Below are 57,671 nucleotides of genomic sequence, written 5' to 3'. Positions count from 1 at the left end.
CCCGGATGATGCCTGTCAGAACCGCAACCACGGCAATGATGAGAACCAGAGCGCCGCCCACATGCAGTAACTCATCCAGGGCGACCGCCCAGCTATTCTTGTCCATAACCTTTCCTTTAATGACGTAAATGCTCAACAAACGCATATATGCACATTCATGCGTTTGTGCACATTAAACGATCGGGCAAGGCCTGACAAGAAAAAATCACACTTGGCTCAATACACGCTAACAAGCTTCCAAAGGCGCATACGCAAGAACAAGCCATTTGGCCCCTTCAGCGAAGTTCACCTGAATCCGGGTATGGTGCCCGGTTCCTTCGGAATTCATCACAATACCTTCACCAAACTTGGGGTGTCGCACACGCTGACCAAGACTGAAACCAGCCTGTTTGGCTGAATCCTGTGCAAACAAGCTCTCGTTGGGCCGCCCCACCATAGCTGGCCGGGTCACCGTATTACGCAGCCGCACTTCCTGGAGACATTCCGCGGGAATCTCTCGAACGAACCGCGACAACGCATTGAATTTTTCCTGGCCATATAAGCGGCGGGATTCAGCGTAAGTGAGCACCAGCTTTTTCATCGCCCGGGTAATACCCACATAGGCCAGCCGCCGCTCTTCCTCCATGCGCCCCGGCTCTTCCAGAGACATGCTATGGGGAAACAACCCCTCCTCAACACCGGCCAGGAACACCAGCGGAAATTCCAAACCCTTAGCCGAATGCAGCGTCATCAACTGCACACTGTCTTCATGGTCTTCAGCCTGGGCTTCTCCAGCATCCAGCGCTGCCTGAGCGATAAATTCAGAGAGTGGGTCTACACCCTCCTCCACCTCAAAGTCAGACAATGCGTTTACCAGCTCTTCCAGGTTTTCTACCCGGGCCTGACCCTTCTCGCCTTTCTCACTGGCGTGGTAATCCTTCAAACCACTGGCTTCAATCGCCTGCTTCATAAGCCCCTGCAGCGAGGCTTCTCCGGCCATTTCCGCTAATTCATGAATGATACCCATAAACGACTGCAATCCGGTTTTGGCTCGACCTTTTACCTGACCCGCCGCCAGCAAACGCTCAGACGCTTCCCATAATGAAATACCCTGCTCCGTAGCGTATTCCCGGATATCTGCAAGACTCTTCGCACCGATTCCCCGAGTCGGGATATTGACCACCCGCTCAAATGCAGCATCGTCACTCTGATACTGAACCAGACGAAGGTAAGCCAGCGCGTTGCGGATTTCCTGTCGGTCGTAGAAGCGCAAACCACCATAAACACGGTACGGAATCCCTTGCCGCATCAACGATTCTTCCAACACACGGGACTGAGCGTTGGAACGATACAGAATCGCGGACTCGCTACGCAGGTTACCCTGGTTCACCCAATCGGTAATGGAGTCGGCAATGTAGTTAGCTTCATCCTGTTCATTAAACGCAGCGTACAGACTGATGGGCTCGCCATCGGGGCCATCGGTCCAGAGTTCTTTGCCCAAGCGGCCTTGATTATTGGCAATCACCGCATTGGCGGCCTTCAGAATCATCTGGGTAGAGCGGTAGTTCTGCTCCAGACGAACCATGCGGGCATTGGGGAAATCGCGCTGGTATTGCTGGATATTCTCGATCCTGGCACCCCGCCAGCCATAGATAGACTGATCGTCATCTCCCACAACCGTCAGGGGGACACGATTACCCGCCAGCACTTGCAGCCAGGCGTACTGGATTGTGTTGGTATCCTGAAACTCGTCCACCAATATGTGCCGAAACCGTTCCTGGTAATGAGCCAGCAACTCAGGCCGGTGCAACCAGAGCTCGTGGGAGCGCAGCAATAGTTCGCCAAAATCAACCAAACCGCCTTGTTGGCACAGTTTTTCGTACTGGCGGTAAATCTTCAGCATGGTGCTGGTGTAGTGGTCACCAGGGTTTTCCTGAATGTGATCGGCCCTCAGACCCTCATCTTTCTGACTGTTGATAAACCACTGGGCCTGTTTGGGTGGCCACTGGCTTTCATCGACCCGGAACTCCCGCATGACGCGCTTGACCATACGTAGCTGGTCGTCGCTGTCCAATACCTGAAAGTTCTCCGGCAGGCCCGCGTCTTTCCAGTGAGAGCGCAACAAGCGGTGAGCTATGCCGTGAAAGGTGCCGAACCACAGCCCCCTAGACGGGATATTCATCATCTCTTCGATACGATGCCGCATTTCCTTGGCAGCTTTATTTGTAAAAGTTACCGCCAGAATACCGGTAGGTGGCACCCGGTCCACGGTCATCAGCCAGGCAATCCGGTGTACCAGCACCCGGGTTTTGCCGCTGCCCGCACCAGCCAGTACCAGCAGGTGATCATTCTGTGCGGTAACAGCCTCACGTTGGGCGTCATTGAGAGGGTCAATTATGTGGGAGACATCCATGGAGATCAGCTTCATCACTGGTTAAATTTACAGGCATTGTAACAGGCCTGATCATATCCGTCCCTGTTCCAGCAGCCTACCCCCATTCGGGTATAGCGACTGAAAAATCAAACGCTATCTTTAAAGAAAAGAAGGCATTCCGCCGATACGCGAGGTAACACACTGACACATTAATTCTGTGTCAGATGTCAAATAAACAACCTAGAATGCCGCCAGACTAAAGTCGTAGGTTAAGTGAACAGGGACTGAAAACATGCTTTCATCACTGAAAATATCTCACAAGCTGGCAATGCTTGTAATTGTCGCTATTGTCGCTTTTGTGATCAGTCAGGCCTTCGCTATCATTACTGAGCGTAATAACTCTGACCGCCTTAATGAAGTCCGGAATCAGCTGTACCCTTCCCTGGAGCTCTCAACCATCAATCAGGGTTTACTTCAGTTAATCGAAAATCAGATCAGCGCCGCAGTAACAACTGGCGACGACCAACAATTAAAGGCCACCCGCCCACAACGTGATGAAATCACGAAAAATCTCGGGAAAATTGCAGAGCTCAACCCCACACTGAAAACTCGCGTGGAAACACTCCGTACCGATCTGGAAACTTACTATAACAACGCCACTAAACTCGCCACCTCTATCATTGAAGGCACGGCAGACTTCAGCCGAATCGGTGACGATGCCTCAGCGAACGCCCGGCGTCTGGAGACGCTGCACGCAGATCTCGACCAGATGCGTAACACCATGGAGTCTCAACTGACCGGCGCCATCGATGACACCATTTCAGCTTCCAGCGAAGCTGGCGTACTTTCCCTGATTATATTGGTTGTCACCCTCATTGTTCTGGTCGCGTTAAGCCTTGTTATCGGGAAATCCATTTCCCGCAGCCTGAAACAAATTATTAGCTCCCTGAGAAACATGGCCTCCGGCGAAGGCGACCTAACCTCTCGTATTGCCTACGATGGCAAAGATGAGCTACAGGAGCTGGTTACCCAGTTCAATCTTTTCATTGAAAAACTGCACAACTCTTTTGCCACCATTCAGCAGGACATCGGTGAGCTTAATGGTGTGGCGTCGCATCTTGCGGGCACGAGCCAAACCAACCTTCAACGAATCAGCCAGCAGGCACAAGCTATATCCTCTACCCGGAATTCCGTCGAAGAATTGGTCAAGAGTGTTGAAGAAGTCGCCGGGTTTGCCTCATCTGCCTCGGATCAGACTCAGGATGCGGCGAAATTTGCGACCTCAGGGCAAGAAACCGTTATTGGCAACATCCAAACCATCCAGAAATTGATGGCTGAAATTGAAAAAACTGCGGGCCTGGTCAATCAATTTGATGAGTTCTCTGTAAAAGTCGGCAGCCTTCTCGAAACCATACAGGTGGTCGCAGAACAGACGAACCTTCTGGCCCTGAACGCCGCCATTGAGGCCGCTCGGGCCGGAGAGCACGGAAGAGGCTTTGCCGTGGTGGCGGATGAAGTTCGCGGTTTGGCTGTGCGCACCCACAAAGCTACCGAAGAAATCCAGTACGTTATATCCGAGCTTTCTACGCTCTCCGGTAATGCAGTTTCCTCCATGCAGGGCAGTGTTGAAATGGCGCGCCAGGGTGTTGACGCCACCACTGAATCCGGTGAAGTACTGAGCAAAATTCTGGAGAACGTGCAGCAAATCAGTGAGCTAAACGAGCAAATTGCTGCTGCTACCTACGAACAGAGCACCACATTCGGAGAAGTCACAGAGCACATGGGCGATATGCACCGCAACGCCGAGGCTGTGATGGAAAGTACCGATGAACTGGACAACGTAAGCCGCAAAATCCAGGACGTAAGTAATGGGTTGCAGAGTGTAGCTGGCCAGTTCCGAGTTTAATGTACAACCAAAGATCAAGGACATTCCCGATGAAAAGATTTGTCTCAGTCGCGCCTTTAGTGCTGGCCATTGCGGCTGCACCGGCTATGGCTCAGCAGAGCACCGAAGACACGCTGGCACGCATGCAGCAACAGCTGAATTCCATGCAGCAGCAGCTCAACTCAGCGAAAGACACAGGCGTGCGCTTTAACGGCTTTTTCAGCACGGGGTACGCTCGTGCCAGCAATGATGCTGGCTATGCCGGTTTTATCGATGAATCCGAAGTGAACGACCTAAGCCTGTTTGCACTGCAGGGCACCTTTGATGTGACCCAAAAAAGCCAGATTGTGATGCAACTGGTTGGCCGCGGCTCTGATGACTGGGAGCCCGAGGTTGAGTGGGCTTACCTGAGCCACCGCCCGACCAACAACCTGCAGCTTCGTGCCGGTAAAATGCGCCTGCCGATGTTCATGTATTCGGATTCCCTGGAAGTCGGTTATGCACAACCCTGGGCTCGCCCTCCCCAAAGCGTATACGGCCCAATTGCCGTCACCAGTTATGTTGGTGCCGATGCCAGCTATAACTGGAACTTCAATAACTCATCACTGAATGCGAACTTCTTTACTGGGTTTACCGAAGAAGATGGCAACTCCGGTGACGTACAGTTGCGAAACATTGCGGGGCTGAACCTGACCTGGACAGACTATGTCTGGACATTCCGAGGTATTGCAGCGACGGCGGAAGTAGATATTGATGCCACACGGCTGGCAGCTCAGGCACCCGCAGGCGCTGACGTTAACACCATACTTGCCGACGGCGAACGGGGTAATTTCTTCGGCCTTGGCGCAAGCTATGACGACGGCAGTTGGCAGATCATTGGTGAAGTCACTCGCGTAGAAGTTGATGGTAAGTTCTCTGATACAGATTCGGCTTACCTGTCTGTAGGCCACCGGTTTGGCAGCTGGACACCTTACGTCGCGTTAGGCTGGCTGGAAAGCAAAGATGATGAAGAGCGCCTGGGCTTCGTTACCACAGGCGGTGGAATCCCACTGGCGCCGGAATCTATCCTGAACTATCAGCGTGAAGATTACAGCGTTGGTACGCGCTGGGATATCACCCCAGGCGTCGCCATTAAAATTGACGCCACCCACTCACGAGGTTTTGACAAAGGCACAGGTAATCTGAATCCGGCTTATATTCTGGCCACAGGTACCAACAGCACCAACGTATACACCATCAAAATCGACTCGGCATTCTAAGGAGGCCCCATGAAAAAGCTAAGCCTGATTTTTGCGGCCAGCTTGCTGGCTAGCCCCCTGGCCTTGGCCGAAGTGGTGGTGATCGGTCACCCCGCTGGCCCAGACAGCATCAGCGTAAACCAGGTTCGTGACCTCTACCTGAACCGCAGCAAAGCGCTGCCCGACGGCCAAAGTGCCAAGCCCTTTGAGCTGCCCGAAGGCAATGCCGCCCGCGCCGAGTTCCACAGCAAAGTCACGGGCCGAAACGATGCCCAGCTAAAGGCCTTCTGGTCTCAGCAGGTGTTTACCGGTCGAGGCCAACCGCCTGAAGAGGCCAGTAATGCCGCTGCAATGAAAGCGCAAGTATCGTCTATGCCCGGCAGCATTGGTTATATTGATTCCTCCGACGTAGACAGCAGCATCAAGGTCATTCTTACACCTTGATCATCCACTCGGCAATGAAAAAAGGCGAGCTGATCCTCGCCTTTTTTCATATGCATCCTAAACTCAAAAACCCCGGGGTACCGTTTGCGCCTCAACAAATTCAAACAAACCTTCCAGCCCCCCTTCGCGGCCAATACCTGAAGCTTTCATACCACCAAAGGGCGCTTCCGGTGTCGGGCCCGTTCCGGTATTCCAACCCACGTGACCAAACCGCAAGCCAGCAGCAACCCGGCGGGCACGTTCAGCATCAGCCGTGAATACATAAGACGCCAAACCAAATTCAGTGTCATTTCCCGCCGCAACCACTTCTTCTTCCGTGCGAAACAGCGCCACTGGAACCAGCGGACCGAAAGTCTCTTCCCGATAACAGCACATTTCGGGAGTAACCCCCATCACGACCGTTGGTGGAAAAAACAGCCCGTCACCCAATTCTGACGGATGCGTGCCAGCCACCAGAACAGCGCCATTACTGAGAGCGTCTTCCAGGTGACGTTTTACTTTGTCGAAGCCAGCCTGGTTCACCAACGGGCCAATATCCACATCGCCTGTCATACCATTACCCACGGTCATGCGCCCAACACGCTCGGCGATCTTCTGACTGAAATCTTCCGCCACATCTTCGTGAACGAACACCCGATTGGCGCACACGCAGGTCTGGCCACCGCCTCGGAATTTATTCGCCATCAGGTTATCTGCGGCCGCATCCAGATCTGCATCATCAAATACGATAAATGGTGCATTACCGCCCAGTTCCAGCGCCAACTTTTTAACCTGACCGGCGGTATCCAGAATCAGTTTTCGACCAACTTCGGTGGAGCCAGTGAAGCTGATCATGGGAACGTCTTTGTGCTCACACAACACCTTACCGATCACGCTGGCCTTCCCCATCACCAGGTTAACCATACCCTCAGGCAGATCCAGCTTATCCATCAACGCAAACAAAGCCACCATAGTTAACGGAGTTTCGCTAGCGGGCTTGATCACTGAAGGACAGCCCGCAGCCAGCGCAGCGGACAGTTTTTTAGCAATCATGCCAATCGGGAAGTTCCAGGGCACAATCAGCCCGACCACACCCACCGGGCGGTAGTGAACCGTCCAGGTACAATCTTTCGGTCGCTCAGGAATGGTGTGCGCATTCAGTGCCTCGATGTGCTGGGCGCAATAATCGAAGAAACCAGCCGCGTATTCTACTTCACCCTGCGCTTCGGCCAGCGGCTTACCGTGCTCCATGCACAAAATCCGACCAATCTCCTCTTTGTTTGCGTTCAGCGCATCACGTATACCTGTCAGCCATTTACGACGGGTTTCAATCGGCCAGGGACTGGCCAGCCGAAGCGCCGATTTCCCTGCATCGACTGCCGCATGAATATCACTTTCCGGCATAGATGGCACTGTCGCAATCAACTCCCGGGTGGCCGGGTTAAACACTTCAAAAGTATTGCCTCCGGAACTATCCGTCCAACGCCCGCCAATATAACCCGTAACGTTCTGCAGCAATGGTGACTCGATCATCTCGGCTCCTCTTGGATAACGGGTGCCACTCCAGCATGGAGTAACCCGACTTATACTCTCACGCCTTTCATAGTGGTAGCTGACTGGCAACCTGTAAAGTCTCCGTCAGTTTTTGACGCACCGGAGTCTCTGCCTATACTCGAAGGAGTCAACCAAGGAGGCCGGTTATGAAAGCATTTTTTCATCCCTCACAGGACCTACACATCCCGAAAACATATTTCACTCGGGGTCAGATGCGTCAGCCACAGGAGGTACCGGATAGAACGGAGCAAATGCTGGAGGGTCTCAAAGCGTTGGGCATTCCCGTGCTGCAACCAATGGATCAGGGCGCAGCACCAATTTCAAAGGTGCATGATCTGGGCTACCTTCGGTTTCTGGAATCCGCCCACCGTCGCTGGCAGGAAATGGATGACTGGGGCGATGAGGTTATGTCCAACATCTTCGTTCGCTCCCCTAATGCCATGCGAGGTGTCCTGGCAGAGGCTGCTCGCTATCTGGCGGATGGCAGCTGCCCCATTGGCAGGAATACATGGGAAGCGGCCTACTGGTCCGCTCAAACCGCCTTAGGCGCGGCCGATGCATTGTTGGCGGGCGACCACACCGCTTACGCTGTATGCAGGCCTCCAGGCCACCACGCCCGCAAAGATGCAGCCGGTGGATTCTGTTATCTGAATAATGCAGCCATTGCCGCAGAGCACCTGAAACGCAAATTCCCCCGAACCGTGATTCTGGATACCGACATGCATCACGGTCAGGGCATTCAGGAGATTTTCTACGCCCGCAGTGATGTGCTTTATATCTCTGTTCACGGCGACCCAACCAATTTTTATCCGGTGGTCACCGGATTCGAGGATGAACGTGGTGAAGGTGAGGGGTATGGCTACAACATCAACTTGCCCATGCCTCATGGTTCCAGCGAAGAAGACTTCTTTGCCAAAGTGGAAGAAGCACTAGCAGCTATCCGCCTTTACCAGCCAGACGTGCTAATTCTGACCTTGGGCTTCGATATTTATAAAGACGACCCACAAGCCAAAGTGTCGGTTACATCAGAAGGCTTCTGCAGACTCAGTACTCACGTTCGCCAACTGGGATTACCAACACTGGTAATACAGGAGGGGGGATATGATCTGGACACCCTAAGCGAGAATGTCCAGCAATTCGTTCATGGCCTGAAGGGCTAACGTACTGGCGCGTACACCTTCACATTCGCATGCCCGTCGGCTTTCAAATGGCCGGCGTGCATGCGGCTCATTGTGCCACGGTCACAGTACAGCAGGTACTGACGGTCGGAAGGCAGCTCCGCAATTTTCTGGTTAACCTCGTAAAACGGAATCTTCAGTACTTCGTTGTTGGTCAGGGCTAATGGCGACCGCTCTTCCTCAGAAGGATGACGCACATCCACAATCACATCGCCAACAGCCGGCGTTTCCACCAGCTCGACGTCTTCCGGTGTGACCACGCTATCCAGCAACTGGCTGACCATCACATCCGTACGATCCTCGATAGCCTGAGCCAGAACCTCCGGGTTCATTTTCTCTTCTTCTTCCTCAACCCGGTGCAGTTTTGCCCGAGTCACCGGCTTGCTTGAGATAACACCGCAATATTCCGGCATAACACGGGCAAATGGTTCAGTCCCGATGTCTTTGGCAATACGAATAATGTCTTGCTTGTCCATCGCAATCAGCGGCCGCAAAACCACTTCATCACTTGCCCGGTCCACCACGTTCAGATTGGTTAAGGTCTGGCTGGAAACCTGAGCAACTGCATCTCCCATCACCAGGCCACCAACGTTGTAATACTGACCAATCTCAGCAGCAGCTTTCAGCATCATACGCTTGAGCACCACACCCCAATGACGATGATTCACCGATCGCATAATTTCTGCGACCACGCCTTCAAACGGGACAGAAATGAACTTCACGTTGTGGGAGGAACCGTATCGATCCCATAGATAATGAACCACCTGACGAACACCCACCTCATGAGCTGTGCCACCCAGATTGAAAAACAGGAAGTGGCTGCGCATTCCCCGACGCATCATCAGATAGGCTGCGACGGAAGAATCGTAGCCACCGGAAATCAGCGTCATTACAGTTTCAACAGTGCCAATGGGATATCCCCCAGCACCTTCATGCCGACGGTGAGCGATGTGGAACTGGTCGTCTTTGACTTCAATACGAACTTCCACCTCAGGATTTCTCAGGTCAACACCGCGAGCCTCCGAGGCCTGCAACAGCATACCGCCTACTTTCCGCTCCAGATCAATAGAACGGAAATCGTGGTTGCCAAGACGACGAGCCCTGACCACAAACGTTTTACCCTCAAGGCGCTCAGCAAAGGCTGCAATGGCTTTAGCGCCAACATCCTCGATATCAACAAACGGAAAAACACCAATTTCCTGAATGGTGGAAATCCCGGGAATCCGAGTTAACTCATCAATCACGGGGCCCTCCAGAGCACGCTCATCGGGCACATCAACATCAACCCGGTCCCAGCTACCACCTACCCGGATGTCAGGATCCAGACGGACCAGAATTTTCCGGATATTCTGCCGCAAATGGCGCATTTGCTGCTGGCGAACGGGTTTACTCTTGATAGCCACTTCAGCGGCGGGGCGAATCAACACTTTCATAAAATAGGGACTTTAGTAGGAAGAACGTCAGGTAACATATGAGGCGGAAAGGGCTTAGTGTACCCTTTAGACCGATACGAATAAAATCAGTCATTGCCGAAACGTTCAGGAGCTCCGCAACCGATGGCCGAATCCACCATGAATGCCCTGGTTTCTCCAGAAGGCAGCCTCGAAATTCTATCCAACTACGAGGTCAACCGTCTCAAAGACAAGAGTGAAGGTGGTCTGTACCGTTTGTTCCGCCAATGCGCTCTGGCGGTGCTCAACACTGGCATAGAAACTGATGACTGCAAAGAATTGATGGAGGCTCACTCCGATTTCGATGTACACCTCGTGCCTCAACCCAGAGGGTTAAAGCTAGAACTACTCAATGCCCCGGCACACGCCTTTGTCGACGGCGACATGCTGCGGGCTATCCGGGAACATCTGTTCTCGGTTTTGCGGGACATCGTATACAGCCACTCACTTCCCAACTACGGCATAGGCTTCCGTAAAGACAACCCGGACGACCTGACCAATCTTGTATTTCACATCCTCAGAAATGCCCGGGTACTTGAGCCTGGGCGGCAGCCGGATCTTGTTGTGTGTTGGGGTGGCCACTCAATCAGCCACAACGAATACCAGTACAGCAAAGAAGTAGGCCACCAGTTAGGCTTACGAGGGCTCAGTATCTGCACGGGCTGCGGCCCTGGTGCAATGAAAGGACCGATGAAAGGCGCCACCATTGCCCATGCCAAGCAAAGAATCAAGAACGGTCGCTACATCGGCATTACCGAGCCTGGGATCATTGGTGCTGAAGCCCCCAATCCCATTGTTAATGAGCTGGTGATCATGCCAGACATCGAAAAGCGCCTGGAAGCTTTTGTGCGCTGTGGTCACGGGGTCGTTGTTTTTCCCGGCGGCGTGGGCACTGCCGAAGAAATCCTTTACCTGCTGGGCATACTGCTGCATCCGGACAACACCGACCTGCCCTTCCCCGTTGTGTTCTCTGGCCGCAAGGAAAATGCAGACTACTTCGAGATGATCGACAGATTCATCCGCGGCGCCCTGGGCGATGAAGCTGCCAGGAAATACGAGATCATTATTGATGACCCGGTGCGCGTGGCGCAGACCATGAAGCAGGGCATGAAAGACGTAGAAACCTTCCGGCGCGCAATGCAGGATGCCTATTACTTCAACTGGATGTTGAAAATAGATCCGGTCTTCCAGCTACCGTTCGAGCCAGATCACGACAACATGCGGGCACTGGAGATTCACCGGGACCAGCCTCCTCACCTGATTGCAGCCAACCTTCGCAAAGCATTCAGCGGTATCGTTGCCGGTAACGTAAAGGAAAGCGGAATTCGACAGATTCAGGAGAAAGGGCCGTTCGAGATTTCCGGGGACCCGACACTGATAGCCCCTCTGGAAGAGATGCTGGAGCAATTCATAAAACAAAACCGAATGAAACTACCCGGCAGCTCGGTCTATCGACCCTGTTACCGGATTGTCAGTGGTGCAGCCTGAGCTGCACCACTGCATCACCTTAGCCAGTTAACCAGCTTAATCAGCGATGACTTAACCTCCAGCCGGGAGACTAGAGAAGTAGGCCGCCAGGTTGGCAATATCATCATCGCTCAGAGCCATAGCCTGACCTTGCATAACCGGAGCTTGCCCACCTTGACGCTGACCAGCCTTGTAAGCCTTTATAGAAGCGGCCAGGTACTGTTCTTTCTGGCCAGCCAGGTTCGGGTAAATCGGCACCTGAGAGATACCGTTCTGACCATGGCAAGCAGCACACACGGCAGCTTTGGCCTTGCCAGCTTCGGCGTCTGCAGCCATAGCAGTAGCAGAAGCCATAGCACCAAAAGCGAACAAACCAGCAACTGCGAAGTGTTTCAGACTCATAGAGTTAACCCTCTCATCATTTAACGTTTTATAGTCGGTCTAAACCAAATCTCAAATTAACTTATAACACAGCACCCTATGTTCACAAATGTGATAGATCAAGGACATTCATGCGACCATAGTGCTGTTTTACTTATGAACAGACTAGACGAAAGTACAAATTAACCACAAAAATTTACCAAATAATAGAATCACCCGATCATCGGAGACGTCGTCCATGCCAGTAGAGGTTCAGGAACTTGCCTGTCGGGAAGGCCGTATTGGCTTGCTGACACTGAATTCGCCAAAAACACTTAATGCCCTGACTGCAGACATGGTGGACCAGGCGCAAAGTGCACTCGATCAATGGGCTGATGACAGCCGTATCTGCCTGGTGCTATTGCGTGGCAATGGTGACCGGGCATTTTGTGCCGGCGGGAACATCCGGGCTCTTTACGATGACATGACTTCCGATAGCAATAGCGACTCCGCACGACAGTTCTTTACCCGGGAATACCGGCTGAACTACAGCCTTCACCGTTTCCCCAAACCGGTCATTAACGTCGCCCAAGGCATCATCATGGGCGGTGGAATGGGGCTCATGTCCGGTTGTCGCTACCGGTTGGTGACACCAGATGTCACGCTGGCCATGCCTGAAATCAGCATTGGTCTGTTTCCGGATGTTGGCGCCAGCTGGTTTTTAAACCGACTGCCTGGCCGGCTAGGCTTGTTTATGGGACTAACAGGCGCCCGACTGAACGTAACCGATACGTTACGGGTAGGTCTTGCCGACATGATCATCGAGCCTGGCCAGACCGATACTCTTCTGGCAAAGCTTCAAGACGAACGCTGGCGAGGCGAGCCAGCCGCCGACGACAACCGCTTGTTCCGCCTGCTCAACCAAATAGAAGCACTGGATTATCGAGCACTGCCGTCAGGCCACCTGGAACAGCATGAGCAAAGAATCGCCAAACTAACGGCAGGTACCGAGCTTCCAGCCGTGGTCGAGCAGTTATTAACGTCTGAAAGTGATGACCCTTGGTGGCAGAACTGTATCCAGACCTTACGGAATGGCTGCCCGGTTACGGCCTGGCTGGTCTGGCATCAGCTAAGAAAAGGGCAGCAAATGTCATTGAAAGACATTTTCAGGATGGAACTGGCAATGGCGATGGAGTGTATCCGTCAGCCAGACCTGAGCGAAGGCATTCGGGCACGGATGGTCGATAAAGATCAGTCTCCGAAGTGGGCTTACTCCACCGTGGCCGACGTACCAAATGAGGTTATAGAACGGTTTTTCCAGCCCGAGTGGGATGACCAAACGGACCCCATGGGGCTGGAATAATGTGCTGAACCTGACCTTACCGGGCAGCCCCCGCATTAACCAGAAGCATTTCAAGATCCTGATTATTACTGGCTCTGGCAAGGTCCAGAGCCGTGCGGCCATCTTCACTTCTGTAATGCACATCTGCACCAGCTGCCAGCAACATCTCCGCGGTAAGGAGATCTCCCGTACCCACCACTTTCATCAGCAATGACTCACCGCCCTGACTCACGTTGACGTTAGCGCCCGCCGCCAGCAGGGCACGAACCACCGACAGGTGGCCGCTCTGGGAAGCATGGATAACAGGAGTGTATCCGGCGGAATCCTGCCCATTCACATCGGCCCCCGCCGCCAACAACAACCGGACAATACGCCGATTACCGTTTGCTGCCGCCACCATCAACGCAGTCTGGCCAGAAGCTCTCTGCGGGTCAGGATCCACGCCCTGCGTAAGCAAGTCGAGGACTGCCCGGTCCTCGTTGGCCTCAACCGCGGTCATCAGCGCTGATGCCTCCTGGCTGTCGGTCTGCCCTGGCGTACTGACGGTTGAACTGCAACCGGCCAGCAAGATCGCCATAAAAACCGCGAGATATATACACTTGCTCACATCCTTGACCATAGTCCTGAGTCTCTTTTGAACTTTCGGTTATTCTGGCAGCAAACGACTGCATTTAAATCGAGCAGATCACAACTCCGGCCCGTTTTGCAGAAGTTGACGCACTAACATACGAAGCTGCGTTTCACCGTCCTTCTGCCCAGAACACAAACCATCTCGCTGTATGGCCTGCCAGGACCACCCCTGACTGACTGCCCGGCACCACACTGAGAAGTGCTCCTGGCGGGCCAGCCACGCCACCACACCGGGACACCGTTCCAGATGCCGCAACACCGGTAGAGTTAACTCAAACCCGCGGAACCCTTCAGAAAAACTCACCAGATCACGCAGATCATCAGCATCCGGGAGCTCCTGAGCCGGCAGGTCAGCACTCACTGCCCCCAATAATCTGGGCGGCAAATCGTGCCAGTGCAACGGCACCAACACCGGCCAATGCCTGGCAAACCGACGGCGAAGCCCCTGCCCCAGACTCACCCCCCGCTCGGACACGCCTCGCAGCATCTGCACCGGAAACTCGCCGGTACTCGGTTCCTGGCGCAATCCCATCCGCACGACTTGCAAACCACTGGCCTGCCAAAAAGTCAGCAACCCGGATTCACCGCCAAAACTGGTCCCCAAACCGTCCAGGCCTTGCTCATTACAAGCAGCCAGCGCCGAAGCCACCAAACGCTGGCCAATCCCAAGATTTCGGGCCTGTTCCGATACGGCCACCCGGACCACTCGCATAACCCTATGGACAGCAGCCTCCGGAAACCCTCCATGGGTAGCCAAAGATTGTGCCAACATATGTCCACGAAGCCTGCGCCGCCCCTGAACCACCTGTTCCGCTAACTCCGGGGCAAGGCCACCTTCTACTGCAGCCCAAAGCACGCCCACCGTCACTCCGTCACACACGGCCCGCCAGCTTTGCACCACCGGATCATCCAGCCACTGACGCAGATCCGCTGGAGTCGTCCGGTAATGAGCGTCCACCAGCAAACCAAACGCCTCAGAAAGCTCCATTTCACTCGCCTTCTCAGGATGCCAGCGTTCAACCTCCACATCTTCGGCCAAAGGCCTCAGCCCTACCGGACTCTCCGCGGACAACAAAAACAGTTCAGACACCAAACGCTCTAGCGGATCACCCTCAGCCCAACGAACCGGACGCTGCAAAGTGATGGCCTGCCAATGAGGCGTCTCCCGGTCCAGAACCTGCCGAAACCGGATAGAAAACCCGCGGCCGGTACCCTCATAACCATGAACGGTGCTGGCAAAAGCCACCCTTGGCCAACTCAGCAAAATACTCCGCAACAAATGGGCAGGAATACTGGCGGCTTCATCCACCATCACGACCTCAGCATCAGGTTTGCCCGCCAACAAATCCTGAACCGGTATAAACCGAACAGATTGCCCACCCATAGTGACCAACTCATGGCCAGAGCGGCTTGCCAACTGGCCCTCAAGCCTCGCCTCTGCATGTCGGAAAAAACTCGTCAAACTATCGACTGAAGGCGACGTCACCAGAACCGACTGACGCCCTCCAAGCAACAGCTCTGCCGCAGCCATACCCAATGCCGCCGACTTCCCCCGCCCCCGATCCGCCGTCACGACCAACGGCCGCCGACGCCGCCCCAAACCGAAACGCACCAACTGCGACACCAACCTGGACTGTTCAGGCGTCGTCGTGGGCTCAAAAAACGGCAAGGCTGAATCCAGCTCAGGCAAAACCCGGGGTCCATCACCAGGCCGAATCCGTATCACATCCGGATCACCCGCCAGAACACGCGCCATCCGTGCAGCAAACGGGTGCCTTTCAACTTGGTCAAGCCCCGTTCGTAAGTAATCCAGATCGCTGAACGTGGACCAACTCTCCAATGGCGGCATCAACCAAAACAACAAACCACCTGCCTTCAACGTCCCCGCCAGTGCCGCCAACCCATCCGGCGGATTCCCCTGCCAGCCATCCCAGACCAGCACCCCGGTTTCACGGCCCAGCCATCGCTTGAATTGCTTCGACGTAATACCGGTCACACCGGCCAACTCCGCGTCCTCCGCACGCCCCACCCAAAGCGCCTGAGAAGTATCCAGCATTTCTAGACAACCAGACACCCATGAGCGACACCACTCCGGTTCACCTTCCACCAGCACCAGACGGCGCTCACCGGCAGCCCGCAAGCTGTCGGCAAGCGCTTGCCAGTTCCTTTTAGAAACAGATGTCATCGTCAAAAACAGACTCCAAGAGAATACGAGGCTCAAGGCCGGTCCGAAGTAGTAGCTTGTCGGGGAACGCCTTCCAAAACTGTGCGCAGCCATGGATGGCGGAGCCCAAGCGTCACAAGGACGTGCCGAAGGAGCGTGTTTTGGAAGGCGTTCCCCGACAAGGTACGGCCCCATAGCACGAGAAACAAACGCGAAGGCTACCATTATGGAGCCCAACTACCCCCACCGCCAGTTGCCAAGTACAATACTCACCATGCCAACCAATCCTCAGCCCCCCGACACCAGCTTCCTCCCGGATTACCTCACTGACGAACAGCGGAACATCGTCACCGCCGGGTACGAACATTCAGTGATCACCGCTGTTGCTGGCAGCGGAAAAACCTCCACCCTGGCCTGGCGCATCCGCTACCTGCTGGAACAGGGCCACGACCCTGGCCGCATGTTGGTGCTGATGTTCAACCGCAGTGCCCGGGTTGATTTCGAACGTAAACTCCAGCAGGTCTGCGACCACTCGGGATTAGCCTTACCCGAAATTCGCACCTACCACGCCATGGGATATCGACTTTACAAACGCTTCGTGCGTGACGGTTACCTACCCGGATTTTCAGACAAAATCCTCACCGAACAAGAAATCGGCTACCAGGCCTGGATTCTCACCCGAAGACTGGCCCCCGAAGATCTGGCCGATGAAATACGACGCAATAAAAAGGACTACGTTGAGACCGCCACCGGCTTCATCGACCTTGTAAAAACCAGCCTCTCACCAGCTGAAATCGTATTCGAAGAACTGGGCTATTCCGACAAACACAAATACCTGATAGACCTTTTTCACAGCTTCGAACAATGGCGCAAAAGCCAAAGCCGGATCAGCTATGCCGATATGATTTACGAGCCAGTCATGGCCATCCACCAGAACCCGCCGCTGCAGCGACTGGTGGGCAATAAGATGGATCTGATTCTGGTGGACGAATACCAAGATACCAACGAAATACAACACCTTCTATTGCGCTATGTAGCAGGAGACCGTGCTCGTGTTACCGTCGTGGGAGACCCGGATCAAACCATCTACGAATTCCGTGGAGCCAAGCCAGAATTCATCTTGCGCCGGTTCAGCGACGAATTCGAGAGTCCGCTCGAACAAACCCTGAGCTTTACCTTTCGTTATGGCCATCAGGTCGCCTTGCTCGCCAACCATCTGATCTGCCACAACACTGGTCGCAAGGATGTCTTGTGTCACTCTCACCCATCCACGCCGACCACTCAGGCAGTATTGCATCGAGCTGAACACGATGATGATCAGGTCCTGAAAATTCTGCACCTGCAGAGCCCGGAGCTAAACAACCAGACAGCCGTACTGTTCCGCGTTTGGAGCCAAAGCGTTCCTATCGAGTTAAAACTGCTGGCACGACAGATTCCCTACCGAATAGACGCCGGCAAAGGCGCTCTGTTCAGCCGGGAAGTTCAGGCAATAACGTCATTATTAATGGTGGTCAGCGGCCGAATAAAACAGCTTCCGAATTCAGACCGACTGGACGTAGCACGGCAGCTACTTCGCTTCCCTCACGCTGGTCTGAAAGAACCGGAGCTGGAGAACCTGGCACAGTTCCTGGCCGGTTTTCCTGAAAGCTGGCACGAGCGCCTGCTGGCTATGGATTTTTCGGCCCTTCAGCCCATGCCGGCCCGCAAACTGCGCAAACTCGGTGAAGTCCTGGCCCAACTTAAAAACTACAAGGGGCCAGTGGCTGGCCTGATACGCATATACGCTGAACACACCGATCTTTACGACGGTATTCGGAGCCTCGCACTGACCCACGACAGCGCTGAGGAACGGATAGATACCATTCAAGGCTTCCGGGATTACCTGAAAGGTCTGAATACCGATGCAGACGGTGCCCTGGATCACCTGAAGACACTCAAACAACAAGCCGGATCTGAAACAGACAGTGGCGTGTTGCTATCCACCATACATCGCACCAAAGGACTTGAATGGCCGGTAGTGATCATTCCCGGCCTGCAGGAGAAATACCTGCCTTACAGCCCCCGCCCTCAAGATGACGCCCGGGCTCTGCTGGAAAGCGAGCGCAGACTTCTTTACGTTGGCATGACCCGAGCACGGCATGCCCTGCATCTGATTACCCGGCCTGCCAGCCAACAACCTCACCTGGAGGGTGATCAGGGGCCGAGTCGCTTTGTCTCCGAACTCTGCTTCCCTTTATCCCACGAATTGGGAACCCGGCTTGATGAAAACACCCCCGCTACAGACAAGCCCTGGACTATGCACCAACCCATTACCGCCGTCAGTCTCCGTTATGCCGGTCGTGCTGGCATCGTTCTCGAAGGCAGCAGCGTCAATACAGATTCCAGCTCGCTGGAACCTGTCTGGTACAATCAACGGGTGTCACATACCGTGTTTGGAGCTGGTGAAGTCATCGGCGAAGACGAAAGCTCATTTGAAGTGCGCTTTGATAATGCCGACACGTTAAATTTCAGCAAAAAAAGTGCTCACTTATACTTCACGACAACCAAATGACGGATTGTGTCCGTATAAATCCGGAGAAGGTAACTCTGTCAATTTTCCGTTTTTTTTGGCCTAATATCCTAAATTTCGAGCACTAAGACGGCTTTCGGAATTTATCCGTAGATCCTGAGAGCGTTCCAGGAAATAAAAACCAAACAGGAGCTTTAGCATGAAAATCATGCGTCCGGTGGCCCTAGCCGCCCTTGCTACAACCTTTACAATCCCTGCTCTGGCCGACGACCAGCAGTCTATTTACCTGAACCCATTCGCTGGCTACCAGTATTTTGGTGATAAGCGCGACCTGAGTGAAACCGACACTTACGGTGTTGGCATCGAATACCGCTTCCGCCCGAACTGGGCCGTTGAAGCTGTTTACTCCCGTGCGGATGCTGACCGTAAATACGTCGCCGGTGATTCCGAGTTTGAAGAGCTCCGCCTGGACGGCACATACTATTTTGCAGGCCAGGAAAAAACCTGGAACCCATATGTTTCTATGGGTGCAGGTCATGCCAAATTCGGCCTGGGTGACACTATTTCATACACTACAGCTGGTACAGATCACGAAGAAACCCGCGTCAACGTAGGCGCTGGTTTCCGCTACAATATCAGCGACATGATCTCCCTGCGTGCCGATCTGCGCGAGTTCCATGGTATTGACGAAAGCACATTCGACACCATGGCTTCTCTGGGCTTGAGCTGGGCGTTCCACCGCACGACAGCAGCACCAGCACCAGCAGATGCCGATAATGATGGCGTGCCTGATACCCGTGACCAGTGTTCCAACACACCGGCTGGCGCACAGGTAGACAGCCACGGCTGTGAGCTGGATGCAGACAATGACGGCGTAGCCGACAGCAAAGATCAATGCCCCAATACCCCGGCGGGTGCTGCCGTGAACAGCCGTGGCTGTGAACTGGATAGCGACAACGACGGTGTAGTGGACAGCAAAGACCAGTGCCCGAACACCACTGCCGGCGCTGAAGTGGACGAAAATGGTTGTGAAGGTGTTACTGAAACCATCGAAACCATCGATCTGAGCGTCCAATTCCCGACCAACAGCTCGGTAATTGATGCAACCTACGACAATGAAATCCGCAAAGTTGCCGACTTCATGAAAGAGTATCCGGAAACGACTGTTGAGATTGCCGGTCACTCTGACAGTATTGGCAAAGCTGAATACAACCGCTTCCTGTCCCAGCGTCGTGCTGAAGCCGTGGCTAACCGCCTGACTTCCGTACTTGGGGTTAACCCGGACCGCGTAACAGCGGTTGGCTACGGTGAAGCTGAGCCGATTGCTTCCAATGACACAGCTGCAGGCCGTTCCCAGAACCGTCGTGTAGAAGCCCGCATTCAGGTGCTTCGCTAAGACAAGCTGGTTCTCAGTATTGAACAAGAAAGGCGCCTTCGGGCGCCTTTCTTGTTTCTGATGTTATAAAACCACTCGACGTTCTTTCAGCACCCCACAACCTGGTATCTCAGAGATCCCCGGAAAAGCGGCCCGGCCGAAAGGCATCCAGGACTACCGCAGGCTCTTCGCCGTCAATAACCTGAGCAATCACCGCAGCGCTGCCGGCAGCTAAGGTCCAGCCAAAAGTGCCGTGACCGGTATTAAGAAACAAATTATCACGGGGCCCCCGGCCGATAATGGCTGGGCCATCGGGTGTCATCGGACGAAACCCCGTCCAGGTTTCTGCAGCGTCCAAATCAGCGCAACCGGGATAGCGGGACCGTACAGACTTTTTGATCGTGGCGATACGCGCAGCGGGAATATCCCGATTAAAATCCGCCAACTCAACAAATCCGGTGGCCCGTAACCGGTTACCCAAACGGGTAGACACCACTTTGAAGTTGTCATCATGAATGGTACTGGCAGGCGCCTTGTCCGGATCACTCAGAGGCACCGTAATGCTATAGCCCTTGACCGGATATATTGGCAAAGTCAGACCCAGCGACTTGACCAGCTCTGGCGACCAACAACCCGCAGACACAACAAATGCATCAGCTTCCAGTATTTCAGAGTTACCGTCAGTTCGGCGGAGCTGAACGGCATTCACCCGCTGATGATCTGCCAGCAACGCCTCCGCTTCCACCTCATAGCGGAAATGCACGCCCAGATCTTCACACACCTTGCTTAACTCCCTGGAAAATAAATGGCAGTCACCGGTTCCATCCGTGTCGTAACTAAGCGCTCCGTAAAGCGGCGCACCCGCAGCCATACCGGGTTCAGCTTCCCGCACTTGTTGTGGCGAAAGCATACGCGAAGCCACCCCCATCTCGTTCAGAAGCTTATGTGTCTCCCGTAAATCATCCAGCGCCTCCGGTGTGCTGGCTAATGTCAAAAGCCCATTATGCCCGCCATCAAAAGCCAGGTTGTGCTCCTGCTCAAGTGCCAGGAACCGCTCACGACTATAGGCCCCTAAGCGCAACATGGCCCGTTTGTTAAATCCAAACAAGCCCGGCGACCAGGCATAACGCAGGGTAGCGAACATAAAGCGGATAGCCGCAACTGATGGCGGCATACGCATTTTCAGAGGTCCATCCTGCTGCAACAGCCAGGGCAGAGCTTTAAGCACCATTGAGGGATCAGCCCAGGGGTAAACCACGCCGTAAGAGCGCTGCGCAGCATTCGCTTTGCTGGTTTCATTGCCCGCCAGAGGATGCCGCTCCAAAACGGTCACCTGATGCCCCCTGCGAACCAGTTCTCTTGCCGTTGTTATGCCAACGACACCGCCGCCTACAACTACGATATGCATAGCACCTCCCCCTGATCACTGTTCCTGAGCTTACGCTTAACTCACTTCATTATCCTCAAGCTGGTAGACTGACTTATAACAAACTTCAGCATAGCAGCCACTCACTAACCGAGATGAAGCCTGGTAACCAGACATGAGCAAAAAACGCCGAGAGATTCCCGTTTTCGACCACCCTATCATCGAGACCCACTGCCACCTGGATTACCTGAAAGACCGACCATTGGAAGACACCCTTAAACAAAGTCGACAGGTGAATATCGAGAAAGTGATCACCATTGCTGTGGCTCCTGACAATCTGGCCGCCGTCAGAACGCTCACTCAGACCGAAGACTGGGTCTACGGCACCCAGGGCATTCACCCGCATGAAGCCGAGAGTTACACCGATGATGTCGACACAGAGATCCGCCAGCATGCCTCAGATGAAAAAATCGTCGCCATCGGCGAGATCGGCCTCGATTACTACTACGACAACGCGGACCGGGAAGTTCAGCGACAGGTATTTCGTCGACAGTTACAAATTGCCTGCGACCATAAGCAGCCGGTAGTGATCCACAGCCGGGATGCCGATGACGACACCATCACCATTCTTAAAGAATTCGAAAGCACGTTAACGCGCCGCGGCGTCATTCACAGCTTCACGTCTGGCCCCGGACTGGCACAATACGCCATCGATCAGGGCTGGTGCCTGGGCTTCAACGGCATCACCACGTTCAACAAAGCGGAAAATGTACGGGACATTGTACGGATGACGCCCATTGAACAGATTCTTCTGGAAACCGATGCCCCCTTCCTCACGCCTGTTCCCTACCGGGGCCGAGAGAATGCGCCGTGCTATTTGCCATTTGTCGCTGAGAAAATTGCCGAAGTAAAAGAGTTACCATTGAAACAGGTAATTCGCCAAACGTATCAGAATAGCCTCAGAACATTCTTTCCAGAACGGGGATAAGCCCCCAGCCATGCACGAAGGGAACCGCTTAGCCCAGAGACAGAAATATGCCCATAAGCACCGGGGAAAGGAATGACAACAAGAAACCCGACGCAATCGCTACCGGCACACAGGCAAGGCCACCACTGCTGCGAATCACCGGCAGCGTAAAGTCCATGGAGGTTGCACCACCGTAGCCTATGGCCATAGCAGGCCGTGCCGTGATGATGACTGGAATTAACGCTAAGGCAATAATTTCTCTGAGCACATCATTAAGAAACGCCACACCACCCCATGCGGGGCCCATAGCGTCACCAATGACAATACCGGACAGCGAGTACCAGCCAAACCCGGAAGTTATAGCCAGTGCCTGGTGCCAGGGTACTCCCAGCCAAGGTATGAGTGCTAAGCCGGCGAGCAAGGAGCTCGCGGCCATTGCCAGAGCAATACCCAGCCCCTGACGGTTCATCAGGAGCTTGCGCAACGACAAACCGGCGTTGCGCAGCTGGAGACCGATCAAAAACAGCAACGCCATCAAAGCCCAGGTAGCGATATCTTCAACCATGGGCAATTCAGACAACAAAAAATACCCAAGCAGAACGCCAACAATAACCGCCATCAGAGGTTTCAGTCCTGCAATAAAAAGCCTTCTATAGCCAGATTTCAGCTTGCTCTCTCCAGGGCTCAGGTCTAACGGCTGCCAACGGTGAAATAACCAGAGCGCTGCCATATTGGCTGCCAGCAGAACCAAGACCAAACCGCTGACCTGATACGCCATAGTTCCCAGGTGAGCCAGTAGGCTTTCCATCTGCCCGAGCCCAAGCCCTAACAACACCAGGATGAAGTACACCAAGCCTTCAACGATATAGTGAATCACGGTCATCAGGCGACGATTGGAGAGCGTAAATACAAAGCCCAGAAACAACGGAGCCAGTATCAGCAAGGCACCTGTGAGCATAAAAGCCTCGAAGGAACAGGGTTGATATAAAAAGAATGGGACGAATGCCTGCTAACGAAAAACTGTGTCAGTGGAGTTTATTGCCGGAGCGATCCTGAACCAGAACCCAAGGCGCCACCACAACCGCCCAAAGCTCCGCGTTCCTGTCATACCAGGCCCGGGCAAGATCAGGTGAAACATCACCGACCAATCCACTTGCAAGCCACTGTTCGAATTGTGCTTTGTTGTCTGCAGTCAGCTGAGCAGCCACATTCAGAAGATCCAGGTCCGGCTCCACTCTGACAACCTGACCCCGGGCATAATAGGTCTGGAGTTCATGCCAGTGAATGCGAGAGGTTTCCAGATTGAGTTTGGCTTTGAGTTCGTCCTGAGATTCCGGAGATGACATGCAATCCTCGATTCTTCATGCGCTGTTTTCAAGGCGCACAGCCTATCTCAAAACACACCTTTTCGCATCTGTCCGCTGATCGTCAGGCAGCTATTTCTGAACATGTTCATTAAATAAACGACGAATGTCATCAGCCAGCGTCATGGGGTCAAAAGGTTTGGGAATAACTCCGATGGCTCCCAGCGCCAGATATTCCTCAATTTCAGAACGCTGGATCCGAGCGGTCATGAAAATCACCGGCGTTGAACCAATTGCCTCGAGCTTTCGCAACTCCTGCAACGTTTTAGGGCCATCCATCTCAGGCATCATAACGTCCAGAAGAATCAAATCCGGCTTAAAATCCGGCGCTACCCTAATCGCCTCTTTACCAGAACCACACAGCACAGCCGTAAATCCCCCCACATCTTGCAACGCAAGCTCTGCAATGGCTCTGATATCGGGATCATCCTCAACGCATAAGATTCTGCTCACATCACGCTCATCCATCGATGTCATTCTGACCTTCCTTGGTAAATTGACTTACATCCAGACCAAGCCGGCGCAGCAAACGTTTAGACTCTTCTTCCTCCTGCCTGCCGTCGGCAATCAAGGCTGCAGCTCGCATGACAATCTGATCCTCTCGCGGACTATCTGCCGATAAAAAATGCACAGCCCCAATGAGTTCACGCAAACTTAACGGAAACTTCCAGTGAACCTTCAGTCGGTTACCGTATTCAGCAGACCACCGTACCAGACACTGATCAATCTCTGACGCCTCCAGTTTTCCACCACCAGCATCGAACTGATTCAGTACCTTAAGAACCGCCATCTCGCCCAATCGGCTCAATAAACCTGCACTCTGAAACAAACCCGGTGTTTTTTTCAGTTTGATAGCAATCTGTTGGGCTTCCCAAGCCACCGACAATGCCTTGTCGTGGTATGTTTTTGCCAAGACCTTTAACTCTGGCCGGGAAAGCTTGTTCGCAACATCCAAAGACAGTGCCAAAGCCTGATTCAGCGCCATGGGAACTCCCATAGTACCAATTGCCGCCCGGAGCGACTCCACCGGCTGCCCTGTACGTCTGAATGAGCTGCTATTAGCCACATCCAGTATACGCGCAGTCAAACCAATCTGTGTTCGCCAGATCTCCGCCAGTTCTGCTGCCGAGAGTTCATCCACACGTTCCATCAGATCAAGAATTTCACCAGGGTCCAGGTCTGTTGGCAGCTGAACAACATCGTTCGACGACTCAAGCAGAAAATCATGAACCGACTGGCTTTCAGCCGAATTCGTTGGCACCAGCTCGCTGAGCCGGCGATGTAACAACTCAATATCGAGAGGTTTGGAAATATATCCGCTGATGCCATAGTGGGCCGCCTGCAGCACAGATTCCCGATCCGATCGCCCCGAGACAATAACAATGGGTACCGAAGAATCGAAGGCTCGAATCTGTTTGACCAACTCGATACCTGATCCGTCCGGCAACCCCCAGTCAACCAGATACAGATCATATCGGTTTTCCGCCACACGTCGTCTGGCTTCAGTCAGAGAACGGGCAAGACTAACGTGCACCCCGTTAATAATGCCGGCTACTACCGTCTCAAGGAGCTCTCCAACCAGCTCGTCATCTTCCAGCACTAGTGCTCTCAACCGACAACTCCCTTAATTACCACGGCTATGGACTTCGCGGTCATAAACCGTCACTCCATTACGCCCAACCTGTTTACGCCCATAGAGCGCCTGGTCTGCCGCCTCAATCGCCTGACCCGAGACAGGAAAGTCATTGATTAAGGCAACACCGGCACTAAAAGTCGCCTGAAAACCGCCTTCTCCAACCGAAAACACCAACTCTGCAAAGCTTTCCCTGATGCCATCAATAAGTTCTGCGGCCTGGCTCGGCTCGCAGTTCGGCAGCACCACCAGAAACTCTTCCCCTCCGTAGCGGCCAATCGTGTCAGACTCTCTGAGTCGATTTCTTAGCAGGTGAGCCAGAGTCCGGATAACGATATCTCCCTGCCCGTGGCCCCAGGTATCGTTAACGCGCTTGAAGTGGTCCAGGTCCAGCATAACCACGCATGAGAAATGCCCGCCACGACGACAACGGGCTAACTCTCTGTCAACTTCCTGTTTAATCAAAGAGTGTTTCAGCAAACCGGTGAGGCTGTCACGGTTCATCAGGTTTGATAACTGGCGAGCGCGGTAACATCGAATGCGTACAGCCCGAATCAGATAAGCATCCGTCACCGGTTTCACCAGAAACTCATCAGCACCTTTCGCCAAGGCTTCAAGCTGAGTCTCCGGATCATCCTCTGAAGAGAGATAAACTATCGGTAAACCAAGCCAGCGAGGCTCATAACGTATGAGCCTCGCCAGCGTCACCCCTGAGAACCCACGCAGCTGGACATCCATCAACACAAGATCTGGCTCGAAGGCTGACAATTCCGACATCAGGTGAGTTGGCTCAGAAACCAACCTTGCTTTGATGCCGGCTCCCTCTAAAACCAGGCAATATCGCTCACCTAACTCTTTGTCATCGTCAACTATCAGTACCCGGCCCTGCTGTCTCGACCCTCGCTCCAGAGCGAGGGACTCAATTCGTTCAGCCAGCTCAGGCATATTTAACGGCATGCTGAAATAAGCGGTCGCTGCCTCTTCTGCCACCTTATAAAGGGTTTCAAAAGAACTATGATGACCAATGCCAATCACTGGATAGAGCCTGCGTTCGGCTTGCGGAAGGTGTTCAGCCCGGAAGCTGACAACATCACTTAACGCTGAGTCTTCACACAGGAGAATCGTCGCACCGGCATGTTCTGCAAGCCGTTTAACTGCGGCTTCCGGTTCATCCAGCAACATCACATCACAGGCAAAACCATACCCTTCCAGTTCAGTCGCCAAACCTGAGAGATATTCAGTGCTGTGCCCCAGCGCCATGACATGAACCTGCATGCCGTGGACACCGTCGCAGAGATCTGCATCGCTACCCTCTGAATCAACATCACCTTCGCTGGCATGGCTTCGGTTCTGGAATAGCTGTGCCAGGTCATGAATATCCCTGGATATCTCAGTTGATACAACTACATCACCAGACCCATCGCTGACGGACTTGTCTGAGGCGTCAACAAACGGCTTAACCTTTTTTTCAATCAGGCGTGCGGCAGTGCCAAGGTCAGGCAGGCCAAAAGTACCAGCAGACCCGGCCATCCGGTGTAAAAGCTGGTAACACTCAACCAATTCACCCTGTGACAACGCTTTCTGATCCATCAGGTCAGCATAGTTACACAATATTTGTATATCGACCTGGGCGCGCTCGACAAAGCGATCCTGCAACATTTGCAGCCGTTTCCGGAGTTGATCACTGGCTCCGTTGGTCACAGCACTCCCCTCAACATTTTCTTCAATGGGCGAATTCTACTATCCTCGCTTATGTAATCATGTTTTCTTCCATACGGCCATCACCACAAGGGTCTTCTTTGAAAACGCTCAGCCTCAGTACTCGTGTCGTTCTGATTACCAGTCTAAGCATCATCATCAGCGTCGGCCTGATCTTGTTTATAGCCTACGATCAACTATTACGCGATTTCGAGCAGGTACTGGCAGAACGACAATCGTTACATACATCAATGGCTGCCAGCCGGGTTAACCAGGAGCTGGCTATTCGCCTTAACACACTCAGCGCCTTTGCCAGCATACTGACGGATGGCGACAACCTGCTGCCCCTCGAACAACTCAATGACACGCTTAAACGGCAGCCTGCTTTAGAAAAGTTGTTTGATGGTGGATTGATCGTTCTGGACGATCAAAGCAGAGCCATTGCTGAAAATACCTTTGTCCCGCACCGACTGGGGACGTCTTATGCAGATCGTGCACACTTCAAGCGGGCGATTGCCTCTCAAAAAGCGACTGTCAGCCGCCCAATTATCGGGCGAGTAACCGGCTTACCACTATTGTCCTTTCTCGCCCCTATAAAAGCTAACGATGGCACTTTTCTGGGCTTTGCCGCAGGCACAATCAATCTGGCTAAAAACGGCATTCTTCCTAAAGGAATGGTGTCCGGCACTGGCACCATATTCAAAGTACTGGATACGGGTCACTTCATTCAGGTAGACGCACTCAAAGACGGCATTCAGGCACCTGAACTACCAAATCCAGGCGATGACCCGTTAATTGATGCAGCACTATCTGGCGTTTATGCCGGCGTGATTACAGACAACAATGGTGAACGATGGGTATATGCAACCCAACACCTGGAACGACTCGGCTGGCTGTTCCTTAGCGCGGCACCCTACGAACAGGCAACCCTGCCTGCCAAGGCCTCATTCCAGAAGTTTCTGTGGGCCAGTGTCGCTGCCATGCTTCCATTACTATTGATCACTTACTTACTGACCAGGGTAGTTACACGCAACCTCAGCAGCATGTCAGACAAAATCAATCGAATGGCATCCAACAACACGTTTAACCAGAGATTACGCGAACAAGGCTCTTCAGAAACACGGAACCTGGCCAAAGCATTCAATACGTTAATGGAAGAACGCGAAGCACTGGACAGCCTGAAAAGCCAGTTTGTCTCGAACGTCAGTCATGAACTTCGCACCCCTCTTACCTCCATCAACGGATCCTTGAAGTTGCTAAGCTCCGGCACCCTTGGTTCACTTTCGGAAAAAGCCGCCTCTATGGTTGATGTAGCGCTCAGAAACGGCGAACATCTGCAAGTGCTCATCACCGACCTTCTGGACTTTGACAAGGCCATATCCGGCAAACTGAGCATCCAGACCTGCACGTTCCATGTGGAGGACGCCATGCGCTCAGCCTGTGAGGACAATCAGTCTATGGCCTCACAATATGGCGTGCAGTTAACAACAGAACACGCTGGTGACCTGAAAGTATGTGCAGACCCCGACAGGTTCCGACAAATCCTCAGCAACTTCCTCAGCAACGCTATCAAATATTCACCCAATGGCGGGCTAATACGCGTCAAGGCCGAAGCCATAACTCCGGAATTCATTCGTATCACCGTTGCTGATCAGGGCGATGGCGTCCCCGAGCCTTTTGTCGAGCAACTGTTCCAGCGCTTTGCGCAAGCAGAACGGGGGTCTTCCCGGGCCAAAGCAGGTACGGGGTTAGGTTTAGCCATCTGCCGGGAGCTGGCGCTACTCATGGGGGGTGATGTGGGTTACTTATATCAAAATGGTGCCCAATTCTGGGTTGAATTGCCCACGGCAGAGCATAGAAACGGGACAGACCATGAAAATACCTGAGCATCCAGCTAACGAAGCGCAGAGGCTTTCCGCGCTCGAAGCGTCCCAGCTTCTGGATACCCCACCGGAAGACCGATTCGACCGAATCACCCGGCTGGCAGCCCGCCTGTTTGACGTTCCTATTTGCCTGATTTCCCTTGTCGACAAAGATCGGCAGTGGTTCAAGTCTCGCTATGGTCTGGGTGTCAGGGAAACGGCAAGGGATATTTCGTTCTGCGGGCATGCCATTCTGGGAGCCGAGCCTTTTGTGGTGGAAAATGCCTTAGATAATGAAGATTTTGCAGACAATCCACTGGTAACCGGAGAGCCCAATATCCGCTTTTATGCCGGAGCGCCACTGGCCGACAGACACGGCAACCGCCTGGGCACCTTATGCCTGATGGATAAAACCTCCCGGGACTTTTCCAGCGACGACCTGCAGTCTCTTCGCGACCTCGCCGATATCGTAGAGCGGGAGTTCGCCTATCAGAAAGTGGGGACTTACTACGCCGAGCGCTCTCAAGCTCTCAACATCCTCAACGATATTTCCCTCGACTCTGGCGGCAGTGTACAAGATCGGGTTGAACGTGCTCTGGCCGTTGCCAATACATACCTGGGGATGGATACAGCAGTTGTCAGCAGTATCACCGGCGACGCCTATACCATTCTCTGGCATCACGAGCGTCACCCGGCCTCTTCCCTAAAAAATGGTTTAACCCTGCCGTTAGAACAAACCTATTGCTCCATTCTGATCCCCAGGGGTGAGGCACTGGCCATCGACCATATGGCCCACTCCAGATACAGTGAGCTACCCTGTTACCTCCGCTTCAGGTTCGAAAGCTATCTCGCGGCACCTATCTGGGTTGATGGTGAAATCATAGGTAGCCTGAGTTTTTCCTCAGCCACACCACGTCGACCCGGTTTTACCGAAACCGAAAAAACGTTTGTTAGCCTACTGGCTCGCTGGGTGGCTGATATAATCCTCCACCGAGATCAGGCGGATACACTCGACAAGCTGGTTGCCAACGCCCCGGGCATGCTCTACCAGTACCGGCTCTGGCCCGATGGCCACGCCACCTTCCCTTACAGCAGCATCGGTGTTCAGTCTATCTACAACGTGACCGCTGAGCAGGTTCGTCAAGACGCCAACTCGGCGATTCAACGTATTCATCCAGACGATCTGGCTGCAGTGGTCAAGTCTATCCAACACTCTGCCGACACCCTGACCCCCTGGGTGAGTAAGTACCGGGTTCTCTGGCAAGATAAGAGCTGGCGCTGGGTGGAGGGCAAGGCAAACCCTGAAAAGTTACCCGATAACAGTATTTTGTGGCATGGATACATCGTTGATATTGATGAGCGCCACAAAAATGAAGAGATAAAAAACCAGTTCATCTCAACCGTCAGCCATGAACTACGTACACCTCTGACCTCTATTGCGGGGTCTCTTGGACTGATTCTCGGCGGCGCCACAGGGGAGCTGCCGGAAAAAACCCGAAGCCTGCTCGCCATCGCTCATCGCAACACCAGCCATCTACGCTCTCTGATTGACGACCTGCTGGATATTGAAAAACTGATCAGCGGGAAAGTTGCGATCAAACTGGTACGGCAGCCGGTCGCGGATATTGTCACCACAGCCATCGAAGACATTCGGGCTTACGCCGACCAGAAACAGGTTCAGCTCCGACAGATAGAATCAAGCAGTGAATTGCTCGCCAATGTTGACCCACAACGTCTCCAGCAGGCACTGACCAACCTGCTTTCCAACGCCGTGAAGTTTTCGCCACCACACAAAGACGTCACGATTAATATCCGTAAAGCAGGCGGCCAGGTATTGATTGAAGTTTCAGATCAGGGACCAGGCGTTCCTGAAAGTTTCCGTGTGCATATTTTCAAAAAATTTGCACAGGCTGACAGCTCCTCAGCCCGGCAAAAAGAGGGAACCGGGCTCGGCCTGGCAATTACTCAGCAAATAATGCACACCATGGACGGCCATGTGGGCTATGACTCAGAAGAAGGCAAAGGCGCCACCTTCTGGCTCTCACTGCCAATTGCCACAGCGAAATAACCGAAGCCGGCTAACAGAGCCGACTTCGGTTTGCCATCAGGCGTTACTCAACATCTCCCGCACCACATAGTGCAAGATGCCGCCGTGTTTGAAGTACTCCGCCTCGTTCGCGGTATCGATACGGGATTTCAGATTGCAGGTTCTGCTAGTGCCATCCTTGTACTTCACGGTCATGGTCAGGACCTGCCCCGGTTTAATGTCGCCGGACAGTCCTTCGATGCTAATGGTTTCCTCACCGGTCAGCCGCAGGGTTTTACGGCTTTCACCTTCAGGGAACTGCAACGGCATCACGCCCATTCCGATCAGGTTAGATCTGTGGATACGCTCGTAAGATTCTGCCACCACAGCTTGTACGCCCAGCAAGCGGGTGCCTTTGGCAGCCCAGTCCCGGCTAGACCCGGTGCCGTATTCCTTGCCCGCAATCACCACCAGTGGCGTTCCCTGCTTCTGATACGCCATTGCAGCATCGTAAATGGCCAGCTGCTCGCCGGTGGGTAAAAACCGGGTGTAGCCACCTTCTACGCCGTCGAGCATCTCATTCCTGATACGAACGTTGGCAAAAGTGCCCCGCATCATCACTTCGTGGTTCCCCCGGCGGGAACCGTATGAGTTGAAGTCTGCAGGTTCCACGCCGTGAGCCTGCAGATATTTACCCGCGGGAGTATCAAGCGCGAAAGAGCCCGCCGGAGAAATATGATCGGTGGTGACCGAATCGCCTAGCATAGCCAGGATACAGGCATCGTTGATGTCTCTGATCGGTTCAGGTTTTACGCCCATGCCTTCAAAAAAAGGCGGGTGCTGAATGTAGGTGGACTTGTCGTTCCAGTCGTACACCTTGCTGTCTGGTACCTGGATCGCTTTCCAGGCGTCATCACCCTCGAAGACTTGACCATACTGTTTACGGAACATGTCCGTTTTTACTTTTTCCACCGCTTCAGCGACTTCCGCCTGAGAAGGCCAAAGGTCGCTCAGGTAAACAGCCCGGCCTTCCTGGTCAGTGCCCAGCGGTTCTTTTGTGAGATCCAGCCGAACATTCCCCGCCAGCGCATAGGCTACGACCAACGGCGGCGATGCCAGCCAGTTAGTTTTTACCAGTGGGTGCACCCGGCCTTCAAAATTCCGGTTTCCCGACAGCACCGAAGCCACGGTCAGGTCACCTTCAAGAATAGCCGTCTCAACGGCCTCAGGCAGCGGGCCAGAATTGCCAATGCAGGTAGTGCACCCATAGCCAACCAGGTTGAAACCAAGCTTGTTTAAGTCATCCTGCAAGCCGGCGACAGCCAGGTAATCTGTCACCACTTTAGAGCCAGGAGCCAGCGACGTTTTCACCCACGGTTTGGTTTTCAGCCCTTTCGCCACCGCTTTTTGGGCGACCAGGCCGGCAGCCATCATGACACTGGGATTAGAGGTATTCGTGCACGACGTAATCGCAGCAATCACCACGGCACCCGGGTCCAACCTAAACTGCTCCCCGTTCAATTCCAGTGGTTGACTGGCAGGATGTTCGAAGTAGGCTTCATCCACCCCGACAGCGGTCCCTCCACCTTCAGACTCCATTTTTGCTTGCCGGGCTACCGCCGGACCTTCCGAGGTTTCCATCACCAGTTCAAATGCGGCTTTCATGTTTTTCAGCGCCACACGATCTTGCGGGCGTTTAGGCCCTGCCAGACTAGCCTCCACCGTCCCCATATCCAATTCTAAACTTTCGGTGTAAACAGGCTCGTGCCCGGGCTCTCGCCACAGCCCCTGAGCTTTGGCGTAGGCTTCCACCAACGCCAGCTGATCATCCTCACGCCCCGTCAGGCGCATGTAACTGAGCGTCTGCTCGTCCACTGGGAAGAAGCCGCAGGTTGCGCCATATTCCGGCGCCATATTGGCAATTGTGGCGCGATCAGCCACCGGCATGTCTTTCAGGCCATCGCCGTAGAACTCTACAAATTTGCCCACGACACCTTTTTTACGCAGCATCTCAACCACGGTCAGTACCAGATCAGTGGCTGTGATGCCTTCGCGCAACTTTCCTGTCATTTTAAAGCCGACCACTTCTGGAATCAGCATCGACACGGGCTGGCCCAGCATAGCGGCCTCAGCTTCAATTCCGCCAACGCCCCACCCCAGAATCCCAAGACCATTAATCATCGTGGTATGGGAATCGGTTCCGACCAGTGTGTCCGGGTATGCGAGAGTCTTGCCATCCACCTCTTTTTGCCAAACGGTTTTACCCAAATATTCCAGGTTGACTTGGTGGCAGATACCCGTGCCTGGAGGCACTACGCGGAAATTATCAAAGGCCTGCTGGCCCCAGCGCAGGAATTCGTAGCGCTCCTGATTCCGTGCCATTTCAATAACTACGTTTTCTTTAAAGGCTGACGCACTGCCGTAATTGTCTACCATTACAGAGTGATCAATCACCAGGTCGACAGGGGACAGTGGGTTAATCAGAGCCGGGTCTTTCCCCGCTCGCTTCACGGCCTCACGCATGGCGGCCAGATCCACAACACCGGGTACTCCAGTAAAGTCCTGCATCAGAACCCGGGCCGGGCGAAACTGGATTTCAGTGTCAGATTTGCGATTTTTCAACCACTGCGCCATAGCATCTATATGGGATTGATCTACGGTTACGCCATCCTCATTGCGTAGCAAATTCTCCATCAGCACTTTCAAAGAGAACGGTAGGCGACTCATATCACCCAAGGTATCTTCAGCCTTTCTCAGGCTGTAATAGTGAAAGGTTTTACCACCTACGGCCAGAGTGGAAAGCGTGTTCAGACTGTTTTTACCAGGCAATACGTTCGACATGGAGTGCCTCCTCTATTGCATCGCGCTTCAGGGTCTATAGTTAACTATCGCACCGAAAACTCAGACTTCAACCGCAGGCTGGTAAATACAGACAATTTGCAATGAACAGACACCACGATGGAAACACCTTCATGGACACCAGCAACCCGACAATACTCCTGACTCAGTGCTAAGGCAGTTGATACCGGTTTATCAGAGCATCAACCTGGCCCAGAGCCTGGCCAAGATTTCCTGACATAGCCAGTACCTTGTCGGCTTCTTCAGCCACCTGGCCATTCCGGGTCGCTACAGAATGAATGTTTTCATTGATCTGCAGAGAGGTTGCAGCCTGCTGCTCACAGGCTGCCGCGATCTGATCATTCATGCTGCTGACAGCGCCAATAGCCTGCTCAATGCGGCCAATCGCCTCTGCTGCAGTTTGAATAGCTCGGGTAGACTCACCTGAACGGGTCCGCCCCATGTCCATGGCTGCCAGGGTTGCTTCGGATAGATTTTTCAACTCGTCCACTGTGCTACGAATTTCATCAGTAAGCGCTTGGGTGCGGCGCGATAACGAACGAACTTCATCAGCGACGACAGCAAAACCACGACCATGCTCCCCCGCTCGGGCGGCCTCAATCGCCGCATTCAATGCCAGCAAGTTAGTCTGGTCTGAAATATCGTGAATCGACCCGGTTACCTGAGCAATCAGATCCACTTTTTCCGTCAACTGCTGAACCATCTGGCTGCTATCGTCCAACGCCTCGTTGGTGGCGTCGGTCATTCTGCTCGCGCTGGCCATAGCGTCGCTACCTGCACTCGAAGCTTTAGACGCGTCGCTGGCCGCTTCAGAGGCGAGCTGAGCATTCTGGGCCACTTCCTGCACACTGGCAGCCATTTGGTTACTGGCAGCAGCGACCTGGTCCGACTGTTGCTGTTGATCTTCAACATGCTTCCGGGTGGTTTTACTGCCGTCGGCCAATTGATTTGCACTCTGCCCCAAAACGCCTGAGAAATCGCGGAGTTCCTTAATCAGCGCACAGGTTTGTTCCATCATCTGATTAAACGACTGGGCGGCTGCACTCTGAGCCTGATCAGGTATCCGACCCCGCAAATCCCTTTTGGTATCAAACGCCCGAACCACATCAATCATCTGAAGCGTTTGCTTTTGTTCAGCCCCCATTCTGACGGCAAAGAACACCAGAATGCTTGCTTCAAACACCACGAACACAGCGTGCAGAAAGGCGATCCCCCAGCTGCAACCGTAATTAAAAATCATCAGAGGCATACCGCCAACCTGAGAATCCGAAAGCTGCAACGCCGTCAGCAACAGGTGATGGCCGGTAATCACGCCGGCAGCGACTAATACCGGCAACCAGTCCCGGTAGATGATGACCAGCGCCAAGGCCGAAAAAATGTGGAAATGCATTTCGATCCGGCCCATCTGAGCCTGGATCATCACGGCAGAAAACAGCATCAAACACGCTGAAAACAGAGCAGAACAAGCCCGGGTACCACGTAGCATGACGTAGCCGACAAGTGCCAACCCGCCTACCAGCAAAGAAGCAACAATTGCGAATGCATGCGTACCATGCCCCCATGGGACCAGCAAACCTACCACGGGCACATGAGCCAGCAAGATGACCAGCATCTGTTTGTCAGTCATCAGCCGTTGCTGACGGATTAAATCATTGTCCTGCGTTGATATGCTCATTTTAAGTTTCTTCCTTTCAAGCCGGCCAGGAGCCGTTCGATGTCCGCTTCGACCCTATCAAGATCCAGTTCAGGTGTTACATAAAGCAAATGACGGCGATTATCTGGTGTCACTGCGTAAATACGGGCACCGTGGTTGAAGTCATAACCTTCAGCGGCGGTGACTTTTCCCGCGTATTCCGAAAAACCCATCGCCAATGCCTGCGCCTCAGCCTGAGTTTCAGGGCGCACAGCGTAAAAATTCTCTCCCATAGCCGACATAATCTGATCCAGCTCTTGCTGACTGTCACGCTCCGGGTCAAGGGTAACAAATACAAAATTCACCGGCTGCTGCATCAGGCGTTTGTGCAATTCTTTTAAGTTCATCAACTGCAGCGGGCAAACCGTGCCACAGTGCTGATAGCCAAAAAAAACCAGGCGTAACCGTTCGGCCTCCGCGTCATACCCCGGCAGTACGGGTACCTCGAGGTCTGTTTTGAAACCGTAATACTGGCTGTCTTTGGTGATATGACCCAGTAAAGGCAGTGATACCAGCAAGCCCAGTGCAAAAACGAACAACAAAATATTTCTATAGGACTTTTGCATTTGCTGCTATCTCACCGGATGCTCAATAAGGGTTGTCGACCATTGAGACCAGAACTTGAGCCGACACTACTTACCAACCGGTCAGCAACTGTATCCGGCAACATTAGCTTCTGATATGCAAACAGATGTAATGCGGCTTTTCGGTACTTCTGTCATTATTGCGTCTGATTTCTGACGGATCAGGACTTCTGCTTTGAAACACGATTGTCATTACCATCCGGGTGACCCTGCAAAATGGCACTGCAGTGAGTGTCAGATGTACTACTGCCACAGGTGCATGCCCGACGCAGATACTCGCCTGCATAAAGCGCTCTGTCCCAAATGCAGTAAAGCCATGCGATACCTGGGCGCCGCAACAGAGGTTGTACCTTTCTGGCACAGGATCGGGGAATTTTTCCGATACCCTTTCTACACAGATCCCCTGATCGTTATTGCCATCTGCACTCTGGTGCCGCTTATTGCTCCGGCCAATATCATAGGGCTGATCATCTGGCTGACGCTGGCGCTGGCACTGTTCAAATATACCTACGCCGTGATCAATCGCACCGCCGAGGGGCACCTGAAACCGCCCCCTGTATCGGAGGCGTTTACCGGCAGCGGTTTTAATATCGTAATCCTACAGCTACTGGTTTTTATTTTAATGGGAGCGTTGGTCGGTGCTGCTGCTATGCTGGGCGGGCCTGTTCTTATGCTGCTGGCGTTAGCATTTGTAGTGCTGGCGCTGCCTGCCAGCATCATGGTACTGGCCATGGAGCGTTCAGTCGGAGCGGCGATAAACCCCATGAACCTTGCGGTGCTTATTTCCCGAATCGGCACTCCATATTTTCTGCTTTACGGCTATTTGATTTTACTGACGCTGGCATCGGGTGCCGCACAAGACTTCGCCGTCACCCATTTCCCGTTATGGGTGGCACAACCGCTTGCGGGTTTTCTTAACAGTACCTTTACCCTGATTCTGTTCCACATGTTGGGCTATCTTCTGTTCCAATATCAGGAAGAGCTGGGCTTTGCCTCCGACATTCAGGATGAGGAAACCACGGCAAGCTATCAGCAGCGGGATCGCTCCAGCCGCTTTGATGCAGATCTGGATATGAACCTGAAAGACGGCAATTACGACCGCGTTCAGCGCATGCTCAAAGACGCACTCAAAAAGGACAGAGACGACCCTCGCAGGTTAGGCCAGCTCTACCAGCTACTGACAGCCAGAAACGATGTACAGGAGCTGTACCGGTACCACCCTCGACTGATGAGCTGGTTAGCCGAACGTAACGACGGCGACAGCTTGAACGGGCTGATCAACACACTGCAAACACTGGAGCCCAACTTTCAGCTGGACGACCCCGAGCTTTCCTTCAGATGCGCTACAGCGCTGTACCACGGAGGGCATTTCAAAGCGGCACTTCGGTTACTGCAGGACTTCCACAAACGGTTTCCTGACAGCGAACAACTGGCACCCGCTTACCTGTTGGCAGCTCAAGCGCTGGCGAATGGCCTCCAGCAGTGGGAAAAGGCCAGTGCGTTTTTGTCTTTTATTCAAAAACGTTGCCTGACTCATCCGGTTCACAACCAAATTGGTGTGTGGTTGGAGCAAGCACACAACCGGGAGCCGTTGAAAGGCCCCAAAGCCAGCTTCGGGGCGCCTGAGTAGAAACACCTGACCGCCTCTCCGTAGTCGTGGCCAGCGCTTAGTTCAGGCCCTGGAGTAGTTGCCTGTAATGCCGGGCTTTGGGTTCCATCTGGAGCTTTTCAAACTCAGCAATTAGCAGCCGGCAAGCTTCGTGAACCATTTCGGGCTCAGCTCTCAGCCGCATGCGTTCAAACGCTTTTTCGGCGGATTTTAAGTCATGCTGTTTCAAGCTGAAAAACAATACCCGGTTATGATCTTCCCCTGCCAGCGGATGATGAGCCTCGCCTTTACTCAGATACTCCTGCCACACAGAAAGCAGTTGTTCCGGCTGCCGACGGGCCAAGGCGTCTGACATCAGCTCAGTCGCCAGGTCCCGGTATGCAGGCATGTCTGGCCGAAGCTTAGCAAGCTGATACAAGTGTTCCAGTAAAACCGAACGTTCCGGATAGTGTTCCCTCAACGCTTCAAACTGGCGACGAGCCAGGTCAAACTCCATACGCCCCAGGCTGGCCATGGCCTGAGCGTAGCCAGAGGTGAAACGGGCATCCTGCTCTTCCGGTTCCGGCTCATAAAACTCTTCTTTGACTTGCAGCCAGCTTTTACCAAGCAGCCCGACCAGGCCTGCGCCAGCCAGAAGGCCACCAGCGTGAGCCATGTATGCAATACCTGTGGCCCCTGCAAACCAGTAATCATAAATTTCCTTACCTAACCACACCGGCAGCATGGCAATAGCCGGCGCTCGGAAGTAGTTGAAATAAACTCCCAGAAAATAAAAAAAACGGATTTTTTGCAGGCCATAAATGGCTACGTACATCCCCATCAAACCGGATATGGAGCCCGATGCGCCCACTAGTGGAATCAAACTCCCGGAGGAAAAGACCGTAAACACCAAACCAGAAAGTGCGCCGCACACCAGATAAGCCACCAGATAGCGGCCAGGCCCCAGTGCCCGTTCCACGGTAAACCCCAGCAGGAACAGAAATACCAGGTTACCAATGATATGGCCCCACCCACCGTGCAGAAACTGATAGGTAATAAGGGTATAAAGCGAGAGGTCCGCTGGTACCAAACCCAGCTGAAACGCGCTCATCTGGCTGATCCACTGTTGTTCTATGGCACTACGCTGCTCCATCCATTGGCTGCGCTCTGCCGGGGTCCAGATAATGTCGCTATTGTCTTTCAGGTACTGATAATACTCACGGTCCAGCAACAGGGTGACAGCCTGCCAGGGCTCGTTCCCCTGCGCCCTGAGCTGTTGAAAGTCCTGCAACTCCAGAACTCGCTGCTGATCATCCTCGAAACGGATTTCCCGTTGCAGATAGTCTTCATAGGCCGGCGCCTCCTGCGCCAGCAATCCACTGCCGAGATATTGTCCAATGGCTGATTCCAGCTTCTGTTCATCGCCTCCCTGATAGAACAGAAATACCATCAGGCAAGTCATGATAAGCCCCAGCGTCACCCAAGGAGGGCGCTTCCAGTTAACGGCATTTTCAGCAGGAATAATCAGCATAGGCGGTCACTATTCATCACAATCTGTCCCTGAAAAGCTGTTTTTTACCACAGCGCGGCCTTCTTTTCTCGATGTAATTGTCATCAGGCGGTCATACAAGTGCCATTCAATGGCTCTCCGTGCACACGGATTCCTGTATCGACTATTCGCCAATTGCTGTTGTTGCTCTATCACTAAATAGTACGAGAGTGATAACAAAAAGAACCTGACTTTGGATGCAAGGATACTGCAGATGACGACACTTGTTTTGGACAACCCTGAAATGCTGGCCAGAGCCGCACTGGCGTCCGGTTTTTTGGCGGGCCAGCATCATCAGGAGGCAGGTCGCCCTCACCGTACTCGCTTTCACTACGGTTTCAACAAACATACTCTGGATACAACCGATACTGAGATCCTCAAACAGCATGCGCTGTATCTCAAGAACCACCCTGGCATACGAGTAAAAATTCACGGCCATTCCGATAACTTTGGCTCTGGCGACTACAACCGGTTTGTTGCCCGTCAACGTGCCAACGCTGTAGCTCGGTTACTGACACAAGAGGGTGTTTCTCCATCGGCCCTGCTTCTGACCACATGGGGCTCAGATCGCCCTCTGGCACGGCCTGAAGATCATGCTGCCAATCGCCGGGTAGAGCTGGAGTATCTTTCTATGGAAATTGCACAGGCGCTTTAACCATTCCCCATTACAAAAACGGGGCCACAAGGGCCCCGCTCATTCAGATCTGGCGTTAACCGTAAACCTTACCTACATTCCACAACAGCAACAGTGCGGCCACAAGGATGGCCAGCCAGGTTAGTAGTATTCCAATCATCCGGGCTTTGTGCTCGCCCCCCTTGCCGTTGATCATGCCAAAAGCATGCAGAATGCGCCCGGCAACCAGAGCCATGCCAGTCCAATAAATCAGCGTATTGGAAACCCCATTCAGCTCAGCAATGGCAAGCATGATCAAGCCAATTGGAGCATATTCCACAAGGTTCGCGTGAGCACGCACCGCTGCTCCAAACTCCGGGTCCTCATTGACGCCCATGCCCATCCGGTATTTCAGCCGGTATTTCACTACCAGGCCGGACAACACCAGCAACAACAAGCCAATAACGGCAGCAAATACAGCGGTAATAGGTATGATCATCTCAGCCCTGCCTAATTTTATTAACGACGGCCAGTAACAACACAGCACCTGCGGTAGCAGTCACCAGTTCACCAACCATGCTTTTCACGGCCAGACCCAGAAGGCCAAACACAACGCCACCAATCACTGAGCCGACAATACCAATGCCTATATTAGCCAGCACTCCAAAGCCCTTGCCCTTCATGATCAGCCCCGCCAGCCAACCGGCAAGACCACCAATAATCAGAAACCAGATCAGACTCATCTATCCGTTCTCCTGTCACTGTCCCAATAACACTGATCGAAAGACTGCCCTGTTTCCCTGGGCCATTCAAGCAGTTCCTGGAGTTTCCGCAAGGCCGGCAATGGCTTCGGCCATCTGCTGATGACAACGGGCCATTAGCTCTGGGATATCTGCATTGGTTAAACCCTGAGTTTCAATAGGCGGAAGAATACGAACCGGTACAGGTTTCCTGCGCCCCAACCACCCCTGAGTTTTGCCGTGATAATCCGCTACGCACACCATGGTAATCGGCGCGCCTGCCGCAATGGCCATGTGAAATGCGCCTTTTTTGAAACGGCCCAGACCGCGGCCCCGGCTACGGGTACCTTCAGCGAAAACCCAAATGCTTTTGCGGTCTTTGTTAATGGCGTCACTGGTGGCTTTCATTGCTGCCACTGCTTTATGAGACTGACTACGATTCAGGATGATGTTATCACCCAGCCAGAATACCTGACCAAAGAAGGGAATCCAGAGCAAAGCAGACTTACCAACGGCAACCGTGCGCGGAGGTAACAGGTCACCAACAATCAACAGATCGTCATTTTCCTGATGGTTGGCCACAATCACCGTTGGCCGGTCTTTAGGCATGTTTTCTGCGCCATACAACGGGCGTTCCATGCCCAGCACCCGCCGGCAGAACCGGGCAATGACCCAAGCCAGCAAACGGTTGTTGTCTGGATTAAAAGGGCGTGCCAGATACAGCACAAAAGACAACAGACAGAAAACAGCAACACACAACCAAGCGATTATTTTTCTTACAACACCCATACTGCGCTTCCGGACCTCAGAGTTTTAGCGTACAAGTGTACGCCAAATTACAAGGTCGCAACAGTATTACCAAAGTCCTCATCAGGTAACGGCCGCGCTTCCACGACATACCGTAATGGCCCTCCCGCATCCATGGAATCAAAGGGATAGCAGGTCACCAAAAGCACAGAGTCTGCGGCCAGGCGATGGGTATCTATCGACTCGTACCGGCTATCGACAATTCTGGTATCCATGACCTGATACCTCTGCCATTGCTGGTTCTGATTTTGCAGCCGGAGATGGTATCCCTTCTGCAAGTTCTGCAAATGCCTGAAGTGCGTATCGCGATGGCCCGCCAGAATCAAAGCCCCCCCCTCGCCACCAAAAACCCGGCCCGGTCCAAAGGCCAGGCTTTCACCATGGCCGCCCTCCAGCACAATCATGGATACACCGAGCTCTGGCAACTCCAGTTTCGCAACAGGCCAGGTATCAGCCCAAGGCCAAGGCCTCTCTTCGCTTTGCCCGGACTGACTTTCAGCCCAGGCTCTTTCCAGTAATTCCTGAGCCACCAGTGCCTTGAACGGAATCCACAACCCAAACATCAACAGCAGCACTGAAGAGCTTGTCAGAAGTATCAGAAATCGAGTCATAGTGCCGGCCTCCGGCTCAGCATCGCAATTGCCAGCGCAAACATCAGACCCAACAAGCCCAAAGCACTGAGCAAAGGCCAGAAGGTAGCTGTTTGCGGATAACGCAGCATTCCGGAACGACTGCCCGCCGGCAACAGGGTGGGCAATTGCTCACGTTCAAGGTTCTCTGAGGCTGGCCGGGCGGATTTTTCTTCGATCGCAACAAAACTTGTGAACGGCGACATCACGCCATGCTCCATCGACAATCTGGTAATGCGCTGTTCATCTGGCAAGTCACCACTCAGGCTGGCAGCATCTATCAGTTCATCAATTCGGCCTCGGGCCCACTGACGATTCAAGCCGTTAGCTTCCGCGGCATTGCTCAGGTTCAACCGGGAGATCCAGCGACGCCCCCCGGGCAGTTTCCCGGACACTTGCAGCTCACCCGCCGCCGGAACCCCATGAACGACCTGCACCAGCGGGCTACCCCGGAAAAGATCACCGGATTTTGCAGGCACGGGTTCCACGTCGTGGCCTTGTGACGGCCACCGAACATCAAGATCCGTTAATACCGGTGCCTCCATCGCCGAAAACAAGCCTTCCAGAGCGCGGTTCACCTCACTACTGTCATGAATAGCGGTGTATGCGCCTCGCCCCCAACGAGCAGCTTCACGCATAAAGTGCATGTTCGGCGCAGCACCAATACCCACGGTGAACAGTCGACGGTCGTTCAAGCCACGACGGATCTGGTCAAACAGTGCAGATTCGTTGCCGACAGCCCCATCGGTGATAAACACCATTTGCTGTACCAGATCGTCAGCGGGTGCCTGCGCCATCGTCATGGCCAGTGACAAAGCTCCTGCCATTTCAGTGCCACCGTTAGCTTGCAACCCCTTAACATACTGGCGGGCACGGGCCAGATAATACCCTTCGGAGGGAACCGGCCTCGCAAACAGACTGTGCGCTTCGCTATTGAATTGAATGATGTTGAAGTAATCACCCTGTCGCAGAGTATCCAGCCCACGCAACAGTGCCGAACGGGCCTGAATCATGGACTCTCCCGCCATAGAGCCTGAGGTATCAATCATAAACAGCAATTCACGGCGCAAAACCGGACCGGTCGTTTCCGGAGGTAAGACCATTGCCATCAGAAAGTCTTCTCCCTGCCATTGCTGATGAAACACTGCAGCCGTTGGCGTCCGTCCGGTGACCGGACGCCAACGGACGATCACATCCCGATCCATCAATACCTCATCACCTTCCGGTGTCACCAACACGTGGCTATCGTCAATTTCTGTCTGGAAGCTATGACTTGGGCTGGTGACTTCAGCCAGCGGAAAACCGCTTTCAATATCCAGCTCAATGGTGGCCCGATGACTTTGTTGGCTCACATCTTCCGGGCGCACGGTGAAGGGAGTGATTTCGTCGGCATCTGGCACCTGTCTGGTGGGCAGAGCCCAGCCGGACTGCCATGCTTCCGGAGTTTCAGAAATGCTTTCACCCGGGATATAGCGGGGCGTTAAAGTCGTGGGAAGGCGTAACTCAAACTCGCCGTTACGATAGCTGACTACTTGTTGGTAACTGATTTCTACACGAACGGTTTCGCCCGGCGGAATATTGGCGACCCGGCTGGTAAACAGGTTCGGGCGCTGCTGTTCAACAGTAGCCGCATGGTGCCCGGCTGACTTGGCTTTCTCATAGGTCTGACGAGCCTTTTCTTTCGGTTCAATACGGCCCGTCACCCGGCGTTCGCCCACGGCCATGGTCAACCCGTATACTGTAGCTTTTTCCGGCAGTGGGAAGACAAATATGCCTTCTTGCCACCGATCGCTGGTGTTTTTGAATTCCCGGCTCAATTTAGTCTGAGCCAACAAACCGGACACTTGTACTTTAAAATCACTGTTCAGGATCAGTGCCGGTTGCTGCCAGGCACTCTGACCATTCATCAGGTAGAGTTGTCCGGCTTGTTCCGTATCAGCCAGGCTGGCTTCAGCATACAACGGGTGCACAAACAGCATCAGCAGCATGGCCAGCCACAGACTGACACCTTCAACAAAACGCAGCCGTTTGCGTGTATCCGCCTTTCGTTTTGACGAGTGGGCCGGGTTAAGCTCAGCTCTTACGGCTGGCTTGGCAAGCAGCGATAGCAACATCATCACGACATCCTTTTTTTGGAAGTTAGTGATGCCATTGCAACAGCCAGACAGGGCTTCACCGTGGCAGAAGCGGGCAAGCCAGCGATAGAAAATGATGAATTATGGCAATAGTGATGCTCTTGCTTGTACCAGCCCTTGAGCATGGTTTAATGACACAACATCCTGCTGAATTACACACACCATGAAAAAACACATTGTGCTGATTGAGGACGAAGCGGGCATTCGCGATAACTACCGGGCAGCCTTTGAGCGCCGGGGCTATCGGGTGTCCACATTTGGCGACCGGCCCTCTGCCTGGCAGGTTTTGCGCCAGACGCTCCCGGACCTCGCCATTATTGATGTAGGGCTGGGTCACGAACCAGAAGGTGGCTTCACCCTGTGCCAGGCTCTGCGGGCACAGTCTGCCACCCTGCCGATCATCTTTCTGACCGCTCGGGACAGTGACATTGACACCGTTCACGGCCTGCGGTTGGGTGCAGATGATTACGTCACTAAAGACATGAGCCTGGACCACCTGCTGGCCCGGATCACCGCCTTGCTACGCCGGGCCGAGGCCTGGGCTGAAGCTTTACAGAAACCCGATGAAATGGTGCAAAGGGGCCGCATGGCCATGAATGTCGACCGCATGACCGTCACCTGGGATGAGCAACCGGTTGATCTGACCGTCACTGAATTCTGGATGCTGCATTCACTCGTACAGCACCCAGGCCATGTCCGCAGCCGTGAACAACTGATGGAAGCCGCCAGCACCGTGCTTGATGACAACACCGTGACCTCCCATATCAAGCGCATCCGCCGCAAGTTCATGCAGTTGGACAACAGGTTTGATGGTATTCAAACGGCTTACGGAATGGGTTACCGATGGAACGCCCGTGAGGTTTAAGCTGTGAGCCTGAAGCGCCAGCTCTTTCTGGCCAGTTTACTAATGCTTCTGATTCCCTGGGCAGGGCTAAAATTTGTGCTGGAACTGGACAACGCGCTTCGTGCACAAGCCATACAGCAGCTGGACGAAAAAGGTGTCCGCCTCGCTGAACTGGCAGGTGACCTGATGCTGGGTGCCCCGGTCGTTGAAGGCGCTGAAGCCATCTATGCCATACCCACTGACCAATCACCCAAGGTGGATGGTTTCACAACCACCTGGCCCGGTTTCAATGAAAACGAGGAGCAACTGCCCTGGCAGTTCACCCCCGGGCAAAACAACCTGAGATGGCTGGCTGTCAGCAATGATCGATACTTCTACCTGCTGGTGCAAAAGCGGGATCAGGGCCTGCACCCGTACAAACCCAATAACCCTGAACAACCCTATGATCGTTTCGACTTGGTACTTGAATCGCCCGCCAATGATCTCGAACAATCCAGCCACCCACGCAAATGGCTCATCAGAACAACAGCACCGGGCGCCAACGTCCCGGCTCTGATTGATGGCGATGCCAATAAGCCCGACCGCCAGCTCGCCGTTGCCTGGGAAGACCTTGGGTCTCGCTGGCAGTTAGAGCTACGGATGCCTAAGCCAGTACCCGGCAGTCGACTGGGCTTTCAGGCCCTGCAAACCGGCGAAAATCCACGCACCCAAGGCACCTCAATCTCACCGCCACCCATGCTGGTGCAACGAAGCACCGACCTTGAGCGAGCACTTAAAAGCCAGCTAAGCGACGGACAACAGATCACCGTGATGGAACCCGCTGGCTGGGTTGTTGCCCATACCCAACCTGATGCCACAGGCCAGACACCGGATTTTGACACCTTCTCCGCCAGTCAGATCCTTGAACAGATCACCCTGAACGCACTAGGCAGTCTGGTCAGACTGTATCAGCCAGAACCCAAAAAGCTTGCTGAAACCAGCCTCCAGCTACATACCGGGGGGCTGCCTGAACACCGCTTGGTCAAACAAGAAGGAACCCTGTGGCTGGCCACGGAGCATTCTTTCTTCGGTGGCCGCTCACTGCTGCTGAAACAGTCTCTGGACCAGTTGCTTAGCGTGTCAGGCTCGGCACTCGGCAGCGTGCTGGCCCGGAGCCTGTTGATCATCCTGGCATTGACTCTGGTGCTGCTGGGCTACGCCAGCTGGCTATCCTGGCGCATTTCACGACTGCAGCGACTGGTCAGTGCCAGTGTCGACGACGATGGCCGGATACGTGAAGCCATCCCCCCGGCACGCTCACGGGACGAACTGGGCCAGCTTCAACAACACTTCGGCCAGATGGTGTCTCGCTTACAGAGCTACAACCATTATCTGGAAAGCTTCTCCCGCCGATTGTCCCACGAGCTGAAAACACCCGTGGCCGTGGTGCGCTCATCACTGGAAAATCTCGCCCACAACCACTCAGAAGAGGAACGGCAACAGTACCTGAAGCGCGCCTCCTCCGCGACCGAACGGCTACGCCGTATTCTGTACAGCATGAGTGAAGCCGCCCGCCTGGAACAGAGTTTCGATCAGGCAGACAAGGAAGACTTCAACCTGGCTGAAGTCGTCAGCCAGGCTACCGCCGCCTATCAACAGCTGGCGCCCGAATATAACTTTCACTGCCAGATACCGGAAACCACTTGCCCATTGCGGGGCTCACCAGAGATGCTCGTACAAATGCTGGACAAACTGGCCGACAATGCCCGGGATTTCACCCCTGAAGGCGGAGCAATTGAGGTGTGCCTGAAGCAATACGCGGACCATTATCAGCTTGAGGTGTTTAACGAAGGCTCCAGCTTGCCAACCGGCTCGGGTGTGGACATTTTCAGTGCGTTTGTCTCCCACCGGGAAGGCAAAACAGAGGGCCATCTGGGTCAGGGTTTGCTGATTGTCCGACTGATAGCGGATTTTCACGGCGGCCGTGTTGAAGCACAAAACCACCATCGCAACGGCATTGACGGCGTATGCTTCCGCGTTATCATCCCCAAACTTTATAACGAATCAAGGACAGACCCGTGACCAAGCCCCTTGCCCTGGCTTTTCATCCCCAACGCACTGACCTTTACCAGGAATTGCACTCTCGCCCGTTTCAGGTGTTACCAGCCCGCGCGAGGGTAACCCACATTGCAGTGATGACCACGCCAGAGCAGCGAGAGCGCCAGTTCAAACACCTGCAAGCTCTGCACCGAATGCTTGGTGAACCCTGGCCCGAACAGGAAGTTACCTGCTACGAGCAGAACTTTGACCAGTTGCGTGTTCGCCGTGAAGTTCATATGGAGTTCACCGCTTACACCTTTACCAACCTGGCTCCTTCTGAGGCCGAGCCTTTTGACGAAACCGGCCTTAGCGCCCTGCCGAAAGGCTGGCTGGAACGACTTGAAGGCACGGTCGTTGCCGCATTTCATATCGAGGTGAGCCCCTCGTCGGAAAACGCCCGCAACGAACCGGCGTTCATGCGCAAGCATTTTGAAGGTATGCGACTGGTTGGCAGCAGCCCTCAGGAAGGCGCTGCCCGGGTGCTGGGCACCTTCCAGTTGCACAGCGACAACTTCGGGCGCTTTATGGTGCTCAACTACAGTATGTCAGATAGCCAACTGGGGCGACTCGTTCAACGCCTGATGGAAATCGAAACCTACCGGTTGATGTCTCTGCTGGCACTGCCCGTGGCCAGGGAGATCACTCCGGCCCTGAATGAAATGGATCAGCAACTGGCCACCATTACCCAGGCTCTGGCCGACAACGAAACTCTGGACGAACAAACCATTCTCGCCAAGCTGACCAACATGGCTGCCAGAATCGAGGCGTTCCGTGCCCACTCCACCTTCCGGTTTTCCGCCACCCAAGCCTACCATCGCCTCGTACTGACCCGGCTGGAAGAGCTCCGGGAAGATGAAGTGTCTGGCCACCTGACCATCACGGAATTCATGACCCGGCGGTTAACCCCGGCAGTCAAAACCTGTGAAGCCGTGAGCGTCCGGCTGGAAGATCTATCCCGACGGATAGACCGGGCCTCCGACATGATGCGAACCCGAGTAGAGCTGGCCATCCAAAGCCAGAATCAGGAACTGCTCAGCTCCATGGACAGGCGCTCGCGCATTCAACTGATGATGCAGCACACCGTAGAAGGTTTCTCGGTGGTGGCTATTTCCTACTATTTGATCGGCCTGTTGAGCCTTGGTCTGAACGCTCTGGCGGAATCCGGCATCCCACTCAACAAGCCAGTACTGCTGGGCATCGCCATTCCCGGAGTTCTGGTGCTCGTTTTTGTTGCCATCCGACTGATTCATCACCGTTTTATCCGCCTGGCGAACCGGCAATAAAACAGCTCAGCTAAATCTAGGATCGCCAGCAAACTGACGATAGAACTGCTGGGCTGAACGGCCGTTGCGAACACCTTTACTGGTTGCAAAACGCACGGCTTCAATGTGCAACTGCTCCCGATCAGTCACCTCAGGAAAGAGCGCGTCCACTGCCTGCAGATAAGTATCCTGAGTGAAGGGGTAAAACGAAAGCTGAAGCCCGAATCGATCCGCCAGCGAAACCTGCTCCTCAATCGCTTCTGCAGGATGTAACTCGCCATCACGCATTTCGCTTTTCAAGTTGTCGCTCATAAATTCAGGCATCAGGTGACGACGGTTAGATGTGGCGTATACCCGAACGTTCTCCGGGGGCAATTCCAACGAGCCTTCCAGTATACTTTTCAGCGCCTTATAACCAGATTCACCCACATCAAAAGAAAGATCATCACAGAAGATCAAAAACCGGAACGGCAGATCGCAAATATCATCGACAATTTCCGGCAGATTCACCAGGTCATCTTTATCGACTTCAATTATGCGCAACCCCTGTTCATGGTAACGATTCAGCAACGCTTTAATGAGCGAAGATTTACCCGTCCCACGAGACCCCCAAAGCAACACATTATTGGAAGGCTGCAGATTCAGGAAACGCTCAGTATTGCGAGCCAGCGCCTCTTTTTGCTGACTGATGCCGGTGAGATCATCCCAGCTGATTGAATCCAACCGGCGAATCGCCCTGAGGCCTGCCCGGTGACGGCGCCATACAGCCGCGGGCGTGTTTTGCCAGTCAAAAGAGGTCTCGCTCATAACCTTACTCCATATCGTTCTTAAGTTTACCTGACGCGGCACTAGCATTAACCAGACCCTCAAAGGTAGGATTTCCGAATCTTACCAGACAGCAGGAACAAAGCATGGCACGTATCTACAACGACAACTCCCTATCCATCGGCAACACCCCGCTCATCAAGCTCAACCGGGTAAACGATGGGGCCACTATCTGGGCTAAAACCGAGGGCCGTAACCCGGCTTATTCGGTCAAATGCCGGATTGGTGCAGCCATGATCTGGGATGCCGAGAAACGTGGCGTACTCAAACCGGGAATGACGATTGTTGAGCCTACCAGTGGCAATACAGGCATTGCACTAGCCTTTGTGGCTGCGGCCAGGGACTACAAACTGGTACTCACTATGCCAGCATCCATGAGCCTGGAGCGCCGCAAAGTTCTGAAAGCTCTGGGAGCAGACCTGATACTGACAGAGCCCGCCAAAGGCATGGCCGGCGCGATCGCCCGGGCAAAAGAACTGGTTGCTGAGGATCCTGACAATTACTTCCTTCCCCAACAGTTCGAAAACCCAGCCAACCCGAAGATTCATGAAGATACGACAGGCCCTGAAATCTGGAACGACACCGATGGTGAAGTGGATGTTTTCATTGCCGGGGTTGGCACAGGCGGCACACTGACCGGTGTTTCCCGTTACATCAAAAACACGCAAGGCAAAGCAATCACCACCGTAGCGGTCGAACCAACCGATTCGCCTATCATCAGCCAGGTGCGCAACGGACAAGAGCCAAAACCCGCCCCGCACAAAATTCAGGGCATTGGCGCCGGCTTCATTCCAGGCAATCTGGATATGGATCTGGTAGACCAGGTAGAAACTATTTCCAATGAAGACGCCATGGCAATGGCCCACCGCCTGATGCAGGAAGAAGGCATCCTTTGCGGTATTTCTGGTGGTGCTGCTGTTGCAGCAGCCGTGCGGGTAAGTAAACAGCCAGAACACAAGGGCAAGAATATTGTCGTCATTCTGCCAGACTCAGCTGAACGCTACCTGTCTACTGCTTTGTTCGCCGATACCTTCGGAGAACAAGAAAACCAGCAGTAATAACAAAAGAGCGCAGCCTTTTCAGGCTGCGCTCTCTGCTTCCCGGCCATTATATCCGGGTTCCTGAGCGGGCAGCCCCCGCGAACTCAACCACTGCCTGGCCAGCAAACGACACACAGTTGTAGCTCAAATGCGAGATACCGTGATGGCACGCCTGAACCACCCGACTGGTTGGCCGGGTAACGGGAACGGCTGTCAGCACCCGAAAAGCTTCATCTGCCACCGACAAGTGAATTCGTTTCACCTTGATCGCACCATGCTGCACACCATGGCCCAGCAAGTCTGCCAGGCCCAACCACCAATGCACACAACTTTCCGGCCTGTTCATATCAGCCACTCCTGTAGTTGCTTACTCACCAACGGGTGATGAGCCAAGCGAAGATGATCCACTCCTGAAAAATTGGCACTAGCCGTCAGCGCCCAACCGTCTCTGCGCTCACCGTAAGCGCTGGATTGCTGTACCAACGCATCACCAAACCAAACATTTACCGGGTGGCTCTCGCCCTTCACCAGCAACCCACTCACCACGAAATGCCGGGCTTCGGGCAATAAAGGCTGATCCTCCATTCCCGGTTCAAACACCTCGCCTCGAGAAAGATTGCGAATACCCTCACTACGCAGGTCTATCACCTCACCCACAACCTTCACATAATCTCGGGACGCCCTGGTCAACATACCAGCAAGCTTGTGTGCTCCAATAGCCAGCCAGGAACCATCATGTGGCGAACCAATATAGACGCAATCCAATAATTGACTTACCCAGCTGTGCCCCTTCGCTAAACCGTAGTAGCAGGCGCTGCGAACCATCAGCCCCCCCATGCTGTGACCCAGCAAAATAATGCGCTTCACGGGCACAGGCCAATGAACCACTAACTGCTCTAAAAGATCCGCAAGATCCTGACCATTCCGATAAATCGGGCGCCCCGAGTTGAAACGCAGTTTCACGGCACTGGTATCGCCAATAGATGCAGCTAACCGGCTACCGTAATACTCACCCGCCCGGCCAGGAAAATCCCAGACCGACTCCAGTTCCATCAGACCATGAATCGACAAGCAGACCGTACTACCCGGGTTTTCGAGCCTCGGATTTGAGGCACTCAACGGTTTACCGTCGACAAACAACGTCATTGGTACCGCCAGCCCATTGCCACGAGCTTCCAGCCAATCACCCAGGAAACCACTGACGATGGCCGAAACATGTTGCTGAACTTTTCCAGCCGACAGAGCTGACACCATGGAAATTCTCCTAGTTATCTGTCCAGTGTACTCTCTTCAACGACATCAAACATGGACGACCGCTAACGGCCCCCGGGCTCGTCATCCCGTACACGAAGAAAGCTGGCGAAACGGGGCAACCCCGTGGCCGTGAAGCCTCGATACCGGAAAGTCACCGTTGCTCCGATGCTCGGCGGATTACGTCGGTCAGCATCACGAAAGCCCGTACCAATGCGAAATCGGCGGCCATTCCCCAGCTCCACCTCCAACGCACCCATCATGCCCAGGTACTTACCTTTTCCCGGTATGTGCGCTACCACGACCGCCTCCGCATCAGCAAAGGTTTTCACCTTCAATAAATCATCTGAGCGCCCGGCTTTATACAGGCCGGTTTTACGCTTGAGCATCAGGCCCTCACCGCCCGCCGCAACAATCTGGTTCAGCTCTGCCATCAATGCATTGTGGCTGGCCACCGGGCTCTGCCTGACCAGCACCAGATATTTCGTTCCAGCCTCGTTCACCAGCCGTTTCAAACGCTGATAGCGCTTCTCAAACGGTGTATTTTCCAGAGGCAAATCAAAAGCATGGAAGCGAATCTTCCGCCACGCATTGTGTTCGGGTTGTTGCTTTCGCACCACACCGGATACTTGAGCAAACTGCTCTCGCCCGGCCCACAGCTCTCCGTCCAGTGGATGATCCGGAAATTGCCTGGTAAACCAAGGCGGTGCAGCATAAACGTGCCCACCCCGGGACCAGAATTGCTCACCGTCCCAGTAGGCACGAACACCATCAAGCTTTTCACTAACCCAATACTCCTGAAGATCAACGCCCTGATGGTAGACATTGGCCAACGGAATTGCCGGTGCCTGAGCAAGAACTAACGATGAATAAAAAAAAGATGCGTTAAAACATAAATGACAAACTGCCAGAACCCAAGATCTGGCAGTTTGGATAAAGAAGAGCGGCATAATCCTTTGCCTCAAAACGTCCTGTTAGTGATACCCCCGTGACGGAGTGATTACGCGGTAATGTATTTCAGCAGTTCTACAACCTGCTCCGGAGTTTGCGCCCATGCCATGGCGGCAGCGTCCACTTCTTTCAGCGGGTGCACAATATCTTCATCGTGCAGCGTAACGTAGGGCGTACCCATGGCCGCACAATATCCGGCATCAAACGCTGCGTTCCACTGTTTGTACTTGTCACCAAAACGAATGACGGCCAGATCACATTGCTCCAGCAGAGTTTTAGTACGGATCGCGTTCACCTTGGACGACTGATGATCCCGCCAGAAGTTATTTTCAGGCTTACCCAGAAAATCACCAGCCGCATCGCTGGAATCATGGTCGGTATTAGCAGAAACAAATTCTACCGGCAGGCCAGCGGCTTCAGCACCAGCAGCAATCTGCTCACGCCAGTCTGTGTGAATCTCACCAGATAGATAAACGGTCCAGATCATTATGGTCTCCTGTCATGCACTTAAAGGCTTTGATCCGACGATGATACGTCAAAGGCGCACGTTCTTCATTGCGGGTTACCGACTCTTCAGCCGTTAACCCGCATGTGTGCAGTTCCCGTGACACGCCAGCGGATTACTATGCCCCGAAATCCACCACCACTTTACCGAAGTTCTTTCCTTCCAAAAGACCAATAAACGCGTCCGGCGCGGCTTCTATGCCCTGCACCCGATCTTCCTTAATACGAATCTGGCCCGCCTTCAGCCATGCACTCATTTCCTTGGCGAACGGCGCGTACCCGGTTTCGTAATGATCCATGATAATGAACCCCTGCATCCGAATCCGTTTGCGCAGAATCATGCCCATAAGCATGGGCACACGATCCGGCCCCTGAGGTAATTCGGTTGCATTGTAGTGGGCAATCAAACCACACACCGGAATTCGGGCGAAATCGTTCAGCAGCGGCAGAACCGCGTCGAAAACAGCACCCCCCACGTTCTCGTAATACACATCAATCCCATTCGGCACGGCTTTAGCGAGTTCTGCCGAAAAATCCGGTGAGCGCCGGTCCAGGCTCACATCAAAGCCCAGTGTTTCCTGAACGTACCGCTGTTTGTCACCACCACTGGTAATACCCACAACCCGGCAGCCTTTCAGTTTTGCAATTTGGCCAACCACGGAGCCTACCGCACCACTGGCTGAGGCGACGACAACTGTTTCTCCAGGCTTTGGCTCGCCAATGTTCAGCAACCCGTGGTACGCCGTAAAGCCAGGCATCCCCATCAGACTCAAGGCGTATGAAGGCTCAGGCAAGCCTTCGACCGACATCAGCCCTGACCCGTCAGATATCGCGTATTCCTGCCACCCACTGGCAGACAGAACCTGATCACCCTTCGAAAACCCGGAATGTTTTGATTCCACCACTTCCGATACGGTGCCACCAACAATCACCTCGCCGATGTTCAGAGAAGGAGCATAAGAAGGAGCCTCGCTCATTCGCCCCCGCATGTACGGGTCCAAGGATAAGTAGCGGGTTTTGAGTAACACCTCACCTTCATTGAGGCTCGGTACCGCACTCTCCACCAGTTTAAAATCTTCCGGTGCCGGCGCGCCTTTCGGGCGCTGGTTCAAAACCCACTGACGATTTATCAACGATGAATTCTCCATGTTCTTTTCTCCTCCGTTACAGGCTTGCTTCCAGAGCACGACGGCTGACATCCGGAGTCACATCTCCGTGCTCTCCGAGCTTGGTCATACCATGGTGTTCAAGTTGGCCGATGATATCGTCGATGGAGCTCTGATCGAGCCCATAATCTGGCAATCGGGTGGGAATAGACAGGCTCTCAAAAAACTGGCGAGTCGCCTGGATTGCCTTTTCAATACGTTCTTCTGGTGAGCCTTCCCGAATGTTCCAAACCCGCTCGCCATACTGCAGCAACTTGTCAGCTTTGGACTCACGGCGCACCTCGAGCATACCCGGCAGTACAATAGCCAGCGTCCGGGCATGGTCAATGCCGTACAGCGCCGTCAACTCATGGCCAACCATATGGGTTGCCCAATCCTGAGGTACGCCCGCACCAATCAATCCATTCAAAGCCAATGTCGCCACCCACATCAGGTTCGCTCTCAACTCGTAGTTTTCCGGGTCTTCCAGTACTTTCGGACCGATCTCAACGAGCGTCTGCAGCAAGCCCTCAGCAAAACGATCCTGAACCAACCCATTAGCCGGATAAGTCAGGTATTGCTCAACAATATGAGTGAACGCATCGGCAACCCCGTTACTGACCTGCTTGAGCGGCAGCGTGAAGGTTTTAACCGGGTCCAGAATAGAGAACGCGGGATAAATCAGCGGGCTGAAAAACGGAAGCTTTGCCTGCAGCGCCTTATTAGTCACCACAGCTCCGTTATTCATTTCAGAGCCCGTGGCCGGTAGTGTCAATACGGTTCCAAACGGAATGGCCTGGGTAATATTCCGCCCCTGCTTTTCCAAAATGCTCCAGGGATCACCATCAAAACCAACGGCGGCGGCCACAAACTTGGTGCCGTCAATCACCGAGCCGCCGCCAACCGCCAGCAAAAAGTCGAACTGGTCCTGCTCGATTAAAGCCACCGCTTTCATCAGAGTTTCGTAGGTCGGGTTTGGCTCAATGCCACCAAACTCTGCAACGTGCCGGTCGCCCAATGCTTGCCTGACCTCATCGATAGTGCCTGTTTTCTTCGCACTTTCACCCCCAAACAACAACAGTACCCGCGCATCAGCAGGCACCAGGCTATTCAGGCGCTGAATCGTGTCTTTTCCAAATACGATTCGTGTTGGGTTGTAGAATTCAAAATTATTCATGAAGCCTCACTCTTAGACCGGTCGTCTATTGTCTGGGAAAATAAAAAGCCGTTCAGATCGGCTTATTCTTTACTACTTGTTCTCAGTCTAACTGACGACTAGACCAGTCGTCTACATGGATCATAGTATGATTTTATTCTGTCGCAGCCTCACAGACCAAGCCATGCGCGCGTTGCCGCCAACGCACACTCCATGGGCTCGCGGTCACGAGTGATTTTGCTGCGCAGGCTCGCCCCCAGCCACAACTGGTAAAGCGTTGACGCCGTTAACTTTGCATCTAAAGAAGCCGGTAAAGAGTCATCAGCGATACCATCCTCAATCGCCTGCTCCAAGCGAGCAATGACGCGAGCCGTTTCCCGCTCCAGGACAACACGCATCGGCTCCGACAAATCACTGACTTCTGCGGCAAGCTTAACAGTGAGGCATTTTCCTTTCGGGTCGCAGGCCGACTGGGTTTCCAGCCAGGACTCCCAGTAGCCGATCAGGCGCTCCGCACCTGACAGGCCTGTACGAGAAAGCATGGCATCCAGAGTCTCTTGGTAATCGGCAAAATAGCTCTTGAGCAACTCTTCACCAAAGGCTTCTTTGGACCCGAAATAGTGATAGAAAGATCCTTTAGGCACCCCGGCAGTCTGCAGGATTTCGTTTAATCCGACAGCACTGAATCCCTTGCCACTGATGATGGTTTGGGCTGTTTCCAGGATGTGGCTGCGCACATCATGACTTGCTACTTTTGGTTCCATGGCGAAATTCTAAGCCCGGCTAGACCAATTGTCTAGAACGCGAGTCACCGGCCCCGGATGACTATTTCCGTTCCAGCAATCGATCTTGCAGCTCCCGAATCACTTTCAACACCCGGCTCATTTCCGTTTGGGTTTTCAGATCCAGGTCCAACTTACCGTCCATGGTTTTCACCAATGGCACGATGGATTCCTCAAAAATCCGGGCAAAGGCCATCAAGGCTTCGCCAACCTGTGGAGGACTATCCAGATTTACCGTCACTGAGGGGCTCAGTTGCACAGACTGTAAACCTTCGGTCAGGCCGGTTTCCAGGGAGCGGGACAGTTGCCCCAGGGCTTGACCGAGATCTGGTTCAGAACCTTTCTGACTTTCCAGGCCTGCGGCCAACTGTTGTCCCAATTGCTGCATTTGTTCAGCAATCACACCCAGTTGGCGTACCACTTTCACGCCGGTTTCTTCGTCACCTCCAGCCTGCTGCCGCCGGCGATATTCTTCACAGATAGCCTGCCACCGGGCAGCTTCAGCTTCGGTTAAGGTGCCTCGCATCTGCTTGAGTTTAAGCAAATTCTCTTCCGCGCCCTGAGTCAGCAGCTGAGATTCACCCTGGTAGTGATCGTCAATCAGGGCTTCCAGTTCTTTGTCACTCATGACCGGCGACAGCTTTTCCGCCAGTTTGTTCATGTTCCGGTAGCTGCCCTGCAACTTGAAGGCAGGCTCAGTACGATAGGCTTCAGCCTGAGCACTGGAAGCAATGTACGCCTGGTTTACCCGCAGAACGGTTTCCCGCACCCGCATCATCTTCTTCAGCAGGGAAACAATTTCATCCCGCTCGGCAGCACTGTAGTCGTGCTCGAAATCCGAATCCGCCACTGTTTTGCCTTCGGCCAGATCCGCAAACCGATAGAAGTCTGCCATACCCCGGGTCGCCAAAGGTGCCAACACCCGGTTGGCACTGAGGCTATTCTCTATGTAAGACAACTCAAAGGCATGCTCCATGCCCGACAACACATCACCCAAATTGTAGATATCCGCCCGGTTCGCCAGCATGTCCGGCACTTTGAACATTTCGCCGCTTTCGGTATAGGGATTACCGGCCATCACCACGCAGAACCGCTTGCCACGCATGTCATACGTACTGGTTCGACCACGCCATACGCCTTCAATGCGCCGGGTGCCGTCACACAGGGAAATGAATTTCTGCAGAAATTCAGGATGGGTATGCTGGATATCATCCAGATACAACATCACGTTGTTGCCCATCTCCAAAGCGAGGTTAAGCTTGACCAGCTCCGCTTCGGCGGTGGAATGGGGGGCTTTTTCCGGGTCCAGCGAGGTGACATCGTGGCCTAAACTCGGGCAGTTGATCTTCATGAAGATCAGGCCCAGGCGGTTAGCGACATATTCCATCAGGGTGGTTTTACCGTAACCTGGCGGCGAGATCATCATCAGCAAGCCGGACTGGTCTGTGCGACGGTCTTCACCTGCAGTGCCCATCTGTTTGGCCAGGTTGTCGCCAATGATTGGCAGATAGCTCTCACTGATCAGTTTATTGCGCACAAACGACGACAGCGGCCGGGGCCGATATTCCTCAAGGCGCAGCTGGTCGCGCCATTTTGCCAAAACCTTATGACGGACTTCCTGTAACTGCTGCCAACCGGGAATGACTTCCTGCTGATGATAACGCAGGCGTTCATCGAACTCATCCAGCTGCAGGCTCAGGGACCGATCGTTAATGCTGGCATGCTGACCCAGCAAACCGTCAACCTCAAACGCCAGTTCAACACTGCGTACGGCCGTAGAGATAGCGTCT

The 57,671-nt window shown here is 53.7% G+C and carries 48 protein-coding genes (2 of these 48 running past the window's edge); 17 read left to right on the top strand and 31 right to left on the bottom strand.

The genetic code is table 11. From position 1 onward, the window contains the following. Together ABYA77_RS02050 and uvrD are read right to left on the bottom strand one after the other, a co-directional pair. Window positions 1-106, bottom strand: partial view of a permease gene (locus ABYA77_RS02050; protein WP_372964266.1) — the beginning only. The gene continues 977 nt to the left of window position 1, outside the view; 106 of the gene's 1,083 nt are visible here — the first part of the coding sequence; it begins with the start codon at window positions 104-106; its stop codon lies beyond the left edge, outside the window. A 120-nt stretch (window positions 107-226) separates the two neighbouring features. Beyond that, entirely contained in the window at window positions 227-2,392 is a 2,166-nt protein-coding gene (uvrD, locus tag ABYA77_RS02045) for a DNA helicase II (RefSeq protein WP_372964274.1), read from the bottom strand. Between the two features lie 253 nt (window positions 2,393-2,645). Here uvrD and ABYA77_RS02040 point away from each other — a divergent pair, with 253 nt between their 5' ends. Genes ABYA77_RS02040 through ABYA77_RS02030 form a run of 3 tightly spaced genes read left to right on the top strand, consistent with a single transcriptional unit; the run spans window position 2,646 to window position 5,920 of the window. Further along, window positions 2,646-4,259 carry a methyl-accepting chemotaxis protein gene (locus ABYA77_RS02040; RefSeq protein ID WP_372964265.1) on the top strand — a complete coding sequence of 538 codons (1,614 nt, stop codon included), beginning with the start codon at window positions 2,646-2,648 and terminating at the stop codon, window positions 4,257-4,259. Between the two features lie 29 nt (window positions 4,260-4,288). After that, window positions 4,289-5,497, top strand: coding sequence for a hypothetical protein (locus tag ABYA77_RS02035; protein WP_372964264.1), 1,209 nt, complete (start codon window positions 4,289-4,291; stop codon window positions 5,495-5,497). A gap of 9 nt (window positions 5,498-5,506) precedes the next feature. After that, the gene (locus ABYA77_RS02030; protein WP_372964263.1) at window positions 5,507-5,920 is read left to right on the top strand and encodes a phosphate ABC transporter substrate-binding protein; all 414 of its coding nucleotides are present in this window, start codon (window positions 5,507-5,509) and stop codon (window positions 5,918-5,920) included. A gap of 63 nt (window positions 5,921-5,983) precedes the next feature. Here ABYA77_RS02030 and ABYA77_RS02025 read toward each other — a convergent pair whose 3' ends face one another. Further along, the gene (locus tag ABYA77_RS02025; protein WP_372964262.1) at window positions 5,984-7,432 is read right to left on the bottom strand and encodes an NAD-dependent succinate-semialdehyde dehydrogenase; all 1,449 of its coding nucleotides are present in this window, start codon (window positions 7,430-7,432) and stop codon (window positions 5,984-5,986) included. Between the two features lie 167 nt (window positions 7,433-7,599). Here ABYA77_RS02025 and ABYA77_RS02020 point away from each other — a divergent pair, with 167 nt between their 5' ends. After that, window positions 7,600-8,613, top strand: a complete 1,014-nt coding sequence (locus tag ABYA77_RS02020; RefSeq protein ID WP_372964261.1) for a histone deacetylase family protein — start codon at window positions 7,600-7,602, stop codon at window positions 8,611-8,613. On the opposite strand, the gene thiI is transcribed toward ABYA77_RS02020, so the two are convergent. Beyond that, window positions 8,610-10,064 (bottom strand): tRNA uracil 4-sulfurtransferase ThiI, encoded by a 1,455-nt coding sequence (gene thiI / locus ABYA77_RS02015; protein ID WP_372964260.1) that lies wholly within the window; start codon window positions 10,062-10,064, stop codon window positions 8,610-8,612. The genes ABYA77_RS02020 and thiI overlap by 4 nt on opposite strands. Window positions 10,065-10,187: 123 nt before the next feature. Between thiI and ppnN the strand changes: the two genes are divergently transcribed. After that, window positions 10,188-11,570 carry a nucleotide 5'-monophosphate nucleosidase PpnN gene (gene ppnN / locus ABYA77_RS02010; protein ID WP_372964259.1) on the top strand — a complete coding sequence of 461 codons (1,383 nt, stop codon included), beginning with the start codon at window positions 10,188-10,190 and terminating at the stop codon, window positions 11,568-11,570. Window positions 11,571-11,621: 51 nt separating this feature from the next. Here the strand turns inward: ppnN and ABYA77_RS02005 are convergent, their stop codons facing one another. Then, the gene (locus tag ABYA77_RS02005; RefSeq protein ID WP_372964258.1) at window positions 11,622-11,951 is read right to left on the bottom strand and encodes a cytochrome c; all 330 of its coding nucleotides are present in this window, start codon (window positions 11,949-11,951) and stop codon (window positions 11,622-11,624) included. A gap of 217 nt (window positions 11,952-12,168) precedes the next feature. On the opposite strand from ABYA77_RS02005, the gene ABYA77_RS02000 reads away from it, so the two are divergent. After that, window positions 12,169-13,272, top strand: a complete 1,104-nt coding sequence (locus tag ABYA77_RS02000) for an enoyl-CoA hydratase/isomerase family protein (protein ID WP_372964257.1) — start codon at window positions 12,169-12,171, stop codon at window positions 13,270-13,272. A gap of 16 nt (window positions 13,273-13,288) precedes the next feature. On the opposite strand, the gene ABYA77_RS01995 is transcribed toward ABYA77_RS02000, so the two are convergent. After that, window positions 13,289-13,750: an ankyrin repeat domain-containing protein gene (locus ABYA77_RS01995; RefSeq protein WP_372964256.1), complete on the bottom strand. Its 462-nt coding sequence runs from the start codon at window positions 13,748-13,750 to the stop codon at window positions 13,289-13,291. A 186-nt stretch (window positions 13,751-13,936) separates the two neighbouring features. Continuing rightward, a complete protein-coding gene (locus ABYA77_RS01990; protein ID WP_372964255.1) occupies window positions 13,937-16,066 on the bottom strand; it encodes a tRNA(Met) cytidine acetyltransferase TmcA in 2,130 nt (709 codons plus the stop codon). Window positions 16,067-16,271: 205 nt separating this feature from the next. Here ABYA77_RS01990 and ABYA77_RS01985 point away from each other — a divergent pair, with 205 nt between their 5' ends. After that, window positions 16,272-18,596 carry an ATP-dependent helicase gene (locus ABYA77_RS01985; protein WP_372964254.1) on the top strand — a complete coding sequence of 775 codons (2,325 nt, stop codon included), beginning with the start codon at window positions 16,272-16,274 and terminating at the stop codon, window positions 18,594-18,596. Window positions 18,597-18,753: 157 nt separating this feature from the next. Then, the gene (locus ABYA77_RS01980; protein ID WP_372964253.1) at window positions 18,754-19,950 is read left to right on the top strand and encodes an OmpA family protein; all 1,197 of its coding nucleotides are present in this window, start codon (window positions 18,754-18,756) and stop codon (window positions 19,948-19,950) included. A gap of 109 nt (window positions 19,951-20,059) precedes the next feature. Here ABYA77_RS01980 and ABYA77_RS01975 read toward each other — a convergent pair whose 3' ends face one another. Next, complete coding sequence (locus ABYA77_RS01975; RefSeq protein WP_372964252.1) at window positions 20,060-21,337, bottom strand: D-amino acid dehydrogenase; 1,278 nt, start codon at window positions 21,335-21,337, stop codon at window positions 20,060-20,062. Between the two features lie 133 nt (window positions 21,338-21,470). Between ABYA77_RS01975 and ABYA77_RS01970 the strand changes: the two genes are divergently transcribed. After that, window positions 21,471-22,283 (top strand): TatD family hydrolase, encoded by an 813-nt coding sequence (locus tag ABYA77_RS01970; protein ID WP_372964251.1) that lies wholly within the window; start codon window positions 21,471-21,473, stop codon window positions 22,281-22,283. A gap of 28 nt (window positions 22,284-22,311) precedes the next feature. Here ABYA77_RS01970 and ABYA77_RS01965 read toward each other — a convergent pair whose 3' ends face one another. The 5 genes from ABYA77_RS01965 to ABYA77_RS01945 all read right to left on the bottom strand — a co-directional run bounded on the left by ABYA77_RS01965 (window position 22,312) and on the right by ABYA77_RS01945 (window position 26,960). Further along, the gene (locus ABYA77_RS01965) at window positions 22,312-23,220 is read right to left on the bottom strand and encodes a lysine exporter LysO family protein (RefSeq protein ID WP_372964250.1); all 909 of its coding nucleotides are present in this window, start codon (window positions 23,218-23,220) and stop codon (window positions 22,312-22,314) included. Window positions 23,221-23,287: 67 nt separating this feature from the next. Then, window positions 23,288-23,608, bottom strand: a complete 321-nt coding sequence (locus ABYA77_RS01960) for a DUF2288 domain-containing protein (RefSeq protein WP_372964249.1) — start codon at window positions 23,606-23,608, stop codon at window positions 23,288-23,290. A gap of 90 nt (window positions 23,609-23,698) precedes the next feature. Beyond that, window positions 23,699-24,103: a response regulator gene (locus ABYA77_RS01955; RefSeq protein ID WP_372964248.1), complete on the bottom strand. Its 405-nt coding sequence runs from the start codon at window positions 24,101-24,103 to the stop codon at window positions 23,699-23,701. Next, window positions 24,087-25,238 (bottom strand): response regulator, encoded by a 1,152-nt coding sequence (locus tag ABYA77_RS01950; RefSeq protein WP_372964247.1) that lies wholly within the window; start codon window positions 25,236-25,238, stop codon window positions 24,087-24,089. The genes ABYA77_RS01955 and ABYA77_RS01950 overlap by 17 nt, the downstream gene beginning before the upstream one ends. 12 nt (window positions 25,239-25,250) lie before the next feature. After that, complete coding sequence (locus tag ABYA77_RS01945; protein ID WP_372964246.1) at window positions 25,251-26,960, bottom strand: diguanylate cyclase; 1,710 nt, start codon at window positions 26,958-26,960, stop codon at window positions 25,251-25,253. A 98-nt stretch (window positions 26,961-27,058) separates the two neighbouring features. Between ABYA77_RS01945 and ABYA77_RS01940 the strand changes: the two genes are divergently transcribed. Together ABYA77_RS01940 and ABYA77_RS01935 are read left to right on the top strand one after the other, a co-directional pair. Further along, complete coding sequence (locus ABYA77_RS01940) at window positions 27,059-28,843, top strand: ATP-binding protein (protein WP_372964245.1); 1,785 nt, start codon at window positions 27,059-27,061, stop codon at window positions 28,841-28,843. Then, window positions 28,830-30,887, top strand: coding sequence for a GAF domain-containing protein (locus ABYA77_RS01935; protein WP_372964244.1), 2,058 nt, complete (start codon window positions 28,830-28,832; stop codon window positions 30,885-30,887). The genes ABYA77_RS01940 and ABYA77_RS01935 overlap by 14 nt, the downstream gene beginning before the upstream one ends. 36 nt (window positions 30,888-30,923) lie before the next feature. Here ABYA77_RS01935 and acnA read toward each other — a convergent pair whose 3' ends face one another. The 3 genes from acnA to ABYA77_RS01920 all read right to left on the bottom strand — a co-directional run bounded on the left by acnA (window position 30,924) and on the right by ABYA77_RS01920 (window position 35,963). Continuing rightward, complete coding sequence (gene acnA, locus ABYA77_RS01930) at window positions 30,924-33,686, bottom strand: aconitate hydratase AcnA (protein WP_372964243.1); 2,763 nt, start codon at window positions 33,684-33,686, stop codon at window positions 30,924-30,926. Window positions 33,687-33,855: 169 nt separating this feature from the next. Next, window positions 33,856-35,379, bottom strand: a complete 1,524-nt coding sequence (locus ABYA77_RS01925; protein ID WP_372964242.1) for a methyl-accepting chemotaxis protein — start codon at window positions 35,377-35,379, stop codon at window positions 33,856-33,858. Next, window positions 35,376-35,963: an SCO family protein gene (locus tag ABYA77_RS01920; RefSeq protein WP_372964241.1), complete on the bottom strand. Its 588-nt coding sequence runs from the start codon at window positions 35,961-35,963 to the stop codon at window positions 35,376-35,378. The genes ABYA77_RS01925 and ABYA77_RS01920 overlap by 4 nt, the downstream gene beginning before the upstream one ends. Window positions 35,964-36,297: 334 nt before the next feature. Here ABYA77_RS01920 and ABYA77_RS01915 point away from each other — a divergent pair, with 334 nt between their 5' ends. Beyond that, window positions 36,298-37,611, top strand: a complete 1,314-nt coding sequence (locus tag ABYA77_RS01915; protein WP_372964240.1) for a DUF4013 domain-containing protein — start codon at window positions 36,298-36,300, stop codon at window positions 37,609-37,611. Window positions 37,612-37,648: 37 nt separating this feature from the next. On the opposite strand, the gene ABYA77_RS01910 is transcribed toward ABYA77_RS01915, so the two are convergent. Then, complete coding sequence (locus tag ABYA77_RS01910) at window positions 37,649-39,100, bottom strand: rhomboid family intramembrane serine protease (RefSeq protein ID WP_372964239.1); 1,452 nt, start codon at window positions 39,098-39,100, stop codon at window positions 37,649-37,651. A 232-nt stretch (window positions 39,101-39,332) separates the two neighbouring features. Here ABYA77_RS01910 and ABYA77_RS01905 point away from each other — a divergent pair, with 232 nt between their 5' ends. After that, on the top strand, window positions 39,333-39,773 hold the full coding sequence (locus ABYA77_RS01905; RefSeq protein ID WP_372964238.1) for an OmpA family protein: 441 nt from the start codon (window positions 39,333-39,335) through the stop codon (window positions 39,771-39,773). A gap of 55 nt (window positions 39,774-39,828) precedes the next feature. Here the strand turns inward: ABYA77_RS01905 and ABYA77_RS01900 are convergent, their stop codons facing one another. The 5 genes from ABYA77_RS01900 to ABYA77_RS01880 form a co-directional block, all read right to left on the bottom strand. Next, window positions 39,829-40,230, bottom strand: coding sequence for an MAPEG family protein (locus ABYA77_RS01900; RefSeq protein WP_372964237.1), 402 nt, complete (start codon window positions 40,228-40,230; stop codon window positions 39,829-39,831). A gap of 1 nt (window position 40,231) precedes the next feature. Further along, entirely contained in the window at window positions 40,232-40,474 is a 243-nt protein-coding gene (locus ABYA77_RS01895) for a GlsB/YeaQ/YmgE family stress response membrane protein (protein ID WP_372964236.1), read from the bottom strand. Between the two features lie 66 nt (window positions 40,475-40,540). Beyond that, entirely contained in the window at window positions 40,541-41,260 is a 720-nt protein-coding gene (locus tag ABYA77_RS01890) for a lysophospholipid acyltransferase family protein (RefSeq protein ID WP_372964235.1), read from the bottom strand. 47 nt (window positions 41,261-41,307) lie between these two features. Then, entirely contained in the window at window positions 41,308-41,889 is a 582-nt protein-coding gene (locus tag ABYA77_RS01885; protein ID WP_372964234.1) for a class GN sortase, read from the bottom strand. Further along, entirely contained in the window at window positions 41,886-44,024 is a 2,139-nt protein-coding gene (locus tag ABYA77_RS01880; RefSeq protein WP_372964233.1) for a marine proteobacterial sortase target protein, read from the bottom strand. Before ABYA77_RS01880 ends, ABYA77_RS01885 begins: the two co-directional genes overlap by 4 nt. 181 nt (window positions 44,025-44,205) lie before the next feature. Here ABYA77_RS01880 and pdsR point away from each other — a divergent pair, with 181 nt between their 5' ends. Genes pdsR through ABYA77_RS01865 form a run of 3 tightly spaced genes read left to right on the top strand, consistent with a single transcriptional unit; the run spans window position 44,206 to window position 48,248 of the window. After that, complete coding sequence (gene pdsR / locus ABYA77_RS01875) at window positions 44,206-44,907, top strand: proteobacterial dedicated sortase system response regulator (protein ID WP_372964232.1); 702 nt, start codon at window positions 44,206-44,208, stop codon at window positions 44,905-44,907. Between the two features lie 3 nt (window positions 44,908-44,910). Beyond that, the gene (locus ABYA77_RS01870; protein WP_372964231.1) at window positions 44,911-46,947 is read left to right on the top strand and encodes an ATP-binding protein; all 2,037 of its coding nucleotides are present in this window, start codon (window positions 44,911-44,913) and stop codon (window positions 46,945-46,947) included. Then, the gene (locus ABYA77_RS01865) at window positions 46,944-48,248 is read left to right on the top strand and encodes a DUF3422 family protein (RefSeq protein WP_372964230.1); all 1,305 of its coding nucleotides are present in this window, start codon (window positions 46,944-46,946) and stop codon (window positions 48,246-48,248) included. The genes ABYA77_RS01870 and ABYA77_RS01865 overlap by 4 nt, the downstream gene beginning before the upstream one ends. A gap of 6 nt (window positions 48,249-48,254) precedes the next feature. On the opposite strand, the gene ABYA77_RS01860 is transcribed toward ABYA77_RS01865, so the two are convergent. Then, a complete protein-coding gene (locus tag ABYA77_RS01860; RefSeq protein WP_372964229.1) occupies window positions 48,255-49,034 on the bottom strand; it encodes an ATP-binding protein in 780 nt (259 codons plus the stop codon). 104 nt (window positions 49,035-49,138) lie between these two features. Here ABYA77_RS01860 and cysK point away from each other — a divergent pair, with 104 nt between their 5' ends. Continuing rightward, complete coding sequence (cysK, locus tag ABYA77_RS01855; protein WP_372964228.1) at window positions 49,139-50,110, top strand: cysteine synthase A; 972 nt, start codon at window positions 49,139-49,141, stop codon at window positions 50,108-50,110. Window positions 50,111-50,159: 49 nt separating this feature from the next. Here the strand turns inward: cysK and ABYA77_RS01850 are convergent, their stop codons facing one another. The 8 genes from ABYA77_RS01850 to ABYA77_RS01815 all read right to left on the bottom strand — a co-directional run. Then, complete coding sequence (locus ABYA77_RS01850) at window positions 50,160-50,438, bottom strand: hypothetical protein (protein ID WP_372964227.1); 279 nt, start codon at window positions 50,436-50,438, stop codon at window positions 50,160-50,162. Next, on the bottom strand, window positions 50,435-51,346 hold the full coding sequence (locus tag ABYA77_RS01845) for an esterase/lipase family protein (RefSeq protein ID WP_372964226.1): 912 nt from the start codon (window positions 51,344-51,346) through the stop codon (window positions 50,435-50,437). The genes ABYA77_RS01850 and ABYA77_RS01845 overlap by 4 nt, the downstream gene beginning before the upstream one ends. A gap of 62 nt (window positions 51,347-51,408) precedes the next feature. Beyond that, window positions 51,409-52,293 carry a DNA ligase gene (locus ABYA77_RS01840; protein WP_372964225.1) on the bottom strand — a complete coding sequence of 295 codons (885 nt, stop codon included), beginning with the start codon at window positions 52,291-52,293 and terminating at the stop codon, window positions 51,409-51,411. Window positions 52,294-52,343: 50 nt separating this feature from the next. Continuing rightward, window positions 52,344-52,781, bottom strand: coding sequence for a YtoQ family protein (locus ABYA77_RS01835; RefSeq protein WP_372964224.1), 438 nt, complete (start codon window positions 52,779-52,781; stop codon window positions 52,344-52,346). A gap of 136 nt (window positions 52,782-52,917) precedes the next feature. After that, complete coding sequence (locus ABYA77_RS01830) at window positions 52,918-53,946, bottom strand: NADP-dependent oxidoreductase (RefSeq protein ID WP_372964223.1); 1,029 nt, start codon at window positions 53,944-53,946, stop codon at window positions 52,918-52,920. A gap of 16 nt (window positions 53,947-53,962) precedes the next feature. After that, on the bottom strand, window positions 53,963-55,120 hold the full coding sequence (locus tag ABYA77_RS01825; RefSeq protein ID WP_372964222.1) for an iron-containing alcohol dehydrogenase: 1,158 nt from the start codon (window positions 55,118-55,120) through the stop codon (window positions 53,963-53,965). A 149-nt stretch (window positions 55,121-55,269) separates the two neighbouring features. After that, entirely contained in the window at window positions 55,270-55,863 is a 594-nt protein-coding gene (locus ABYA77_RS01820; RefSeq protein ID WP_372964221.1) for a TetR/AcrR family transcriptional regulator, read from the bottom strand. A gap of 61 nt (window positions 55,864-55,924) precedes the next feature. Beyond that, window positions 55,925-57,671, bottom strand: partial view of a DNA repair ATPase gene (locus tag ABYA77_RS01815; protein WP_372964220.1) — the end only. 3,506 nt of this gene lie beyond the right edge of the window; the window shows 1,747 of its 5,253 coding nt (coding positions 3,507-5,253); the start codon falls outside the window, past its right edge; it ends in the stop codon at window positions 55,925-55,927.

Origin of the sequence: Marinobacter sp., assembly GCF_041595835.1 — a bacterium.
Classification (GTDB): Bacteria; Pseudomonadota; Gammaproteobacteria; order Pseudomonadales; family Oleiphilaceae; genus Marinobacter.
Note: the sequence above shows the minus strand (reverse complement) of the source record. Positions and strands in the feature narration are given on the sequence as shown.

Excerpts from the sequence above, each read along its gene's own strand:
- uvrD (WP_372964274.1), bottom strand. The coding sequence starts at position 2,392 with ATGGATGTCTCCCACATAATTGACCCTCTCAATGACGCCCAACGTGAG.
- ABYA77_RS02040 (WP_372964265.1), top strand. The coding sequence starts at position 2,646 with ATGCTTTCATCACTGAAAATATCTCACAAGCTGGCAATGCTTGTAATT.
- ABYA77_RS02035 (WP_372964264.1), top strand. The coding sequence starts at position 4,289 with ATGAAAAGATTTGTCTCAGTCGCGCCTTTAGTGCTGGCCATTGCGGCT.
- ABYA77_RS02030 (WP_372964263.1), top strand. The coding sequence starts at position 5,507 with ATGAAAAAGCTAAGCCTGATTTTTGCGGCCAGCTTGCTGGCTAGCCCC.
- ABYA77_RS02025 (WP_372964262.1), bottom strand. The coding sequence starts at position 7,432 with ATGATCGAGTCACCATTGCTGCAGAACGTTACGGGTTATATTGGCGGG.
- ABYA77_RS02020 (WP_372964261.1), top strand. The coding sequence starts at position 7,600 with ATGAAAGCATTTTTTCATCCCTCACAGGACCTACACATCCCGAAAACA.
- thiI (WP_372964260.1), bottom strand. The coding sequence starts at position 10,064 with ATGAAAGTGTTGATTCGCCCCGCCGCTGAAGTGGCTATCAAGAGTAAA.
- ppnN (WP_372964259.1), top strand. The coding sequence starts at position 10,188 with ATGGCCGAATCCACCATGAATGCCCTGGTTTCTCCAGAAGGCAGCCTC.
- ABYA77_RS02005 (WP_372964258.1), bottom strand. The coding sequence starts at position 11,951 with ATGAGTCTGAAACACTTCGCAGTTGCTGGTTTGTTCGCTTTTGGTGCT.
- ABYA77_RS02000 (WP_372964257.1), top strand. The coding sequence starts at position 12,169 with ATGCCAGTAGAGGTTCAGGAACTTGCCTGTCGGGAAGGCCGTATTGGC.
- ABYA77_RS01995 (WP_372964256.1), bottom strand. The coding sequence starts at position 13,750 with ATGACCGCGGTTGAGGCCAACGAGGACCGGGCAGTCCTCGACTTGCTT.
- ABYA77_RS01990 (WP_372964255.1), bottom strand. The coding sequence starts at position 16,066 with ATGACATCTGTTTCTAAAAGGAACTGGCAAGCGCTTGCCGACAGCTTG.
- ABYA77_RS01985 (WP_372964254.1), top strand. The coding sequence starts at position 16,272 with ATGGAGCCCAACTACCCCCACCGCCAGTTGCCAAGTACAATACTCACC.
- ABYA77_RS01980 (WP_372964253.1), top strand. The coding sequence starts at position 18,754 with ATGAAAATCATGCGTCCGGTGGCCCTAGCCGCCCTTGCTACAACCTTT.
- ABYA77_RS01975 (WP_372964252.1), bottom strand. The coding sequence starts at position 21,337 with ATGCATATCGTAGTTGTAGGCGGCGGTGTCGTTGGCATAACAACGGCA.
- ABYA77_RS01970 (WP_372964251.1), top strand. The coding sequence starts at position 21,471 with ATGAGCAAAAAACGCCGAGAGATTCCCGTTTTCGACCACCCTATCATC.
- ABYA77_RS01965 (WP_372964250.1), bottom strand. The coding sequence starts at position 23,220 with ATGCTCACAGGTGCCTTGCTGATACTGGCTCCGTTGTTTCTGGGCTTT.
- ABYA77_RS01960 (WP_372964249.1), bottom strand. The coding sequence starts at position 23,608 with ATGTCATCTCCGGAATCTCAGGACGAACTCAAAGCCAAACTCAATCTG.
- ABYA77_RS01955 (WP_372964248.1), bottom strand. The coding sequence starts at position 24,103 with ATGACATCGATGGATGAGCGTGATGTGAGCAGAATCTTATGCGTTGAG.
- ABYA77_RS01935 (WP_372964244.1), top strand. The coding sequence starts at position 28,830 with ATGAAAATACCTGAGCATCCAGCTAACGAAGCGCAGAGGCTTTCCGCG.
- acnA (WP_372964243.1), bottom strand. The coding sequence starts at position 33,686 with ATGTCGAACGTATTGCCTGGTAAAAACAGTCTGAACACGCTTTCCACT.
- ABYA77_RS01925 (WP_372964242.1), bottom strand. The coding sequence starts at position 35,379 with ATGAGCATATCAACGCAGGACAATGATTTAATCCGTCAGCAACGGCTG.
- ABYA77_RS01920 (WP_372964241.1), bottom strand. The coding sequence starts at position 35,963 with ATGCAAAAGTCCTATAGAAATATTTTGTTGTTCGTTTTTGCACTGGGC.
- ABYA77_RS01915 (WP_372964240.1), top strand. The coding sequence starts at position 36,298 with ATGCGATACCTGGGCGCCGCAACAGAGGTTGTACCTTTCTGGCACAGG.
- ABYA77_RS01910 (WP_372964239.1), bottom strand. The coding sequence starts at position 39,100 with ATGCTGATTATTCCTGCTGAAAATGCCGTTAACTGGAAGCGCCCTCCT.
- ABYA77_RS01905 (WP_372964238.1), top strand. The coding sequence starts at position 39,333 with ATGACGACACTTGTTTTGGACAACCCTGAAATGCTGGCCAGAGCCGCA.
- ABYA77_RS01900 (WP_372964237.1), bottom strand. The coding sequence starts at position 40,230 with ATGATCATACCTATTACCGCTGTATTTGCTGCCGTTATTGGCTTGTTG.
- ABYA77_RS01895 (WP_372964236.1), bottom strand. The coding sequence starts at position 40,474 with ATGAGTCTGATCTGGTTTCTGATTATTGGTGGTCTTGCCGGTTGGCTG.
- ABYA77_RS01890 (WP_372964235.1), bottom strand. The coding sequence starts at position 41,260 with ATGGGTGTTGTAAGAAAAATAATCGCTTGGTTGTGTGTTGCTGTTTTC.
- ABYA77_RS01885 (WP_372964234.1), bottom strand. The coding sequence starts at position 41,889 with ATGACTCGATTTCTGATACTTCTGACAAGCTCTTCAGTGCTGCTGTTG.
- ABYA77_RS01880 (WP_372964233.1), bottom strand. The coding sequence starts at position 44,024 with ATGATGTTGCTATCGCTGCTTGCCAAGCCAGCCGTAAGAGCTGAGCTT.
- pdsR (WP_372964232.1), top strand. The coding sequence starts at position 44,206 with ATGAAAAAACACATTGTGCTGATTGAGGACGAAGCGGGCATTCGCGAT.
- ABYA77_RS01860 (WP_372964229.1), bottom strand. The coding sequence starts at position 49,034 with ATGAGCGAGACCTCTTTTGACTGGCAAAACACGCCCGCGGCTGTATGG.
- cysK (WP_372964228.1), top strand. The coding sequence starts at position 49,139 with ATGGCACGTATCTACAACGACAACTCCCTATCCATCGGCAACACCCCG.
- ABYA77_RS01850 (WP_372964227.1), bottom strand. The coding sequence starts at position 50,438 with ATGAACAGGCCGGAAAGTTGTGTGCATTGGTGGTTGGGCCTGGCAGAC.
- ABYA77_RS01845 (WP_372964226.1), bottom strand. The coding sequence starts at position 51,346 with ATGGTGTCAGCTCTGTCGGCTGGAAAAGTTCAGCAACATGTTTCGGCC.
- ABYA77_RS01840 (WP_372964225.1), bottom strand. The coding sequence starts at position 52,293 with ATGCCGCTCTTCTTTATCCAAACTGCCAGATCTTGGGTTCTGGCAGTT.
- ABYA77_RS01835 (WP_372964224.1), bottom strand. The coding sequence starts at position 52,781 with ATGATCTGGACCGTTTATCTATCTGGTGAGATTCACACAGACTGGCGT.
- ABYA77_RS01830 (WP_372964223.1), bottom strand. The coding sequence starts at position 53,946 with ATGGAGAATTCATCGTTGATAAATCGTCAGTGGGTTTTGAACCAGCGC.
- ABYA77_RS01825 (WP_372964222.1), bottom strand. The coding sequence starts at position 55,120 with ATGAATAATTTTGAATTCTACAACCCAACACGAATCGTATTTGGAAAA.
- ABYA77_RS01820 (WP_372964221.1), bottom strand. The coding sequence starts at position 55,863 with ATGGAACCAAAAGTAGCAAGTCATGATGTGCGCAGCCACATCCTGGAA.